The sequence below is a fragment of the Allobosea sp. genome (assembly GCF_017308015.1).
GTDB lineage: Bacteria > Pseudomonadota > Alphaproteobacteria > Rhizobiales > Beijerinckiaceae > Allobosea.
The window spans coordinates 1-56193 of record NZ_JAFKFW010000033.1; the positions used below are offsets into that span (position 1 = coordinate 1).

Sequence of the window (56193 nt, forward strand, 5' to 3'; positions counted from 1 at the left end):
TCGGTCAGCTTGCCGTGGTCCATCACCTGCAGGAGGATGTTGAACAGGTCGGGATGGGCCTTCTCGATCTCGTCGAGCAGCAGCACGCTATGCGGATGCTGGTCGATCTGGTCGGTCAGGAGCCCGCCCTGGTCGAAGCCGACATAGCCGGGAGGTGCGCCGATCAGCCGCGAGACGGTGTGGCGCTCCATATATTCCGACATGTCGAAGCGGATCAGCTCGACGCCGAGCGAGGAGGCGAGCTGTCGCGCGACCTCGGTCTTGCCGACGCCGGTCGGACCGGCGAAGAGATAGCAGCCGATCGGCTTCTCGCCATCGCGCAGGCCGGCACGGGCGAGCTTGATCGAGGAAGACAGCGCCTCGATCGCCTTTTCCTGGCCGTAGACCGTGCGCTTCAGCGTGGTCTCGAGATTGCGCAGCACCTCGGCATCGTCCTTGGAGACGGTCTTGGCCGGGATGCGCGCCATGGTCGCGATCGCCGCCTCGATCTCCTTCACGCCGATCGTCTTCTTGCGCTTGGCCTCGGTCACCAGCATCTGCGAGGCACCGGTCTCGTCGATCACGTCGATCGCCTTGTCCGGCAGCTTGCGGTCATGGATGTAGCGAGCCGAGAGCTCCACCGCCGCCTTGATGGCGTCGTTGGTGTAGCGCAGCTTGTGGAACTCCTCGAAATAGGGCTTCAGCCCCTTGAGGATCTCGATCGTGTCCGGCACCGACGGCTCGTTGACGTCGATCTTCTGGAAGCGGCGCACCAGCGCCCGGTCCTTCTCGAAATACTGGCGGTATTCCTTGTAGGTGGTCGAGCCGATGCAGCGCAGCGAGCCCGAGGCCAGCGCCGGCTTCAGCAGGTTCGAGGCGTCCATCGCGCCGCCCGAGGTCGCACCGGCGCCGATCACCGTGTGGATCTCGTCGATGAACATGATCGCCTTCGGGTGCTGCTCGATCTCCTTCATCACCTGCTTGAGGCGCTCTTCGAAATCGCCGCGATAGCGCGTACCGGCGAGCAGCGTGCCCATGTCGAGCGAGAAGACGGTCGCGTCCTCCAGCACCTCGGGCACCTCGCCGCGCGTGATCTTGAGGGCAAGGCCCTCGGCGATCGCGGTCTTGCCGACGCCGGGGTCGCCGACCAGCAGCGGATTGTTCTTCTGGCGGCGGCACAGGATCTGGATCGTGCGCTGCACCTCGGCCTCGCGGCCGATCAGCGGGTCGATGCGCCCGTCCCTCGCCTTTCGGTTGAGGTTGACGCAGTAAGCGTCGAGCGCGCTTTCCTTTTTCTTCTTGTCCTTGTCCTCGGCCTGCCCCTGTTCGGAGCGCTGTTCGCGCTGGGGCTCGCCCTCCTCTTCCGCACCGCGGACCGGCCGGCTCTCGTTCGCGCCGGGGCGCTTGGCGATGCCGTGGCTGATATAGTTCACCGCGTCGTAGCGGGTCATGTCCTGCTCCTGCAGGAAGTAGGCGGCGTGGCTCTCGCGCTCGGCGAACATCGCGACGAGCACATTGGCACCCGTCACCTCCTCGCGGCCCGAGGACTGGACATGGATCACCGCGCGCTGAATGACGCGCTGGAAGCCGGCAGTCGGCTTGGAATCGTCACGTCCGTCGGTGACGAGATTGGTCAGCTCCGCGTCGATGTAATCGACGAGATTGCGCCTGAGCAGGTCGAGATCGACGCTGCACGCACGCATCACCGCAGCCGCATCCTGATCGTCGACCAGCGCGAGCAACAGGTGTTCGAGGGTGGCGTATTCGTGACGGCGCTCGTTGGCCAGAGCCAGAGCCCGGTGAAGCGCCTGTTCGAGACTGCGCGAGAAACTCGGCAAGGGGCGCGCTCCTATCTGATTTCCAAAAGAACTCGATGACCCAAGACTACTTCTTCTCCATCACGCATTGCAGCGGATGCATGTGCTTGCGCGCCAGATCCATGACGAGCGTAACCTTGGTCTCGGCGACCTCGTAGGTAAAGACGCCGCATTCGCCGACGCCGTTCTGATGCACATGCATCATGATCTGCGTGGCCTCGGCGCGGTCCTTGTTGAAGAACCGCTCCAGAACGTGAACGACGAACTCCATCGGGGTGTAGTCGTCGTTGAGCAGCAGGACGCGATAGAGATTGGGCTTGCGCGTCCGCGTCCGGGTGAGGACGGCGGTGCCGCTGCCCTCGCGTCCGTTGCCGTCGCGCCCGCCGCCATCGCTCGGCGGCTGGCCGCGTCTGGGACGATCGGCCATCACCAACCCGCCGCCGGCCTGCACCGGAGAACCGGCCTGCCTTGCCCTGTCCTGGCCTGACTGCATCATTCCCGTCCGCGCCGTATCCACATCCGATCCTGCATCGCCATCCGAGATAGTGCTTCGCCTGCGAATTTACAGACCTCGCCTCCGCTTCGCCAGCCCGTTCGACGGCGAACATCGCCCCATAAACTCACCGCAGGGCTGCCCTGACTTGACCCGACAGGGCTCGCAGACATAAGCCCGGCAGCCCGCCGGACAAGGACGCCGCCATGACTCCCAACGCCATCGTGACCATCGGCGAGGATCTCGCCCGCCCCGTGCGCTTCGGCAATGCGCTGCCGCTCGCCTTGATCGCCGGCCCCTGCCAGATGGAAAGCCGCGACCACGCGCTCGAATGCGCGCTGGCGTTGAAGGAGATCGCGGCGGAGCTGAAGATCGGACTCGTCTTCAAGGCCTCCTTCGACAAGGCCAACCGCACCAGCGTCAAGGGCGCTCGCGGCATCGGCATGAAGGCAGCCCTGCCCGTCTTCGCCGAAATCCGCGAGCGAACCGGGCTGCCCGTCGTAACCGACGTGCACGATGCAGGCCAATGTGCCGAGGTCGCGGAGGTCGTCGATATCCTCCAGATTCCCGCCTTCCTCTGCCGCCAGACCGATCTGCTCGTCGCCGCCGCGAAGACGGGCCGCGTCATCAACGTCAAGAAGGGACAGTTCCTCGCGCCCTGGGACATGGTCAATGTCGCCGCCAAGGTGACCGAGAGCGGCAACCCGAACGTGATGCTGACCGAGCGCGGCGCCTCCTTCGGCTACAACACGCTGGTCTCCGACATGCGCGCGCTTCCGACCATGGCCGAGATCGGCGCGCCCGTGATCTTCGACGCCACCCATTCGGTGCAACAGCCCGGCGGCAAGGGCGCCTCGACCGGCGGGCAGCGCGAATTCGTGCCGGTTCTGTCGCGCGCGGCAGTCGCCGTCGGCGTCGCCGGCCTCTTCATCGAGACCCACCCTGACCCCGACAAGGCCCCCTCCGACGGCCCCAATATGGTGCCGCTGGCCGAGTTCAAGGAGCTGATCGCCGAGCTGCAGGGCTTCGACCGCCTGGCCAAGTCCCGCACCGCCCCCGCCGCGGTCGCCTATGTCTGAACCCGCTCAGGCCCCCGGGGAGAATCTGGGGGCCCTGATCCCGGTTCTCGGGCTCTGCGGCTTCGCCTCGACCTTCACCATGCGGCTGATCGATCCGCTGGTGCCGACGCTTGCGTCGGAATTCGGCCAGAGCGTCCACCAGATCGCCTTCCTGGTGACGGCCTTTTCCGGCTGCTACGCGCTCGGACAGCCTTTCCTCGGCCCGATCGCTGATTCGGTCGGCAAGCTGCGCAGCATCGCCACCTGCCTCGCGGCCCTGTGCGTGCTCTCGACGCTGGCCGCCTTCGCGAGCGGCTTCTGGATGCTGCTGGTGCTGCGGGCTGCCGGCGGCGTGATGGCCGGCGGCGTCATCCCTGCAGCCATGGCCGCCATCGGCGACCGCGCCCCGATGGCCGAACGACAGATCATGCTCGGCCGCTTCCTCGTCATCATGATCATCGGCCAGATGGCGGGCGCGACCTTTTCGGGCCTCGTCGCCGACCATATCGGCTGGCGCGCCGTGCTGGGCGTCGCCGGATCGCTCGCAGCCGGCGGCGCACTCCTGGTCCGGCTCGTGCTCAAGCCGCGCCCCGACACGGCCCGCCCGCCGCTGAGCCTCGCCGGCGCGCTGGCCAGCCATCGCGCAGTCTTCGCCAATCCACGCAGCAAGCTGCTTTACCTGCTCGTGATGGTGGAAGGCGCGCTGGTCTTCGGATTGCCGCCCTTCGTCGCCGCCATCCTGCGCGAACGCTCAGGCGTCGGTCCTTCGGAGGCCGGGCTTGCCATCGGCGCCATGGGGCTCGGTGGCCTCGTCTATGGCATCCTGACGCGCGTTCTCGTCGAGCGTGTCGGGCCGCGCCAGATGATGCGCCTCGGCGGCCTCGCCATGGCACTGGGCTATTTCGCCTTCACGATTCCCGGCCCGTGGTGGAGCGCCATCGGCATCTTCCTCATGACCGGCTTCGGCTTCTTCCTCCTGCACGGCACTTTTCAGGCCCAGGCGACAGAACTCGCACCGACGGCGCGCGGCTCGGCCATGGCCCTGTTCGCCTGCTTCTTCTTCATGGGGCACGCGACCGGCCCCTTGCTCATGGGCACTCTGCTGCACCTGCTCGGGACACCGATGGCGCTCGCCGTCTTCGGGCTCGCCATCGGCGTGCTCGGCATCGCGACGCCGCGCCTGCTGCCGCCGCTCGGCGCCAGGACCTGAGCGGCTTCAGCGCCCGCGATAGGGCGCGACGCCCTGGTCCGGCAGCCAGAGCCCCTTCGGCGGTTCGCCCGTCTGCCAGAAAACGTCGATCGGGATGCCGCCGCGCGGATACCAGTAGCCGCCGATGCGGAACCATTCCGGCTCCAGCAGCTCGGCGAGCCGCTTGCCGATGCCGACGGTGCAATCCTCATGGAAGGCGCCGTGGTTGCGGAACGAGGCGAGATAGAGCTTCAGCGACTTCGACTCCACCAGCCATTGGCCCGGCAGGTAGTCGATGACGAGGATGCCGAAATCGGGCTGGCCGGTGACCGGGCAGATCGAGGTGAATTCCGGGCAGGTGAAGCGGGCGAGATAGTGGGTGCCGGCATGCGGATTGGGCACGCGGTCGAGCCGCGCCTCCTCCGGCGAGGCGGGCAAGGCGCTGCTCTGGCCGAGCTGCAAGGTCGAGGCGTCGATGGTCATGGGATGCTCCTGCATTTGGGCGGCGTTCTAGAGCATCTCCGGTCGAGATGGGAACAGCCGCCCGCGACGCAGCCGCTTCCGGCGCCGGAAAGCCGTGCGACCCGATCCCCTCGCCGGGAGCGGCAGGATCGCGCTCCCGATGATTAACAGAATGTCAGACCAATATATAAAATCAGACATAAGTAATTCAGAAATTATCTTAAATATTTATCGATCTTCCACACGCTTATTTGCGCTACCGTGAAGCACTGTCTAGTTCGATTTCACGAAATCGGAAGCCTAGACCGAATTACATGATCATTGCCGGCATACTATTCTTGATAGGCCTTCTGATCGGCCTGTCCCACGGCTATCCGGCAATCATTCTCGCGAGTGCCGCTGTCACGCTTGTCGCCTTTCCGACATGGGTGATCCGCGGCGAGTTCGGACTGTTCGTCGTCCTTGTCTGGATCGGCTATCTCTTTGCACTGCAAGCCGGCTTCATGCTCGGCAGCTATCTCGGCCTGTCTGACGAGGAGCAGGCGCTACCAGAACCAGACCGGGCGCCCCGCGAAGAGGCAAAGCCCCGCCCACCACAGGACGGTGAGGCTGGACCAGAACAGGACAGAGGTGAGTGAAGGCCGGCGGCGCGTAGGCATGGTCTGGAACATGATCGTTTCCCGATGGGACGAAGCGTCTGGATGCCCGGACAATCCGCAAGCCCCGCGCCATCCGGGCGACCATTCGCCATCACGGCCTGCGGATTGAGGCTTTCCCCGCGGCGGGCTGTTGGCTAGAAGCGCCCTATCCATCCCGCCCCGCCTCTCCCGGAGCCTGCCATGACCGCGATCATCGACATCATCGGACGCCAGATCCTCGATTCCCGCGGCAATCCGACGGTCGAGGTCGATGTCGTGCTGGAAGACGGCTCGATGGGCCGCGCCGCCGTCCCCTCGGGCGCCTCGACCGGCGCGCATGAGGCGGTGGAACTGCGCGACGGCGACAAGTCGCGCTATCTCGGCAAGGGCGTGCTCAAGGCGGTCGAGGCGGTCAACGTCGCCATCGCCGAGGCGATCGTCGCCATGGATGCCGAGGACCAGACCGCGATCGACCAGGTGATGATCGATCTCGACGGCACCCCGAACAAATCGAAGCTCGGCGCCAACGCCATCCTCGGCGTCTCGCTCGCGGTCGCCAAGGCCGCGGCCGAAGCCTCCGGTCTGCCGCTCTACCGCTATGTCGGCGGCACCTCGGCCCGCGTCCTGCCCGTGCCGATGATGAACATCGTCAATGGCGGCGCCCATGCCGACAACCCGATCGACTTCCAGGAATTCATGGTCATGCCGATCGGCGCGACCTCCTTCGCCGAAGGCCTGCGCATGGGGGCGGAGATCTTCCACACCCTGAAGAAGAAGCTGCACGACGCCGGCCACAACACCAATGTCGGCGACGAGGGCGGCTTCGCCCCGAACATCAAGTCGGCCGAGGCCGCGCTCGACTTCGTCATGCAGGCGATCGAGACCGCCGGCTACAAGCCCGGTGAAGATGTCGCGCTGGCGCTCGACTGCGCCGCGACCGAATTCTTCAAGGACGGTTCCTACGTCTACGAGGGCGAGCGCAAGACGCGCGATCCGAAGGCCCAGGCCAAGTATCTCGCCAAGCTCGTCGGCAGCTATCCGATCGTCTCGATCGAGGACGGCATGGCCGAGGACGATTGGGAGGGCTGGAAGGCGCTGACCGATCTCGTCGGCTCGAAGTGCCAGCTCGTCGGCGACGACCTCTTCGTCACCAACGTCACCCGCCTGTCGCAGGGCATCAGGACGAAGACCGCGAACTCGATCCTGGTCAAGGTCAACCAGATCGGCTCGCTGACCGAGACGCTCGCCGCCGTCGAGATGGCGCAGCGCGCCGGCTACACCGCAGTGATGTCGCATCGCTCGGGCGAGACCGAGGATTCGACCATCGCCGACCTCGCCGTCGCCACCAATTGCGGGCAGATCAAGACCGGCTCGCTCGCCCGCTCCGACCGGACCGCGAAGTACAACCAGCTCCTGCGCATCGAGGAAGAGCTCGGCGCCCAGGCGATCTATGCCGGCCGCAACGCCCTGAAGGCGCTGGCCTGATCCAAACGTAAGCTGCCGCGCTCACCAGCGCGGCAGCAGGCCGTTCGCCTGCGTCAGTGTCCATGACCCTGCCGCCTGCACGCTTCCGGCCGCACCGGACACCACGTCGACGACCTTCATCGCCGGCGCGACCACAAACTGCCGCAGGGATGAATCGGCGGCCTCGCCACCTGCTGCGCCAGCGGCCTGAACCGGCTCCACGCTGGCCATGGCGGCCGGGGGCAGGATCACCAGCGGCGCGGCCAGCCCCTGCCCCTTCTTCTCGGACAGCACCGCCAGACGGCGCGGCGGCAGCGCGACGGCGCTGGCTGCAGCCGGCGCCTTCGCCTGCACGACCGTCTGCGGCGAGGCCCAGTCACTCTGTTCCGGCCAAGCGAGCGCCATCGGCATCGCCAATGCGGCCGGCGTAAGCGGATGCGCGGCCGAAAAGCCCTCCTCGCCCGCTGATCCGAACGCCGCCAGCCGGTCCCCGATCTTGCCGTCGCGCAACAGAGTCAGGGTCGGCGCCTTGGCGCGATCGGGCGCGGCATCGGACATCAGCACCGGCACCATCACGAGCAGGGCTGCCGCCGTCGCGACACCCAGCGAGAGCAGCAGATCGCTCCCCAATCGCGCCGCCATCGTGGTCGGCGCGGGAAAATCAGAATCCTTCGGCATCGGTTGCGCTCCGCATCACTGCGCCCTTCGCATCTCGCAGCCCAAGGAAGCCGCCGCCTCTGGGCGCCAGCGGGGCCGAAACGGGGCGCAAATGCGGTCTGCCGCCGCACGCGCGGGCGCCATGCGCGGCGGCCTGTAACCGGCCCGTTCGCCCGGCGCTAGAGAGAAGCGATGGACCAGATCGCCCCCGCCGCCATGCACGAGACGGATGTGAGGGTGCACCGTCGCAAGCGCCTCGCGGCCTTGGGCATGCTGCTGGCGGTGCTGATTTACGGCTCCAATTTCGTCATCAGCCGCCATGCCGTCCTGAACGGCCTGACCCAACACGACCTGATGGCGCTGCGCTTCGTCACCGCCGGCCTGCTGCTGCTGCCGATTTTCCTGCGGCCGGGCCTGACCTCCTGCGGCGGCGTCGGCTGGAAGCGCGGCCTCTGGCTGACGCTGAGCAGCGGTTTCCCGATGACCTATCTGATGCTGACCGGCCTCACCATGGCGCCTGCCGCCCATGGCGCGACCATCGGGCCAGGCACGGTGACGATGATCGGCATCATCGGCTCCGTCGCGCTGTTTGGCGCCGCACTGACCGGGCGCCTGATGATCGGCGTCGCCGGGGTGCTCGCCGGCTTGATCTGCCTCGGCATCGCCGGGAGCGCCGGAGCAAGCGCCATGACGCTGCGCGGCGATCTCTGCTTCCTCGGTGTTGGGTTGCTCTGGGGCTTCTATCCCCTGATGATCCAGCTCTGGCAGGTCGACGGCCTGAGGGCGACGGCGATCGTCTCGGTCTTGTCGCTGGTCTATCTGCCGATCTATTTCCTGTTCTATTTCCGTGGTTTCGACGTCGCGCCCTGGTGGGTTCTGGCGCTGCACGGCTTCAATCAGGGCGTGCTCAACGTCATTGTCGGCCTCTGGGTCTGGGGCTGGGCCGCACATGTGCTGGGGCCGTCCGTTGTCGGGCGCTTCCCGCCGCTGATCCCGGTCACCGGCACGCTGCTCGCGATCCCGGCACTGGGCGAGATTCCCTCCTCGCTCCAGCTCGCCGGAATCGTGCTGATCATCGGCGGCCTGTTCGTCGCATCATGGCGCCGCCCGGCGCGACAAACCGAGCAGGATCAGGTTCCACAGAACCGCAATGGCGAGGCCGAGCCCGAGCGCCGTCCATGAGCCCCATGGCACGGCGGCGAGATGCACCGCCGCCAGCCCCAGCCCGCCCCCGAGCAGGCCGAGCGCGCTGCTGCCGATGACGGCCGCCGCCGCCGGGCCGCCGGCCCGCATGTGAAGAATGATGATCAGGCTCGACAGGATGATCGGCAGGCCGGCGAGGATGCCGGACCATTGCGGGCCGACACGTGCGCTGAGACCGGTCACGATGCCGACCAGCGCTGCAACGCAGGCCGCGCGGGTCGGAATGGCATAGCGTGAGATTCCAGCCGGAGGCCTCGCGCGCACCCTGAGATAAGGCCGCACGAGCTGATGCACGACAAGCAGGGCGAGCACATTGGCGACCGCCAGGGGCAATACGGAGAGAGCGAGGCTGCGAATGAAGAGCAGCAGCACGGTCCAGATCGCAAGCGCACTCCCGAGCGAGACGGCCACGCCATGGCGCTGGGCCAGCAGCACATAGCTCAGCACGAAACTCGCATGGGTCACGTTGGAGTTCATCGTGCCGAGCGCGGCATCCGCAATGAATACCGGGCCATGATCGAGCGCCAGAAAGGCGAGGACCGGCCCGAGCGAGATCGGCAGGGTCGCGATCATCGCCGCAACCAACGGACCGGAACGCTCGGCCAGCATCGAGCAGCCGACCACCACCGAGGCGGCCAGCGCCATCTTGAGAGGCAGCAGGGCGAGGCCTGTGCTCAAGCCGGCTCGCCCCTTTCCCAGCCTTCCCGGGTTTCGGCGATGAAATCGTCGAGCCGCCCGGCGGCGATGGCCCCACGCAGGCCCGCCATCAGATCCTGGTAATAGGCGAGGTTCACCCAGGTCAGCAGCATCTTGCCGAGCATCTCTTCCGCCTTGACGAGATGGTGCAGATAGGCGCGCGACCAGCTGTTGGCAGCCGGGCAGGACGATTGCGCGTCGACCGGCCTGATATCCTCGGCATGCTTGGCGTTCTTCAGGTTCATCCGGCCGAAACGCGTGAAGATCTGACCATGGCGGCCGGCCCGTGTCGGCATCACGCAGTCGAACATGTCGATGCCGCGTGCCACCGATTTCACGATGTCGTCCGGCGTGCCGACGCCCATCAGATAGCGTGGCTTCTCCTGCGGAAGGTGCGGCTCCACCGTCTCGATCATCGCCAGCATCACGTCCTGCGGCTCGCCCACCGCCAGCCCGCCGACGGCATAGCCCTTGAGGTCCATCGCGGCGAGCTCGCGCGCGCTCTCGACGCGCAGGTGCGGCACGTCCCCGCCCTGCACGATGCCGAACAGCGCCCGGCCCGGATGGTCCCCGAACGCCACCTTGCAGCGCTCGGCCCAGCGCAGCGACAGGCGCATCGCCTTCTCCGCCACCTTCTCCTCGCAAGGCAGCGCCACGCATTCATCGAGCTGCATCACGATGTCGGAGCCGAGCAGGTTCTGGATCTCGACCGAGCGCTCCGGCGTCAGCACATGCTTCGAGCCGTCGATATGCGAGCGGAAGGTCACGCCCTCCTCGGTCAGCTTGCGCAGATTGGCAAGCGACATCACCTGGAACCCGCCGGAATCGGTCAGGATCGGATGCGGCCAATTCATGAACCGGTGCAGGCCACCAAGCTTCGCAACACGCTCGGCGCCCGGCCGCAGCATCAGGTGATAGGTGTTGCCGAGCACGACATCGGCGCCGAGCGCCCTCACCTGCTCGGGATACATGCCCTTCACGGTCGCGGCGGTGCCGACCGGCATGAAGGCGGGCGTGCGAATGACGCCCCGCGGCATGCTGATCGCGCCGGTGCGCGCGGCACCGTCGCGTGCAGCAACCTTGAAGGTGAATTCGGGGGTGGCAGCGATTTCGGGCTGCGGGGCTTGGGGCTGAGCGGTCATGACCTGCGAGGTAGAACAGCGCGCCGGTTTAGGGAAGAGACCCGCGCGCCGGATAGTCGTTCGCCGCGGTCATGCACGGGTTCAGCCCTTCGGCACCGCCGCCTCGTAGATCTCCGGCTTGAAGCCGACGATCGTCCTGCCCTTGCCGGGATCGAGCACCGGTCGCTTGATCATCGAGGGCTGCGCCAGCATCAGCGCGATTGCCTTCCCGGCATCGAGCCCCTGCTTCTCGGCATCTGGCAGCGCGCGGAAGGTGGTGCCTGCGCGGTTCAGCACCGTTTCCCAACCGTGTTCCTTGACCCAGCGCTCCAGCGAAGCCTTGTCGATCCCGCTCGCCTTGTAGTCGTGGAACGCAACCGCGACGCCATGGCTGTCGAGCCAGGCCCGTGCCTTCTTCATCGTATCGCAGTTCTTGATGCCGTAGATCGTGATAGCCATCTCGCAAACCTCTCAGGCCGGGCGCTTCGGGCTGTCGAGACCGCGCTGCACGGCCGGACGCGACAGGCAGCGCTCCAGCCAGATCGGCACATGGGTCAGCTTGGCATAGTCGACGAGTTCGCCCGCCCCGTAGAACCCCACGAGGTTGCGCACCCAGCCAAGGATCGCGATATCGGCGATGCTATAGTCGTCGCCCATGATCCAGGTGCGGCTCGCCAGCCGATCCTCGAGCACGCCGAGCAGGCGCTTGCTCTCGCTGGCATAGCGGTCGCGCGGGCGCTTGTCCTCGTATTCGCGGCCGGCGAACTTGTGGAAGAAGCCGAGCTGCCCGAACATCGGGCCGATCGCCGCCATCTGGAAGAACACCCACTGGATGGTCTCGTAGCGGGCGGCGGGATCCTTCGGCAGGAGCTTGCCGGTCTTCTCGGCGAGATAGAGCAGGATCGCGCCGGATTCCCACAGGCCCATCGGCTTTCCGTCCGGGCCGCTGGGGTCGATGATCGCCGGGATCTTGCCGTTGGGGTTCAGCGACAGGAATTCCGGGCCCCAGGTCTCGTTCTTGCCGATATCGATGAGATGCGGCTCGTAGGGCAGCTCCAGCTCCTCCAGCGCGATCGAGACCTTCACGCCGTTCGGCGTCGGCAGCGAATAGAGTTGGATGCGGTCGGGATGTGCGGCGGGCCAGCGTCTGGTGATCGGGAAAGCGGACAAATTGGCCATGGAAGGCTCCGTCTGAATCGGATGGGGTTTCGGCCGGAAACGATAGAGCCGGCCGCGCCCAAAGCAACGGTGTGAGAGCCCGATTGCCGCAAACCGGCCTTGCACGGCTGCATGGAGTTCAGCCGAGCTTCCAGGAGCCCAGAATCTGATAGGGCTGACGATCGATGCTCTCGACCAGCACGAACGCGCGCACCTGCCAGCGCAGCTCCGGCACATCGATGGGCTCCCGAAGCCTCCGATCGTAGAAAAGCGTCACATGCGGCTGGAAGGTTGATCCATCAACCTTGAGCCCAGCTTGTCGCAAGGCGCCAAGGAGCGCGGCGGACAAGCCGTTGACCCCCGGCAGGTCCTCTCTGGTCATCAACGAGAACGCATAGTTCGGCGGCTTTCCGAAACTTGCCGCCTGATCGAATTTCACCGCGAAGGAGGTCTTCCGGATCGCCTCGGCAATCGTACGTGCCATTGCGATGCTCTGCCCGAACGGGCCATCGGGGACAGCAATGCCTCGCAAGGTCACATGATATTTGCCTAGCCCGCGCAACTCGCCTGAGGCGCTCAGCCGCTGACGCAAATCACGAGCAAGCCTATCGATCCGCAACCCCGCTTCCGCGTCCGGAAGGAGCGCGAAGAAATAGCGGGGCGGGCGGCAGCCTTCTCGCGGCCGAAACTCTCGCCCACCGTCGAGTTCGAGAACGAACTGCATATTCCAATATAGAACAAAAAGGAAACAAAACAAGCCGCAATCCGCCCAGCGAAAATCGCAGGGCGGCCAGTCGCCGTGACAACCCTGCCCGCGCTTGAGCGCCATAGGCCTCGCGTCTAGGCTGCCTCTGGTGGCCGCACGGTCGCCGCTTGCGCCCCCCGCTCGGCGGGCGGCACGGATTCCTCTCCTGTCAGGCATTGGTTATGGCTTCCTCAGACGCACTCGCCGCGGTCTTCGACCATATCGAGACCAACCGCAGCGCCTTCCTCGACCGCCTCATCGCGTATCTGCGCCATCCGAGCATCAGCGCCGAGAATATCGGCATCGCCGAGGTTGGCGTCCTGCTCGTCGACATGCTCACGGAAATCGGCCTGGAAACCAGCCTGATCCCGACCGAGGGCCACCCGGTCGTCGTCGCGCGCTGGGAGAAGGCGCCGGGCAAACCGACGGTGCTGCTCTATGGCCATTACGACGTGCAGCCGCCGGACCCGCTCGACAAATGGGTCTCGCCGCCCTTCGAGCCGACGATCCGTGACGGCCGCCTCTATGCGCGCGGCGTCGGCGATAACAAGGGCCAGCATTTCGCCCAGATTCTCGCCATCGAATCCCATCTCAAGGTCCATGGCGAATTGCCCTGCAACGTCATCCTCGTTCTGGAAGGCGAGGAGGAGATCGGCAGTCCCAACATTGCCGGTTTCGTGCGCGCCAACCCGCATCTGCTCAAGGCCGACCTCGCCGTCACCGCCGATGGTCCCCGCCATGCCAGCGGCGCGCCGACCATCAAGTTCGGCTCGCGCGGCGTCGTCTCCTTCGACCTGCGCTGCCGCCATGCCAGCCGCGACGTCCATTCCGGCAATTTCGGCGGCATCGTGCCGAACCCGATCTGGACGCTGGTCCATCTCCTCGCGACGATGAAGAACCCCAAGGGCGAGATCACCATTGACGGTCTGCACGATGCCGTCGAGCTGCCCACACTCGAGGACATCGAGGCAATCAAGCGCCTGCCGCTCGATATCGACGCGTTCAAGCAGGGCTTGGATCTCAAGCGGCTCGATGCACCGCTCGACCGGCCCTTCTACGACCGCCTCTGCTTCCAGCCGACGCTCACGATCAACGGCTTCCATGGCGGCTATGGCGGGCCTGGCACCAAGACCGTGCTGCCGAACGAGGCGCTGGTGAAATGCGACATCCGCCTCGTCGAGGCGCAGGATCCGGAGGACATCCTGCGCAAGGTCCGGGCTCACGTCGAAAAGCACGCGCCGGAGGTCGAGTTCATCTGCGAGGAGAAGGGCATGCAGCCCTCAAAAACCTCGATCGCCTCGCCCTATACCGCGCCGCTGCGCCGCGCCTTCGTGGCGGCCCAGGGCGAGGAGCCGCTGCTGATTCCGGCCGGCTTCGGCAGCTTGCCGAATTACGTCTTCACCAAGATCTTGGGCATCCCGGCCTTCGTGACGCCCTATGCCAATCACGACGAGGCCAACCACGCCCCCAACGAGAACATGACGCTGGACTGCTTCTACAGCGGGCTGCGCACGGGCGCGGCCCTGCTGCACGAGCTCGGCCAGCTCGGAAAGCCGGCCTGAGCGCTATCACAGACGGGAAGGGCGTTACCTGCCCTTCCAGTTCGGCGTCCGCTTGCCGAGGAAGGCTTCCATGCCCTCGCGGAAATCGGCGCTGGTGTAGCAGAGCGTCACGAGGTCGTGGCCGTCGATCCCTGCGGCGGTCGCAGCGGTCAGGCGGCGCATCGCCTCCTTTGTCGCGCGCATCGTCAATGGCGCGTGGCCCGCGATGGTCTCCGCCAATTCGCGAGCCCGCCGCATCAGCGCCTCATGATCCGGCACCAGCTCGTTGTAGAGCCCGATCCGCGCGCCCTCCTCGGCCTCGACCAGCCTGGCAGTGAAGACGATGTCCTTGACCCGCGCCGGGCCGAGGATGGCGTAGAGCCGCCCGTAATTCTCCATCGACAGGCAGTTGCCGAGCGTGCGCGCGATCGGGAAGCCGAAGCGCGCCGACTGCGTCGCGATGCGCAGGTCGCAGGCGAGCCCGATCGCCGCCCCGCCGCCGGTGAAGGCGCCGGAAATAGCGGCCAGCGTCGGCACCGGACAGCTCTCGATCGTACCGATCACGGTCTCGATCCGCTCCTCATAGGCCAGCGCATCCTCGGCGCTGGAAAAGGAGCGAAACTGGGCGATGTCGGTGCCGGCCGCGAAGGCCTTGTCGCCCGCCCCGGTCATGACGATGACGCGCGGATCGCCATGCGCGACCAGGTCGCGGCAGATCTCGGCGATGCGCTCATACATCGCGAAGGTCAGCGCGTTGCGCGCCTGGGGCCGGTTGAGCGTGATCGTGCCGACCCCGCCCTCGACCGCATACAGGATTTCGTCGTTCACGCAGGTCTCCGTCAGATCACGCCATCGGCCCGCAAGCGCGCGAGCCCGGCTTCGTCATAGCCGAGATCGGCCAGAATCTCGTCGTTATGCGCGCCGGCCGCCGGCGTCGGCGCCGCGACATCGGCCGGCGTGCGCGACAGCGTCACCGGCTGGCCGATCAGGCGGATATCGCCAAGCTCGGGATGGCTCACCGGCTTGGCAATGCCGAGATGGCGCACCTGCGGGTCCTCGAACATCTCGTCGACCGCATAGATCGGCCCGGCCGGGACGCTGTTGCGCTCCATCGCCTCCAGCCAATGAACGCTGTCGGCAGCCGCGAAAATCTCCTCGATCAGCGCGCGCAATTCCGGCCGGCGCGCGAAGCGCTTCTCCTTGTTGTCATAGCGTGCATCCGTGCCCCATTCCGGCCGCTCGATCGCCCGACAGAACGAGCGCCACTGCTCCTCGCCGCCGACGCCGAGATTGATCGCGCCGTCGCGCGTCCGGTAGACGCCCATCGGCGTATGATAGGGATGATCGTTGCCGGCCTGCGGCGGCACCGAGCCCTCGACGAGATAGCGCGCGGCCTGGAAATCCATCATCGCGATCTGGGCCTCGAGCAGCGAGGTCTGCACCCATTGCCCCTTGCCGGAGACCGCCCGCTCCTGCAGCGCGACCAGCGCCCCAACCGCGCCATAGAGGCCGGCCGAGGAATCGGCGAGTGCGATCCCGGCCCGCACCGGCCCCTGCCCCGGCAGGCCGGTCACCGACATCATCCCGCCCATGCCCTGCGCGATCTGGTCGAAACCGGCGCGCGTCCGATAGGGACCGGATTGGCCGAAGCCGGAGATCGAGACCAGGATCAGCCGCGGGTTGCGCGCATGCAGCGTCTCGAAATCGAGCCCGAGCCGCTCCTTCACGTCCGGCCGGAAGTTCTCGACGACGAGGTCGGCCTCGTCGACGAGCTTCATCAGGATCGCCTTGCCTTCGGGCGTCTTGAGGTTCAGCGCGAGCGAGCGCTTGTTGCGATGCAGGTTCTGCATGTCGTAGCCGAGGCGCGGCCCGCTCATGTTCTCGTTGGGGTCGAACCCTGGCGGGCTCTCGAGCTTGATCACGTCGGCGCCGAAATCGGCGAAGACCCGCACGCAGGTCGGCCCGGCCCGCACCCGCGTCATGTCCAGCACCTTGAGCCCGGCAAGCGCGGTGGACGGTCTCGGCTGTGGCATCGGTTCGCTCCCTCTCGGAGCGAACTATCCGGTACGGCCGGCGGCGTGGTCAATGGTTCCGTGCATGCTGCATGCAGCAGCGAAGCGCATGACGAAAAAGCGCCCGGCTTGCGACCGGGCGCTGCCTGGATGTCGCTCGTTGCCGGATGCTAGGCCACAGCCCGTGCCGCATCCCGCACGGCCGCCAGCGTCGCATCGACCACTGGCGCATCGTGCTCCGACGACACGAACCAGGCGCCGCGCTCCAGCACGCGCACGCCGCGCTTGAGCAATTCATGGGCGAAGCGACTATAGGCGGCCTTATCGGCACGCGCGACGTCGCGGTAGTTCCGCGCCGGCGCGTCGAGTCCGAAGGCAACGTGGAACATCAGCGGGAAGCCGACGACCTGCGCCTTGATGCCAGCCTCTTTCAGGATGGTACGGATGCCGTCCTGCAGACGCTGGCCATGAGCCGAGCTACGCTCGTAATGCTCCGGCGTCAGCGCCTTCTGGGTCGCGACCAGCGCCGCCATGGACACCGGCTGGGCGTTGAAGGTGCCGCCATGCAGCACGCCGTCCGCGAAGAGGTCGAGCAGGTCGGCCCGTCCCGCGATCGCCGCAACCGGGAAACCGTTGGCGATCGCTTTCGCCATCAGCGTGAGATCGGGCGTCACGCCGAAGCGCTCCTGCGCTCCGCCGCGTCCCAGCCGGAAACCGGTGATGACCTCGTCGAAGATCAGGATCGCGCCATGCTTGCGACACGCGGCGAGCGCGCCTTCCAGATAGCCCGGAGCGGGCGCGATGGCGCCCTGGTTGCACATCGCCGGCTCCATCAGCACGGCCGCGACATCGCCCTTGGCGAGCCGGGCCTCCAGCGCCGCGAGATCGTTCCAGCCGAGGATCGAGAGTCCCTCTCCCGCTTCGGGGTCCTGGCCCCTGCTGCCGATCACCGGCGTCGGCGCCTCCTCCGGTCCGGCTGCGTTGAGCCCAGGCGCCGTCGACCACAGGATGTTGTCGAACCAGCCGTGATAATGACCCTCGAACTTGACGATGGTACGTTTGCCGGTGGCGGCCCGCGCCAACCGCATCGCCGCCTGCGCCACCTCCGAACCCGATGAGCCGAAGCGCAACCGCTCCGCCGAGGGAACGCACTCGCAGATCAACTGCGCCGCCTCCGCCTCGACCGGCATCTGGCCGGCGAAGAGGATGCCCTTCTCGGCCTGCCGCTTCACCGCCTCGATGACCGGCGCGGGTGTATGGCCGAGCACCGTCGCGCCCATGCCGCAGTAATAGTCGATGATCCGGTTGCCATCGGCATCGATCAGATAGGCGCCCTCGCCGCGCTCGAAGACGAGCGGCCCGGGCTGCATTCCCAACCGGAAATTGCTGTTCACACCGCCGGCGATGAAACGCGCATTCGCGGCGATCTGCCGGGCGGATTCGTCAAAGCGCAGAGCGCCCGCCTGCTGGCTGCCATTGCCTGTCACTGCGTTGCCTCCTGCTGTTGCCCCCGACCAGACCAGACCGAACGCACCGCGTAAAGGAACAGGGGTTTCGTCTTGCGGAATTTATCGGCTTTGGTCATGGTGGTTCCCGAGCGAGCCCGACCACCGGAGCGGCCATGGTCAGAAAACCCGACAACCCCTATGTCGTGCAGCCGGTGATGAAGGCGCTGAAGGTGCTGGAGCTCGTCGCCCGCCACGGCCACGAGATCGCGCTCACCGCCGTCAGCAAGGAGCTCAAGATCCCGAAGACGACGACGTTCCGCTATCTGCAAACTCTGACCGCCGCCGGCTTCCTCGACCACAACCGCGCGACCGATCGCTACAATCTCGGCCCGCAATTGCGCTCGATCGCCCGCGCCGATGCCAGCGTCAGCAAGGTCCGGGAGCTCGCCCGCCCGGCGATGATCGAATTGATGCAGGAGTTCAACGAGACCGTGAACCTTGCAGTCAAAGGCAATGGCAGGGTCGTCTATATCGACCTGATCGAGGCCAACCGCTCGCTCAGAATGCAGGCCCGTATCGGCGAGAGCCATCCGATGCATTCGACCGCACTCGGCAAGGCGATCCTCGCTTTCCTGCCCGACGCTGAGCGGCAGCGGCAGCTCGACCTGCCGCTGACCGAACGCACCGGCCGCACCCTGCTCGGACGCGAGGAGATCGAGCGGCAGCTCCGCCAAGTCGCCCGCACCGGCTATGCCACCGAGATAGGCGAGAACGAGGACGGCGCCATGTGCGTCGGCGTGCCGATCCTCGACGAGGACGGCTATCCCGTTGCGGCTCTCAGCGTCTCGGCGCCGCTGATGCGGATGCCGCATTCGTTGGCGGCGAAGGTCGGCACGCGGTTGCGCGAGGTCGCCGCCGGCATCTCGACCCATCTCGGCTCGCGCCCGACTGCCGATCTGCGCTGAGGGGCTCATCGGTATTCGATCCGCGGGTCGATCCAGGCATAGAGCATGTCGACCGTGAGGTTGATCAGCATGTAGGCGACCAGGATCACCAGGATGCAGCCCTGAATCAGCGGGTAGTCGCGGGTACTGATCGCCTGGATCAGCAGGCGCCCGAGTCCCGGATAGGTGAAGACAGCCTCCGTCACCACGGCGCCGCCGATGAAATTCGCCATCATCAAACCGACGATGGTGACGAAGGGCAGCAGCGCATTGCGCATGATGTGGAAGCCGACGATGCGGTTCTCCGGTACGCCCTTGGCGCGGGCGGTGCGGACATAGTCGGCCCGCGCCTCGCCGATCAGCGACGCCCGCAGGAAACGCGCCAGAATGCCCGAAACATAGGTTCCGAGCGTGATCGCCGGCAGCGCGAGGCTGCGCAACGCGTCAACCGGCGATTCCCAGAACGGAACGTGGCGCGAGGCCGAAGGCAGCCAGCGCAATTCGACAGCGAACAACAGGATCAGCAGGATGCCGAGCCAGAAGGTCGGCACGCCCAGCGCCAGGGCGCTCCAGCCGCTGAGCAGACGGTCGAGCCAGGAATTCGGCCTCACCGCGCTCGCGATCGCGACGGGAATGCCGATGAGGAGCGCAACGATGATCGCCGCCAGCGCCAGTTGCAAGGTCGCCGGCAAGCGCTCGCCGATCAGTTGCAGCACAGGCTGGCGGCTGTGCAGCGAGAGCCCGAAATCGCCCGTCGCGGCGCGTCCGAGCCAGTCCGCGTATTGCACGACCATCGGCCGGTCGAGTCCATAGCGCTGGATCGCGGCGGCGATCTCCTCCGGCCCGGCATTCTCGCCGACGATCACCGCAACCGGCCCGCCGGGAACGGCATAGATCATCGCGAAGATCGCGAAGGAGGCGAGCAGGAGCACCGGCAGCATCTGGAGGAGGCGGCGCAGGACATAGGCCGTCATCGCCGGCCCCCGATCGTCTCGCCGCTGGCATCGGTCTCGTCGCGATCGAGGATCGCGGTCAGCGCCCGGCCGATCGTGTCGAGCGACAGGATCGTCAGCGTCAGCACGATACCGGGCAGCACCGCATAGGTCGGCGCCTCGTAGAGATAGGATTTGCCGGTGCGCAGCATCTCGCCCCAACTCGGCGTCGGAGGCGGCACGCCGACCCCCAGGAAGGCGAGCGCCGCCTCGAGCAGGATCGCGATCGAGGCCAGTACGATCGCCTGAACCACCAACGGGCTCAAAGCATTAGGAAGAATCGTTTTGAACATGATGTAGCCGGGACTTCCGCCGAAGCCGCGCACCGCCGTGACGAAATCGAGCTGGCGCAAGGCCATGACCTGGGCCCGCGCGATGCGGGCGAATCCCGGGATACCGGCTATGCCGACCGCGATCAGCGCCGCCCCCTGGCTGCGTCCGAGCACGGCGATCAGCGCCATCGCGAACAGGATGTTCGGCAGCGCCAGCAGCACGTCGATGCAGCGCATCAGCAGGGAATCGCGCCAGTCGCCATAGAAGCCGGCGGCGAGCCCGACCGGCACGCCGACCAGAGCCGCGATGACGACCGCGCCGGCGGCCGTCAGCAGCGATGTCCGCGCGCCATAGATCACCCGCGCCAGAATATCGCGGCCGAGTTCGTCGGTGCCGAACCAGTTCTCGGCGGAAGGCGGCAGCAGCGAAGCTGCCACGCTCTGCGAGAGCGGATCGAAGGGCAGAACGGTCGCGAAAGCCGCCGCCAGCGCGACCAGCGCAAGGAAGCCGAGCCCTAAAGCCGCGCCGCGCCGGGCCAACAGCCGGCGCAGCAATCCCTTCATCCTGGCAAGAACATCCATCATCGCCGGGCGCCGCGCTCGCGCCGCCCGGGGTCGTCAAGCCGCATCATTTGAAGCCGATGGTGCGGGCGATGAACAGATTGTCGATGTCGAGCGTGATGCCGCCGATCTTGTCGGAAGCGACGATCAGGCCGACATCGTAGGAATTGGTGGGGATGCCGAAGGCTTCCTCGACCATGACCTTGTTGAGGTTGTCATAGGCCGCCTTGACCTCGGCCGCGCCGCCCGAGGCGCCATCGACCTTGGCAATCGCCGCAACATAGTCCGGATGCGGATGCGGGTCCTTCAGGATCGGATTGCCCGAGGTGCGGTAGATCGAGTTGGTCGTGACCCGCGACGGGAATTTCTGGACATTGCCGACAGCCCCGAAAGTCGCGGCGAAATCGCCGCCGAGCAGCGCGGTGACGTATTCCGCGCCCTGCCGCATGTCGAGTTCGACGGGGATGCCGACCTTCTGCAGCGAACCCTGCACGATCTGGCTGATCGCGACGGAAGACTCGTCGCTGCCGTTGACCAGGAGCTTCCAGTTCTTGATCTCGTCGGCGGAAAGGCCGGAAGCTGCGATCAGCTTCTTGGCCTTCTCCAGGTCATAGGCATAGGTCGCGTTGTAGCTTTCGTCATAGGCCGGGCTCGCCGGCGCCCAGGGCAGCGCCACGACCTTGCCCATGCCGGCATAGCCGACGCGCAGGATGCTCGCCCGGTCCATCAGATGGTTGAAGGCCTGCCGGAACGACTTGTTTCGGAACGGCCCGCGCGTCGAGTTGATGCGGAAGACCTGCACCAGCGGTCCCGGTCCGGCGAAGACCTGGAAGCCGGCATTCTTGAGCCTGACCGCGCTGCGCGAGGAACCGTTATAGACGATGTCGACCGCGCCCGATTCCAGCGCCGCGCTCGCCGATGCATCCTCGCTGAACACCGTGAAGACGAGGTCCTGCACGATCGGCTGCTTCTCGCGCCAGTATTTCGGATTGGCCTTGAGCGTCAGGCTCTGGCCGACGGCCCGGTTGACCAGCGTGTAGGGTCCGGTCCCGGCCGGGACGGTCTCGACCGTGTCAATGCCCTTGGGGTCGATCGGGATCAGGAATTGCAGCAGGTCGAGCATCTGCCGCTCGGGCACCGGCGCCTTGAAGTTGATCGTCACCGTGGCATCGTCCGGCGCCGACCAGTCCTTCACGATCGACATCGTGGAGAACACGTTCTTGCCGCGCTTGGGATCCGCGCCCTTCTGCAGGGTCGCCAGCACGGAATCCGCCTTGAACGGCGTGCCGCTATGGAAGGTCACGCCGCTGCGCAGCTTCAGCGTCACCGACGTCTTGTCGGGCGCAATGTTCCATTCGGTCGCGAGGCTAGGCTCCGGTTTTCCCTCCGGGGTGTACTCGATCAGGCTGTCGTAGAGGTTCTTGATGACGTGGAAATTCACCGTCGAGAGCTGCTGTGGATCGTAGTTCGCCAGCTCGCTCAGCACGGCGACGCGCAGCCTCCCGCCCTTGAGCTGCTGGGCGGAGGCCGGCAGGCCACCCGCCAGGGACACACTCGCCAGCGCTAGGCCGGCCATGCCGAATTGACGTCGCGACAGCTTTGTCATCGCTTTCCCCTCTCGTTGTGTTCGGTTTCGTCTCAGCTTTTCCCCGCTCCTGGCTGGGACGAATGCGCCCGCCAGTCGCTTATTGTCTCCAACGGATAGACCGGACGCGGAATCCGCTGCCACGGCAGGGTGAACACGTCCGATTGCCCCGGCCCGCGCGTGTCGGCGCGGACGAGCCCGGAGGCGATGCGGTCGAAATACTGGAAGTTCGAGGCGGTCTTGAGCACCGCCATCTTGTATTCGGAGAGGTCGATGCCGAAGGCCTCGTAGACATCGGGGACGTTGCCCGCGACGCCGCGCAGTTCCGAGATCAGCAGTGTCACTGGCCCGACATCGAAGACCGCGACCCGGCCCATGTCGACTTCCGGCTGGTGGTTGAACCTCAGCGGGATCGATCCGCCGCCGAGCTTGCGCACCCTCCCCGTCACGGTCAGCGGCTTGAAGAAGGCGGTCGCTGCATCGCCGCCGAGCGGCAGAGTGACCTCGGCGCCCTCGCCCGCCGCCGTCAGCGTCGCGACGGCCTTGGGCGAGATCAGCGGGATCAGCGCCTTGCTCCTGATGCCGAGCCGCAGCATCGATTCCAGCAGCAGGTTGCTGTCGCCGGCCGCGCCGCCGAAGACGGTGTCGCCGGTATCGCTGACCACGACCATGCCGCGCTCTGCCGCATCGGCCTTGCGCACGGCATCATCGATGGAGACCGCTTCGCGCACCTGAAAATCATCGCGCATCGACCAGGCGAGATCGGCCAGTTCGTCCGCCAGCTTCTCGGCCAGCGCCTGATCGCCATCGGTGACGACGATCGTCGACCAGCCGCCCTCGGCGACATCGAGCCAGGGCTGCATCGGATAGTTCGAGGCCTGCAGGACGCGCCGGTCGGCTTCGATCGCCCGCGCTCGATCGAACCAGACCTTCATCGGCCCCTTCGAGGTCAGGAACTGTTCCTGATGCGAGAGCAACGGAATCTTGCGCCAGGCCATCACTGGCTTGCACTTCTCGGTGAGGATGCGCAGCAGCACCTCGGTCCCGACCTTGCCGGTATCGAACACGTCATGCGGCTGGGTGCGGTGCCCGACGATGGCCGTACAGTTGGCCATGATCTTGTGGGTGACATTGGCGTGATGATCGAGCCCCAGCAGGATCGGCACATCCGGCCCGAGGATCCTGCGGCAGAGCTCGGCCTGCTCGCCCTCGACATCGTCGATGCCCTCGGCCGCGCAGGCGCCATGCAGATGCAGGACGAGCCCGTCGATCGGCCCGACCGTCTCCAGCCCGGCCCGGATCTTCGCCTGGAAGAAATCGAAGGCCTCGCGGGAGATGCGCCCGCCCGCAACGGCCCAGGCACGGATGATCGGGATCGTCTCGACAGCGAGTCCGCTTTCCTTCACCGCCGCATAATGCCCGCCGATCTGGCCGATCTCGCCGAACTGCCGGGCGATCTCCTCGCCCTCGACGAGGCCGAACGCCTCGAAATCGGCGAGCGTCGTCAGCAGCGGATTGAAGTCGTTCGTCTCCTGAACGATGTGGATCAGCGCCAGACGCACGGGCATCCTCCCGGATTGCGGCTTCGCGGATCCGGCCGGTGCCGGGCGAAGCGGTTGGTCGACTTCAGGGCATCGTTCCCGGCTGCATTTCGGTCGATCGGCAGCCCGGCCTCATCGTCAAAAGCGTAATTGCGCCAAACATTTCACGTCAAGGATTGGATGTTCCATCTGAAGGAACATCCAATCACGCAGCCGCGCTGCGGCCCTGCGGCCAGTAGCGGCAGGAGACGCCATGCCCCGGCGCGACCTCATGCCATTCGGACGTCCCTGCCCGCACATGATCGACACCCTGGACGCAAGCCCCGCCATCGCCGTCGAGGAAGCGCAGATCGGGCGGGGCGCGCCGGAGCCGCTCGCGCTGGAGCACGGGATCGGGTACCGGCACCGCATCGAGCAGGAGCTGCGTGTAAGGGTGAGCCGGGCTGTCATAGACCTGCGCCGCGCTGCCCATCTCGACGATGCGCCCGCGGAACATCACAGCGACGCGATGCGCCATCTCGCGGACGATGGCGAGGTCATGCGCGATGAACAGATAGGACAGGCCGAGCTTTTGCTGCAGCGATTGCAGCAGCGTGACGATCTGCGCCTGCGTGCGGACGTCGAGTGCCGAGACCGGTTCATCGCAAACAACGAAATCGGGATTGACCGCCAGCGCCCGGGCGATGACGACGCGCTGGCGCTGGCCGCCGGAGAACTCATGCGGATAGCGCCTTGTCATCGCGGGGTCGAGATTGACCAGCTCCAGCAGCTCTTCGACGCGCTCGCGGATGCGGTTGGCCGGCACCGTGCGATGAACCTGCAAGGGCTCGCTCAGGATCTGCCCGATCGTCATGCGCGGATGCAGGCTGGAATAGGGGTTCTGCAGCACGAACTGCATGTGCCGGCGCATCCGGCGCAAATCGCCGGAACGCATCGTCGTCAATTCCTGCCCGAGCAGCTTGACCGAGCCCTCGCTCGCCTTCTGGAGCTGGAGGATGGCGCGTCCCGCCGTGGTCTTGCCGGAGCCGGACTGGCCGACGAGCCCAAGCGTCTGCCCCGGCCCGATATCGAAGGAGAGGCCCTCCACCGCCTTGACCGGCGGTGCGCCGCGCCGCGCCGGAAACAGCACCGAGAGGTCGCGGACCTGCAGCAGCGGCTCCGTCATCGCACCGCCCCCGTCTCGTGCAGGCGCGGCACCGCATCGAGCAGCGCCCGCGTATAGGCGTGCTGCGGTTCGGCGAAAACGGTGTCGACCGGCCCTGCCTCGACGATCTCGCCGCGATACATCACGTTCACCCGGTCGACCATGCCGGCGACCACGCCGAAATCATGGGTGATCAGCATCAGCGCCATGCCGCGCTCCTCCCGCAGCCGCAGCAGCAGGCGCAGGATCTGCGCCTGCACGGTGACGTCGAGCGCCGTCGTCGGCTCGTCGGCGATCAAGAGGTCCGGCTCGCAGGAGATCGCGATCGCGATCAGCACGCGCTGGCGCTGCCCGCCCGAGAACTGATGCGGGAAATCGTCGATCCGCCGCGCCGGGTCGGGGATGCCGACGAGGTCGAGCAGTTCGATGCTGCGCTCGCGTGCGTCCTTCACGGAGAGGCCGAGATGGCGGCGCAGCATGTCGCCCATCTGTGCGCCGATGCTCATCACCGGGTTGAGCGAGGTCATCGGGTCCTGGAAGACCATGGCGATGCGCCGGCCGCGCAGGTCGCGCATCTCGTCTTCGCCAAGCCCGAGCAAGTCCTGCCCCCAGAAGGCGACTGAGCCTCCAAGCCCGATCGAGGCACCCTCCGGCGCCAGGCGCATGAGGGCCTTGGCAGTGACGCTCTTGCCGCAGCCGGATTCACCGACGAAGCCGACCGCCTCGTCGGCATTGATGTCAAAGGAGATGCCGCGCACCGCCTGGATCACTTCGCGACGCGTCGTCACGGTCGCGGTCAGGTCGCGCACCCTGAGCAGCGGGCCGGTCATCGCACGCTCCCCACGTCGAGAACCTCGCGCAAGCCATTGGCAATGATGATGAAGGTCAGCGTCGCGAAGACGATCGCCAGCGCCGGGCCCACCACCGTCAGCGGCGCGAGTTCCATGAACTGGCGCGCTTCCGAGAGCATGCCGCCCCAGTTCGGATCGGGCGGCGGCGGGCCAAGACCGAGGAACGACAGAGCCGTCACCGTGAAGATCGTCTGCGACAGCGTCAAGCTGGTCGCGACGAGGATCGGCGAGACCACGATCGGCAGGATATGGCGCAGCACCAGCCTGATCTCGCTCATGCCGACGCTGCGCGCCGCCTCGACATGGTCCCATTGCTTGACGCTGAGCACCGGCGCCCGCACCACCCGCGCCATGGCCGGCGTGTAGACGATGGCGATGGTCAGGATCAGATTGGGTACGGTCGGCCCCAGCGCCGCCACCACCGCGATCGCCAGCAGCAGCACCGGGAAGGCGAAGACGACATCCAGCAGCCGCATGATGATCTCGTCGGTGCGCCCGCCGAGGTAGCCGGCCGCGAGCCCGAGGATCAGCCCGGCCACCAGCGCGATCAGCACGGCCGAGACCGTGATGAGCAGCGTCGTGCGCCCGCCGACGATCAGGCGGCTCAAGACGTCGCGCCCGATCGAATCCGTACCGAGCCAATGCGCGGCACTGGCCGGCGCCAGCGAATCCGGCGAAGTGGCGGACGGGTCATAAGGCGCGACCAGCGGCGCGAAGATCGTCAGCACCAGCATCAGTGCGAGCATGGCAAGGCCAAGGCCTAGCAGCAGCCAGCCCTGCGTGACCCCCGCCCCCTTGCGCGGTGTGGCAACCGGCGCGTTGTCCTGCACGGCCCCGCTCACATCTGCACCCGTGCATCGACGCGGGCATAGGCGATATCGATCGCCGTATTGACCAGTACGACGATACCGGCGGCGACCAGCACGATCGCCTGAATCACCGGATAGTCGCGGCTGTTGATGGAATCGAACAGGTACTGGCCCATGCCGGGAATAGCGAAGATGGTCTCGACCAGGATGCTGCCGCCGAGCAGCGCCGCGATCTTCAGGCCGGCCGCGGTGATCACCGGCGTCAAGGCGTTGCGCATCAGATAGTCGCGCAGGATCGCGGCCGGGGTCAGCCCCTTGGCGCGGGCGACCATGACGAAATCCTGGTTGGCGACCTCGAGCACGGCGGCGCGCGTGTTCTCCGCGATGGTGACGGAGACCGCGAGCGCCAGCGCGAAGGCGGGCAGCAGCAGGCTGGCGAGATTGCCGAGCGGGCTCTCAAGAAAGGGCGTGTAGCCGAGCACCGTGATCTCGGGGAAGTAGAGCCCGAAGAGCAGCACGATCAGCGTCGCGACGACATAGTTCGGCACCGCCAGCATCAGCCCGTTCCAGAGCCGCACCAGCCAGTCGGTCGCACCGCGCAGGCGCGCCGCCGCGAGCCCGGAAGCGACACCCATCACCGCAGCGATGACCGCGGCGAGCAACGTGAGCTGGAACGTCACCGCGAGCCGGCCGAGCAATTCGCCGAGCACCGGCTGGCGCGTGACGAAGGACTTGCCGAAATCGCCGGTCAGCGCAGAGCCGAGCCAGTGCAGATATTGCGCCATCAGCGGCTGGTCGAGGCCGAGGTCCCGCCGGATCGTCGCCAGCACCTCCGGCGCCACGCTCTGAGAGCCCGCTGCGGCGATGGCGAAATCGCCGGGAATGGCCCGCATCAGCATGAAGGCGACGAAGGAGACGCCGAGCAGGATCGCGGCCATCCAGGCGAGACGCCCGAGGACGAAACGCGTCATCGGCAAACCTCCGCCGGAAGGCGGCAGGCCGGACCTATTTCTTCAGCCATGTCGTACGCACGAAGGAACGGATATTCGCGGCGAGCGGCACATAGCCCTGAACGTAATTCCACCAGATCTCCCAGCGCAGCGGGTACTGATAGACCTGGATGACATAGGCATTCTCGGCGATGCGCTTCTGGATCGCCTGGTTCTTGGCTGCACGCTTGGGCACGTCGAGCTCCGCCCGCGCCTCCGCGATCATCTTGTCCAGCTCGGGATCGTTCGAGCCCATCGCCTTGCCGTAGCCGCTGGTCGAGGTGATGTACTGGAAAATGCCGTCCGGATCAGGCGTCCAGGACAGCGCGACCGAGAGCAGCGTCGGCCAATCGCCGCTCGCCCATTTGGCCAGGAGCGGCGCGGTCTCCATCGGCACCAGCTTCACCGTGATGCCGGCCGCCTGCCATTGTTGCTGCAGGATCTGCGCGCAGGCGACGTCGAGCGGGTTGGCCGCGACGACGATATAGTCGCCGAGGTCGAGTCCGTTCGGATAGCCGGCCTCGGCCAGCAGCGCCTTCGCCGCCGCCGGATCATGCTTGTAATAGGGCAGCTCTCCCGTGCCGTCATAGCCACCGACCTGGCTTTCCGGGATCATCGCGCCGACCTTGCCGGAGCCGCCGAGCACGGTGTCGAGGCAGGCCTTGCGGTCGGTGGCGAGGCTGAGCGCGCGACGCACCTTCACGTCGTTCAGGGGCTTCGCCTTCATGTTCAGCCAGATCGGGAAAGTCCGCGAGGTCTGGCCCGGCGCCGAGACGAAACTTTGCGAGGCGCGCGAGATCGCGGTCGCGACCTTCGGGTCCTTCACCCAGGTCATGTCGATGGCACGCGAGCGCAGCGCCGAGGTCAGCGTCGCCTGGTCCTTGTAGAACTTGAAGACCACCTTCGCGAGATAGGGCTCGCCTTTCTCATAATAGCCGTCGAAGCGCGTCAGCGAGAATTGCTGGTTCGGCTGATAGGCCTCGAAGGCGAAGGGCCCGGTACCGACCGGCTGGGTGACGAGATTCTCGACGCCGGCCGGGACGATCGCGCCGTTCGGATTGCTGGCGAGGTTGCTCAGGAAGGCGGCGTCCGTGGCATTGAGCTGGAATTTGACCGTGAAGGGATCGACCACCGTCACCGACTCGACGCTGGAATAGAGCGCCCTGAGCCGGCTGCCCGTCGCCGGGTTCATGATCCGGTCGAAGGTGTGCTTGACGTCGGCGGCGGAGAAATCCTTGCCGTTGTGGAATTTCACGCCCTGTCTGAGCTTGAAGACATAGGTCTTCGGATCGGGCTGCTCGTAGCCCGTCGCCAGATCGGGCTCGACCTTCATCTGGGCGTTCCAGCGCAGCAGGCCGGTATAGAGCAGGCTGGTGAAATCGTAGGACGAGAAGGCATTGACCGTGACCGGGTCGAGCCCGATCGGATCGGCATCGGCGCCGATCGTCAGCGTACCGCCTGCAACGGGCGTCTGGCCCTGAGCCAGCGCAAGGCTGCTCCACAGGCCGGGGACGGCCAGGGCCGCACCGCCCGCCGTCAGCAATTGCAGCAGGCTGCGCCGGTGCATGCCCTGCGCGGCAACATCGGAGTCATCAGTCATCGGGAATGACGGTGTCGTCACGAACGATCCTCCCAGCATCCTGCTTGCCGGCCTAACCCGGCCGTTTCCGCGCGAGACGAGATCCGGCCTTCGCCGTGCGTCCCGTCATCGCGGCCCGTCTCGTCCGCGTCGCGGATGGTGGGCCTTCCCTCTTGAGGTTCAGGCTAGGAAGGGGTGGAATTCACGTCAAGGATTACCGGTTTCGCTGGAAGAAACAGCACACCAACCCTGCCTGCAGTCCCTGACGGGCAAGAACTACCGCGACCCAGCGCGGTTACATGAAACCCGGATTGCGCGGCAGATACTGCGCCCAGTCTCCGTAGCCGGGCGACGCCATCAGCAACATCGGAAAGGTAATCCGCATGCCCTGGTCGATGGCAAGGCTCAAGGCGCCGTCGCAGGTGCCGGGCAGAAACGCCGACACTGTCCCGGCGCCGCGGTCTGATGCCAACTTCAGGGCCGCCACAAAGACATCGCGTAGCCTGTCCGGTCCGGTTGCCGCGAGAGGGCCGATATGCCCGCTACTGCTTGTATAGCAGTAGCCGACGCAATCATTGCCGGCATAAAGCAGCGTACCGTCGCTCGTCGGATCGTCAAGCAGGTAGCGGTGATGCTTGTCCCGGGACGTGCCAATGGCATGGGAATCGATCGCGGCGAGCCTCTTCAGAGTAGCAGTGCCGGCGTCGATCGGGACGGCGCGCAAGGCCGTCTCCGGCAGGCTTTGCAGCGCCCGTTCGCGTGGCACGCTGAAGAAATAGACCGGCATCTTCGGAAAAAGCCCGTGCCGCATGTAGAGGCCCTGCGAGACACGGTTGAAGGTGAAGGTGATCAGCGCCTTATGGGCGGCTCCGGATTGCCCGGCATGCTCCATGGTGCGTTCCAGCAGGATATTCCCGATGCCCTGGCCCTGCCGGGATGGATCGACGAAAAGCTGGGCGAGAAACCAGAGGTCGCCGCAAACCCAGCTCCAGGCGAAGCCGACGATTTCGCCCCCATCCTCCGCGACCCACAGGCCAGCAGGATCATCCTTCAGTGAAAACGACTGAAAGCTCGAAGCGCCCGCGGTCGCCATCGGCCCGAAGCCGTGCCGAACCGTCAAATCGTTGATACTGGCAACCACCAGAGCATCCGCCCGAACCAGATCCTCGGCGCGGGCTGGCCTGCAAACGAGCGACATCGGCGACCTCCGGCAGAGGTTCCAAGGCTAGGCGCGAACAGTGGAATGATCCTACCAGTTCTGCTGCGCTTCGTCTTGGATGCCTCGCCTCTGCCCGTTCCCGCCTAGAAGAAGGTCCGGATTGCACCGGTGACGGTCCAGTCGTCATCGACCAGCATCAGCACGGCCCATTTGTCAAAGGTCAGGCAGGGATGGGCGATGCCGAAGGCCACCATATCGCCAACCTGGAGCGGGCTCTCCTCCGGCGTGCCGAGATGGCAGTGCTGGTCGTTGAGTCCAAGCACCGTATGGCCCGCCGGCATCGGCTCCGGCCGCTTCATCGCCCCGCCCGGCCGATACCAGCGCACAGGCACAGGCAAAGCGGAATCATAAGTGATGTCACGCTTGCCGAGAGTAAGCAGGCTGCGCCCGCGTTCCGGCCGCGACTGGACATAGGCCCAGACCTCGAGAGCGGGTTCGAGCTCGCCGGGCGGCAGTTTCAGGCTGGTCTCCAGCATGATCCGGCGGAAAGAGGCGGAATAGCCGAGATCGTCATGCGTCAGATAGCAACCGGAGCGCAGCACCTTGAGAAGCGGGCGCCCGAGGCTCGCCGCGTTGAACTTTTCGCCGACCCGGTCGAACAGCGCGGTTCCGCCGGCGCTCAGGACCAGAGGCTCGGGGCCGAGCAGGCCCTCGGCATTCGCCGCCGCCGCGACGGCGATCACCTCGTCGAGCAGCTTGTCCGCGCCGGCACTGTCGCTATGCAGGCCCTCGAAGCATTCGAAGCCGGAAAGCCGCATACCCGGCGCGCCCGCAACCGCACGCGCCACGACAAGCGCCTCCTCACGGGTCCTGGCACCGGTACGCCCACCCATGAAGCCGATCTCGACGAGAATGCGCAGCGGATTGGCGCCAGCATGCCCCTTCGCGGCTTCCGCCAGCAGGCCGACACCGGCGACACTGTCGGCAAGGCAATAGAGCTCGAAGCCGGGTTCCCGCAGCGCCTCGAAACAACAGGCGATCTCCTGCGGCCCGACCGGCTGATTGGCGAGGATGACGCGCTTCACGCCGAAATGCCGGGCGACGGCCAGTTGCTGCATCGTCGCGACGGTGATCGCCCAGGCGCCGTCGGCGATCTGCAGATCGAAGAGCTGCGGCGCCATCGTCGTCTTGCCGTGCGGCGCGATCTTGAGGTCGTTGGCAGCGCTGAAAGCACTCATCCAGGCGCTGTTGGCCTTGAGCACGCTGTCACGGATCACGGCGAGCGGCATCGGCATGTCACCGGCGAGCACGCTCCAGCCCTGCTTCCCGACATCGCCGAGCCGTAGCGACGCGCCCGGCGGCAGGCCCTTCACCAGCACATCGAGGCGCTGGTCCTCGATCTCACGGAGCGACAGGCGCGGGAGCGGGGCGGAAGCAGTCACAGCCATGGATTCGGGTCCAGCGGAGAGAAGGGGCGTTTCACCTTGGTGTACGGGATCTTGCTCGCGTCCGGCGGGTAGGGCCCACCGCTGTCGAGATAAAGTACCTGTGCCGCGATCGGCGCGAAGGCGGCGTGGAAATGGTTGGAGGATTTCACCACCACCACTTTCTTCGCGCTCAGGTCGATGCCGAGATCGGTGAACACCGGAGGACTGAAGGTCTGCGCTCGCGTCGAGGCGAGCACAATGTCGAGCTTACCGATCCGGATCGCCGCGGCGGGGCCGAGCGAGACCCAGCTCTGCTCGAACGGGATCAGCAGATCCTCGGTCGTGCCGGTGACCGTCACCACCGCATCGATCGGCCGACCGGAGGACGGCGCGGCCTTGCCGATGAAGCGCAAGGGAATCTCGGCACCAACGCCGGCCGCCCGGCACAGGCTCACGGCAACGGGGTCCCACATCGCTCCGATCGCTGCCGGAACGTCGGGATGCAGCAACAGCGCCTCGACCATCACCGAGGAATCGCCGGCGACGCCGCCGCCCGGATTGTCCCAGCGATCGGCCAGCACCACCGGCTTGCCGGGCTTGGCCAATTCGAGCGCCGCCGCTATGCCCTCCTCCGGCTTGTAGTGCTTCGGCGAGGCGCCCTGCCCCCAGCGCAGGATTTCGAGGCCGAGTTCCTTCGCCAGCGTCGCCGCCTTCGCCTCGTCGCCATCGGCGATCACCAGCACCTTGGTCCCGACATCGGCGACATCCGCCGCCTGGAAGCCATGCGCGATCGAGATCGAGAGAATGCCGTCTTGGCCCTCCATCGCCAGGAGCCGATCGACGAAGCTGCGGCCGGGCTCACGGCTGGTCATGAAGGCGGCGAGCCCCCGGCAATCGAACACCGCGCTGACGGGTTTCACCTGCTTGCGGGCCGTCTTCAGGCAGAGCTCCAGCAGATCCTCGGCTCGCGCCAGAAAATCCGTATGCGGGAACTCCTTGAAGGCGACGATGATGTCGGCGCCCGCAACCATCTCGGCCGTCAGATGGCAATGCATGTCGAGTTCGGCACCGATGACGCAATGCGGCCCGGCAAGCGCCCTCACCCGCGCGATCAGGTCGCCCTCGCAGTCGTCATAGCCGCGCGCCACCATCGACCCGTGCAGGCCGAGCAGCACGATATCGACCGGCAAGGCCTCCTTGAGCTGGTCGAGGATTTCGTCGCGCAGGCTTTCATAGCCTTCCTGCGACACGAGACCAGCCGGCTCGGCCCAGGTCGCCGTGCCCTCGACCAGTTCGTAGCCTTCGCTGGCAGCACGACGCCGCGCCGCGACGGTCGGAGCCGAGCAGAGCGTCGGCGTGTCCGGGTGGGCGCCGGGCGGGCAGTAGAAGCCGCCTTCGAAAGCGCTGCGATCGACGAAGAGCGGCGCGAAGGTGTTGGTTTCCGTCGCCAGCGACGCAGTGAAGACGCGCATCCGCATGCTCTCTCGATCAAAGGCGGCAACCGCCGCTTGAGACTGAAGGTCCGCGTCATGAAACGAGGTCGAGGCGCAACCTGTCAAAGCACCCGCGTTCCTTGCAATGGAACAATGCAGGCTTGATCCGGAACAGACCGGCAGCCGAGATGAAAGCGCCTGACAAGCCAAGGAGATTCAGCCGATCATGTCCCGCCGCCGCATCCTGCTGGGGTCGCTCTTCCACGAGACCCACAGCTTCGTCGACGAAGAGACGACGCTTGCCGACTTCTCCGTCCGCAAGGGCGCGGAGCTGCTGGCGCGGCGCGGCGACGGTTCGACGCTCGACGGCTTCCTGGAGGTCGCGGAAACCGAAGGCTGGGAGGTGCTTCCGACAATCGATTACGGGGCCCTGCCGGCCGGCGTGGTCGACCATGCGGTATTCCAGCGCTTCCTGGCGGAATTCGATGCCGGCCTGCGGGCCGCCCTCGCGGATGGCGGCCTCGATGGCATCTGGCTCGCCCTGCACGGCGCCATGGTCACGACCCGTTGCACTGATCCGGAAGGCACGCTGCTCGCGCATATCCGCTCGGTGCCCGGCTGCGAAACCTTGCCGGTCTTTGCGGTCTTCGACCTGCACGCGAATTTCACGGCCGCCATGGCGCAGCATGCCAACGGCCTCGTCGCCTATCGCGAGAACCCCCATACCGATGCTCGCGAATCCGCCGTGAGGTCGGCCAAGCTGCTGGCGCGGTCTCTCGCGAGCGGGGAACGGCCGCGTATGCTCTCCTGCAACGCTCCCGTAATCTGGCCGCCGACCGGCACCGGCACGGCCGACCGGCCGATGCGCGACCTGGAGGCGCTGGCGCGACGAATCGAGCAGGAGAACCCGGATATCTGGGTCGCCAATGTCGTTGGCGGCTACTCCTTCTCGGATGTGCCCGAGGCCGGCGTCGCCTTCGCCGTCGCCTTCACCGGCCCGGAAGCGGCGGCCCGCGATGCGCTGGAGCGCCTGACCGCGATTGCGACGGAACTGCGTGAAGCCGGCCTGCCGGCGGAATGGAATCTCGACGAGGCCGTCGCGGAAGTTCTGCGCTCGCCCGGCGGGCCCTATATCGTGGTCGAGCCGGCCGACAATATCGGCGGCGGCGCGCCGGGCGACGCCACCTCGGTGCTGCGTGCCTTCCTGCGCCATGGCGTCGAGAACTGCGCGGTCGCCATCGCCGATCCCGCCGCCGTCGCAGCGATGGCCGGCGCCGAGCCCGGTGAAACCCGCAGACTATCGATCGGCGGCAAGGGCAGTCTCATCGCTGAGGGACCGGTCGAGACCGAGGCCCGGTTCGTCAGCGCCAGCGACGGCGAATTCGCACTGGAGGATCTGAACAGCCACCTCGCCGCCTCGCAAGGCTCGCGCTTCAGCATGGGTCCTTGCGTGGTGGTGCAGGTCGAGGGTGTCACCGTGCTGCTCAGCAGCCGCAAGACCCCGCCCTTCGACCTCGGCCAGCTGCGCTCCCAAGGCATCCAGCCCGAGACGCTGAAAGCGATCGGCGTGAAGGCGGCGGTTGCGCACCGGCGCGCCTATGACAAGATCGCCAAAGGCAGTTTCACCGTGACCACGCCCGGCCCCTGCACCAGCCGGATCGCCGGCCTGCCCTACAAGCGCCTGCGCCGGCCGGTGTTTCCGCTCGATTGAGGCAGACCTTGAGTACACGCTGTCATTCCAGGGCTTCGCGTTAGCGAAGAGCCCGGGGTGACGGCATGCGTCCAACGAGACGCGGTACCGCTGCAAAGCGCATTTTTCCTCTTGAACCTGAAGTGGCTACAGCTTGTAGAGAAGTGTCCCGTAGCGAAAGAGAGACGGAGACACGTCATGGCCGCCCGCCCCGAAACCACAGCCCAGACCCTGTCCTGGAAGGTCGGCGGCATGGATTGCGCGAGCTGCGCGTCGAAGATTCGCGGCGCGGTCGAGCGCCTGCCCGGCGTCAGCGACGTCAGGCTCTCCGTGATGTCGGAGACGCTGACGCTCGCGCTCGATGCCGGCGCGACCACGCCGGACGCGATCGAGAAGCGCGTCAACGGCCTCGGCTACAGCACTGCCGCACTGGCGGCTCCGGCCGCTGAGCGTGCGGCAGCCAAGCCGGACAACTGCGGCTGCGGCCATGATCATGGCGCCCACGCGCATGAGCATCACGACCAGGCGCACAATCACGGGAATCATGAGCACGGCGACGCCTGCTGCTCGGGTCATGCGCATGACCACGATCACAAGCACGATCATTCCCACGCCGGTCATGACCAAAGCCCGGGGGCTGCCAAGCAGCTCGCCGCCGCCAAGGATCACGGCCACGGCTTGCCCGGCCATATCCATGAGGCCACGCCCGATGGCGCGAGCTGGTACCAGACCGGCAAGGGCCGGCTCGTCATCGCGACGGGTCTTTTGCTCGGCGCCTCCTATGCCGCCGGCTTGATCTGGCCCGGCATCGGCCATTGGGCCTTCATCCTGGCCTGTATCGTCGGCGTCGCTCCCGTGGCGAAGCGCGCCCTTGCCGCAGCCCGCGCCGGCATTCCCTTCACCATCGAGATGCTGATGACGATCGCCGCCATCGGCGCGCTCTTCATCGGCGCGGCCGAGGAGGCGGCGCTGGTCGTCTTCCTCTTCGCGGTCGGCGAAGTACTCGAAGGCGTCGCGGCCGATCGTGCCCGCGCCTCGATCCGGGCGCTCGGCGATCTCGTCCCCAAGACAGCGATCGTCGAGGAGAACGGCGCGACCCGCCAGGTCGATGCCGCGAGCCTGCGCATCGGCCAGACGGTGCTGGTCCGCCCCGGCGACCGCATCCCGGCCGATGGCGAGATCACCGACGGCACCTCCGGAATCGACGAGAGCCCGGTCACCGGCGAATCCGTGCCGAAAACCAAAGGCGTGGGCGAGCCCGTCTATGCCGGCTCGATCAACCGCGAGGCGGCCCTGCGCGTGCGCGTCGACAAGGCGGCAGAGGACAACACCATCGCCCGCATCATCCGTCTGGTCGAGGAGGCGCAGGAGGCTCGCGCCCTGACGGAGCGCTTCATCGACCGCTTCTCGCGCTGGTATATGCCGGCGATCGTCGGGCTCGCCGTGCTGGTCGCGCTGGTGCCCCCGCTCCTGTTCGGCGCCGAATGGTCGGTCTGGATCTACCGGGCGCTGGCGCTGCTCTTGATCGGCTGCCCCTGCGCGCTGGTCATCTCGGTGCCGGCCGCGATTGCTGCCGCCCTGTCGGCCGGCGCCCGCCAGGGCCTGCTGATGAAGGGCGGCGTCGTCATCGAGACCGCTGCCAAGACCGGCCTCGTCGCCTTCGACAAGACGGGTACGCTGACTCAAGGGCGGCCGCGCGTCACCGATATCGTGGCACTCAGCGGCAGCGAGGCGGAGGTCCTGGCCTACGCTGCCGCGGTCGAGCACGGCTCGGCGCATCCGCTGGCCGAGGCCGTGCTGGAGCGCGCCCGCGCGGACGGCATCGTCTACAAGCCGGCGGCCGAGGCCGCGGCGCTCGCCGGGCAGGGCGTCACCGGCCAGATCGACGGCCGTGCGGTCTTCGTCGGCGCCCCGCGCCATGCCGAAAGCCGCGCGCCCTTCGACAAGCGGGCACGGATTGCGGCCGAGGAGCTTGAGGCTGCCGGCAAGACCGTCGCCGCCGTCATCGTCGACGGCGCGCTCGCCGGTTTCATCGCCCTGCGCGACGAGCCGCGCGAGGATGCGGCCTCGGCCATCGCCGAGCTCAAGGCGATGGGCATCCGCTCGACCATGCTGACCGGCGACAATGCCCGCACCGGCGCCGCCATCGCCGCCGGCCTCGGCATGGAGCACAAGGCCGAGCTGATGCCCGACGACAAGGTCGCGGCGATCAGGGCCTTCTCCGGCGAGACCGCCGTGATGATGGTCGGCGACGGCATCAACGATGCGCCGGCGCTCGCCGCCGCCAGCATCGGCATCGCCATGGGCTCGGGCACCGACGTCGCGCTGGAGACGGCGGACGGCGCGGTGCTGAAGAGCCGCGTGCGCGATGTCGCGGCGATGATCCGGCTGGCGCGGGCGGCGATGGGCAATATCCGCACGAACATCACCATCGCGCTCGGGTTGAAGGCCGTATTCCTCGTCACCAGCGTGCTCGGCTATACCGGGCTCTGGGTCGCGATCCTTGCCGATACCGGCGCGACCGTGATCGTCACCGCCAATGCGCTGCGACTGCTGCGCTTCGACGCGGGCAAGGCGAGCTGACGGCGCAGCCTACGCCAAACCATGATGTCGAGGCCGGGCCCTGCCGGCCTCGACGCGTATCTCAGACCCGGATATCGGCGAGCGCGCCGGTCTTTGGCCGGTCCTCGCCCTTCGCCTGCATCTGCTTCAGCATCTCGTCGCGAATCTTGCTCATCACGTCGGCCTTGGCCTTGGAATCGAGCTTGTTGAACTGCTCTTCGGTCATGCCGAGCTTCGTGAGGAGCGCAGCCTGAATCCGCTCCTCCGGTGTCATCCGCGCGACCTTCAGGAATTCGGCCTCTGTCGAGGTCGAAGCCACGACCGGAGCGCGGTTGCTGTTATCCGTGCTGCTGTCGTTCTGCGCGGCGGACCTGACCGGATTCGTCAATGGCAGGCTGCTCGGCCGGTTGGTGATCGGATTCGACATCGCTTGCTCCTTCGAGAAAATCGGCAGGCAAGCTTCGGGCCGCCAGGGGCACTCCACGAAACCACCGAAAATTCAGAGTCTTGTCAGACGCGAGGCGCGGTTCGCGGGTCATGCCCGCCCGGAAATCGGGCAAATTCTGCCCGGCAAACACTGCCCGGACACGATCCGACTCGCGACCTCGCGGGCGGCCTTCCTGAGGGATCGGGAAGGATCGGAGTCGTCTCCGCTGCAACGCAAAATCGCCTCGGCAACCCCACTTGCGATTTAGCAGGTGCAGCATGCCTATTTTGGAGGCATAAGCGCGAAGCCGATTCTTCAGAAGGCAAAATATGCACAAATCGAGGGCTGCCATTTCCCTCAATTTCGCCACAAGCGTTACATCAGCGCAGAACGATCCCGCGAAAATGACCGAATTCTTAACTCGTCATGCATTTGGAGCATATCGGAGCTGACCACGCGCCCCTGTTGGAAGCAGGCTGTTCAGCTTATATGCAGTGCACAACGAAATTATCGCTGTGGGCACCGCCCCGGTCCGGAATATTCGCAAGGGATACCACCATGTTCGTCACCATGATCGCCGCCAAAATCCGCGCCTACCTCCGCTATCGCGAGACCGTTCGCGAGCTCTCCCGCCTGACCGACCGCGAGCTCGACGACCTCGGCCTGTCGCGCTCGGAGATCTCCTTCATCGCGCGCTCGCACGCCGCGGCCTGAAGGCTTCAGAATGAGAACCACCGCGCATCGGGCGCGGCGCGTTCCGTGTAGTTTCTCCTGAGGCTCGTGTTTCCCCTCCCCTCGAGCTTCGGTCGAAGAGCGAATGCCCGCCTCACGGCGGGCATTTTGCATTTCAGGCCGCCTGTCCCTTGACCTCGCGGCCCGCTGCGGACACATCCCCAGCCATGGAACCCGTTCATATCATCGGCGGCGGTCTCGCCGGCTCCGAAGCCGCCTGGCAGGTCGCGCAGGCCGGCATCCCCGTCATCATCCACGAGATGAGGCCCGTCCGCGGCACCGACGCCCACAAGACGGAAGGACTGGCCGAGCTCGTCTGCTCGAACTCCTTCCGCTCTGATGACTCCTCCAGCAATGCGGTCGGCCAGCTCCATTGGGAGATGCGCCGGCTGAACTCGCTGATCATGGCCAAGGGCGACGCCCATCAGGTCCCGGCCGGCGGCGCGCTCGCCGTCGACCGCGACGGCTTCTCGCAAGCCGTCACCGCCGCGCTGGAGGCCCACCCGCTCGTCACCATCGATCGCGGCGAGATCGCCGGCCTCCCACCGGCCGAATGGGACAATGTCATCATCGCCACCGGCCCTCTGACCTCGCCCGCTCTGGCACAGGGCCTGCAATCTCTGACATCAGAGGATTCGCTCGCCTTCTTCGATGCGATCGCGCCGATCGTCCATTTCGATTCGATCGACATGGGCCAGGCCTGGTTCCAGTCACGCTACGACAAGGCCGGGCCCGGCGGCACCGGCGCCGACTACATCAACTGCCCGCTCGACCGCGATCAGTACGAGGCCTTCATCGACGCGCTGCTCGCCGCCGAGAAGACCGAATTCAAGGAATGGGAGGGCACGCCCTATTTCGACGGCTGCCTGCCGATCGAGGTCATGGCCGAACGCGGCCGCGAGACCCTGCGATGGGGGCCGATGAAGCCGGTCGGCCTGACCAACAAGCACAACCCGACCGTGAAGGCCCATGCCGTGGTCCAGCTCCGCCAGGACAATGCGCTCGGCACGCTGTTCAACATGACGGGTTTCCAGACCAAGCTGAAATATGGCGAGCAGGCCGCGATCTTCCGGATGATCCCCGGCCTGCAGAATGCCGAGTTCGCCCGGCTCGGCGGCATCCACCGCAATACCTATCTGAACTCGCCGAAGCTGCTCGACGAGCGGCTCCGCCTGAAGGCCGATACGCGCCTGCGCTTCGCCGGCCAGATCACCGGCTGCGAGGGCTATGTCGAGAGCGCCGCGACCGGCTTGCTCGCCGGCCGCATGGCAGCCGCCGAACGGCTGGGCCATGAGCTCCCTCTACCGCCCGCAGCGACGGCTCTCGGCGCGCTGGTGAACCACATCACCGGCGGCCATATCGTCACCATCGACGAAGGGCCGCGCTCCTTCCAGCCGATGAACATCAATTTCGGCCTGTTTCCCCCGATCGAGGGCGTGGCGACGACCGGCCCCGACGGCAAGCGCCTGAAAGGCCCGGCCAAGAGTCTCGCCCGCAAGCAGGCGCTGACGGCCCGCGCCAAGCAGGTGATGGACGCATGGGCTGGCGGCATCGAGGCCCAGGCGGCGGAGTAGGAAGCTCGTCCCTGGCAGACAAGACAAGCGCGGGATCCCCTCTCCTGTAAGGAAAGGGGTAGGGGTGAGGTGTAGGCCCCTCGACCAGCAAGGCATCAACTTCACCGCTGCGCAGCGACCACCTCACGGCAAAATCGGTGAGTGGCCTACCCCTCACCCTGCCCTCTCCCTATGGGAGAGGGTTCCCCGTGTCTCTGCTGTTTCAGGGCATCGCAAATCGGAGCGCGATACGCGACCGAGGGCCAACGTCTTTCACTTTCGCCGCGACGCCCGCCACAGCACCCATTGCCGCCGCCAGGCCGGCAGGGTGATGATCGTGCGGTAAGGATCGTAGCCACCGATCTCCATCCGCTTGAGATAGGGCTCGACCAGCGCGACCGGCAGGAAGGCCGGCTTCAGGCCGGACGGGATCGTCTCACCGAGGCTGGTCAGCTTCTTCAGGTGTCCGCGCGTGATCTCGCGCAGCTCTTTCAGCGAATAGAGCACGCCCGGTCCACCGCGCCCGCGCACGATATCGTCCCGCGTCACGCCGTTGCGAGCGAGGATATCGGCCGGCAGATAGACCTGCCCTTCGGCCGCATGCCAGGGAAAGGCGCGCATCAGCCCGGTCAACGCATAGGCGACGCCGGCATGTCCGCAGGCCGTTGCGCCGCCGGGATCGCGCCCGCCCGCCAGGACGATGCAGGCGAGCCGGATCACCGCGCTCGCCGTTTCGCCCGCATAGCCCTCCAGATCGCGCAAGGACGGCATCGGATCGTCATAGAGGTCGAAGATGCGCGCATCGATCAGCGCCGTCAGGGGTGCGACCGGCAGGCGATAGCGCCGGATGGTGTCGAGCAGAGCCGCGGCGACCGGGTGCGCCTGCGTTTCGCCGCTGGCCTGGCCTTCGAGCACGTCGCGCCACCATTGCAGCCGGACTTCGCCCGGCAGCGGCTCGCTGACCAGCACCCTGACCCGGGCGATCTCCAGGCTGAAGGCATAGAGTGCATAGAGCGCGGCACGGCGATCCTCGGGAGCGTAGAGCCCGGCGATATAGCGATCCTGGTCCTGCTCGCGAACCAGATCGGCGCAATGGGCATAGGCCTCCGGCAGGCGCGCCGGCGCGATCTCCCTGCGGTCGTCGGTATCGGTCTGCGGCATCGTCCCGCCTCGGCCCGTCGTCATGCGGCCGTTCCCAATCTTAGGGCAAGCGCCCTGTCCCCGCTACACATCGTCGGCATGGCCGGCTTCTCGGATCGTCAGCCTCAGTCGACTGCGATCAGGGCAGCGGCCACCCGCCGATCCTCGCCGACGAGGACATTGTAGGTCCGCGCCGCCGCGCCGGTCGCCATGCCCTCCACGGCGATCCCCGCCTGCTTCAGCGGATCACGCAGAGCAGGCGGAATGAAGGCGATCTCCGGCCCCGTGCCGATCAGCAGGAAATCGATGGTGCCCGCCTCGTCGAGAACCGGCTGCAGGCTCTCGATCGTGACCTCGGAAAAGCGTGTCACCGGCCAGATGCGGATGCCGGCCGGCGTTGCGATGATCGAGCCCTTGTGACTCATCTCGGCGAAGCGAAACCCGCCCGCGCCGATGGCGTCGAGCGGAAAGCGGCCGGGAACGAAGCCATCGAACCGCGGCACGGCCGCGATCAGGCCTTCGCCTTGGCGGCGGAAGCCTTGGCTCGCGCTGCCTCCTGCGCCTCCTCGCGGGCACCGGCCGAGCGCACGTCCATGTAGAGCAGCACAGGCGTCGAGACGAACATCGCCGAGTAGGTGCAGACCACGACGCCGAACAGCATGACGAGCGCGAAACCCTCGATCGCCGTGCCGCCGAACAGCACGAGCGCGAGCAGCGAAAGGAATGTCGTGGTCGCCGTCATCGCCGTGCGCGACAGCGTCGAGTTGACCGAGAGATCGAGAAGCTCTGCGATCGGCATGGTCTTGTAGCGGCGCAGCAGTTCGCGCGTGCGGTCGAACACCACCACGGTCTCGTTCAGCGAATAGCCGACGATGGTCAGGATCGCCGCGATCGAAGTCAGGTTGAACTCGAGCTGCGTGATCAGGAAGAAACCTATCGTCAGCACGATGTCGTGCAGCGTGCCGAGGATCGCGCCGATCGCCAGCGGCATCTCGAAGCGGAACCAGAGATAGATCAGCACGCCAACGATCGCGAGCACGACGCCGAGCGTACCGGCCTGCACCAGTTCGCCCGAAACGCGCGGGCCCACAGTCTCGACGCGACGGAAGTCATAGTTGGAGGCGAAGGCCTCGCGTGCCTTGACCACCACTGCCTGCTGCGCCGTCTCGCCGCCCGGCTGCATGCCGAAGCGCATCGAGACCTCGCCGCCCGAGCCGAATTCCTGCACTTCGGCCTCGCCGAAGCCAAGCCCGTTGGCGGTGTGGCGGATCTGGGCGATGTCGACGGCAGCGCCCTTCGTCTGCATCTCGATCAGGGTGCCGCCCTTGAAGTCGATGCCGAAATTCAGGCCGACCGTGAGGAAGAGAGCGAGCACCAGAATCGAATAGGCGGCCGACAGCGGATAGCTGAAGCGGCGGAACCAGACGAATTTGAACTTGGTGTTGTCGGGAACGATACGAAGCAGGCGCATGCGCATGGCCAATCTCCTGAGGGGTTGGCAGCGTCAGAACGGGAGATGCTTGGGCTTGGCCCAGCGATACCAGATCGCGATCAGCATCCGGGTCAGCGTCACCGCCGTGATGACGGTGGTGAGGATGCCGAGGATGAACACCACCGCGAAGCCGCGCACCGGGCCGGAGCCGAGCGAGAACAGGGCCACCGCCGCGATCAGCATGGTGACGTTGGAGTCGATGATCGTCGCGAAGGCGCGCTGGAATCCGGCTTCGATCGCTGAGACGAGGCTGCGCCCCTGATGCTCCTCCTCGCGCATGCGTTCGTAGATCAGCACGTTGGAGTCGACCGCCGTGCCGATGGTCAGCACGATACCGGCGATGCCGGGCAGCGTCATCGTCGCACCGAGGAAGGACATCAGGCCGAAGATCAGGCCGACATGGACCAAAAGCGCCACGCTCGCGATCATCCCGAAGATCCCGTAGGTCGCCAGCATGTAGATCACCACCAGCACGGTCGCGATCAGCGTCGCCATCTTGCCGGCCTGGATCGAATCGGCACCGAGGCCGGGACCGACCGTGCGCTCCTCGACGATCGTCATCTTGGCGGGCAGCGCGCCGGCGCGCAGCAGGATCGACAGGTTGTTGACCTGCTCGACGGTGAAGTTGCCGGAGATCTGACCCGAACCGCCCGTGATCGGCGACTGGATCACTGGCGACGAGATCACCTTGTTGTCGAGCACAATCGCCAGCGGGCGGCCGAGATGCTCGGTGGTGATCTGGCCGAAGCGCTGGGCGCCGCGGATGTTGAAACGGAAATTCACGATCGGGGTGCCGCTGCGCGAATCGAAAGCCGGCTGGGCGTCGATCAGGTCGCCGCCATCGACCGAAGGCTGACGCAGCACGGGAACCATCTGGCCGCCGGCATCCTGCGAGGGCAGCATGTCGACATCGCTGCTGTTGGCGTCGCCGACGAGGCGGAACTCCAGTTTCGCGGTTTCGCCCAGAATTTCCTTCAGGCGCTGCGGGTTCTGCAAGCCCGGGACCTGCACCAGGATGCGGTCGAGGCCCTGACGCTGGATATTCGGCTCGGTGGTGCCCAGCGCGTCGACGCGCCGACGCAGCACTTCCATGGCCTGCTCGACGGCCCGGCGGATGCGTTCGTTCGAGCCCGCCTCGGTGACCATGACCTGGATCAGCCCGTCCGGCTGCTCCGCGATGCTGATCGACTGGTTGCCGGAGGGCCCGAACGCGCCGAGGGTACCGATCGGCTGGGCGAGTTCACGCAGCTTGGGCAGCACGCGTCCGCGCTCGGCTGCATCCGTAACGCGCACCTGCACACCGCGCGGCGTCGTCTGGATACCGCCCTGGGGCGCGGCGCGCTCCTCGCGGAGGATGCGGCGGACGTCGTCGCGCAACTGCGTCACCTGACTGCGCACCAGCTCGGCCCGGTCGATCTCGAGCAGGACATGCGATCCGCCTTGCAGATCGAGCCCGAGCACCACCGCATGGATCGGCAGCAGAGCGCGTGGAATCCAGGACGGGGCGTTGGTTTCGATCGCCTTGCGCGTCTCAGGCGACAAGAGGTTCGGCACGGCGAGCCCGCAGCCGACGAGCAGCACGAGCAGGACGAGAATGACCTTGCGGGCCTGGAGACGAAGCATCTGCGTGAACAGCCTTGTTGTCGTGGCGGAGCTCCCGTGGCGAAGAGCCCGGGCCGCCGCGTTCTCAGTTCTTGACCGGCTCGTTCTTGGAGCGGACGTCCTGGATCATGCCGCGCACGATGCGCACGCGCACGCCATCGGCGATCTCGACCTCGATCTCGCCATCGTCGACGACCTTCGAGACCTTCCCGATCATGCCGCCGGAGGTGACGACGGTGTCGCCGCGGCGCACGTTCTTGATCAGCTCCTGATGGGCCTTGGCCCGGCGCTGCTGCGGCCGGATGATCAGGAACCACATGATGACGAAGATCAGCAGGAACGGCACGAGCTGGATCAGCATATCGGCGCCGCCACCGGCTCCGGAGGCCTGGGCGAAAGCGGGGGTGATCACGAATACACTCCTCTGGTACGGCGGCGGCACGCCGCCGACCGCAGGTCTCTAGATGGAAAGACGCGGCAAAACCATCGCCCGGCCGGAAAATCGCGCGGACTATAGCCAGCAACGCCGTGAAATCAATCGGACGCGCCCCGCCTTCCGCACGCGATCCCTCACCTATGGGCTGACTGTCTTTCGCGCAATGCCCCTTGCGCACGATCCACGACGCGGTTTAGCTAACCGAGAGAACCGTACCGGACGGTACGGTACGGTTTGACCGAACGAAACGAAAGCGCCGCAGCCATGACCACGACCGAAACCGCCCCCGATCAGACGCTCGCCACGCTGCTGCGGATCGCCGACGCGCTGGAACGCATTGCCCCGCCCCGCCGCAAGGCCGCCGACCTCGAGGCCGCCGACGCCTTCGTCTGGCAGGCGGCGGGTTCTGAGCTTCTGCCAGTGCCGAAGGTCAATCGCGTCGCGCTCTCGCTTTTGCGCGGCGTCGACCGTGTCCGCGATACGCTGGCGGAGAATACCGAGCGCTTCGCCAAGGGCCTGCCGGCCAACAACGTGCTGCTCTGGGGCGCGCGCGGCATGGGGAAGTCCTCACTGGTGAAGGCCGTCCATGCCGACACAAACCTGCGCCTCGCCAAGGACGCCCTGCCGCTGAAGCTGATCGAGATCCATCGGGAGGACATCGAAAGCCTGCCGGCGTTGATGAGCCTGTTGCGCAATGACCCTCACCGCGCCATCGTTTTCTGCGACGACCTGTCCTTCGACAGCGACGACACCTCCTACAAATCCCTGAAGGCCGTGCTCGACGGCGGCGTCGAGGGGCGGCCCGACAATGTCGTGTTCTATGCCACCTCGAATCGCCGCCACCTGCTGCCGCGCGACATGATGGACAACGAGCGCTCGACCTCGATCAATCCCGGCGAGGCGATCGAGGAGAAGGTCTCGCTGTCGGACCGCTTCGGCCTCTGGCTCGGCTTCCACAAATGCAGCCAGGACGAGTATCTGGAGATGATCAACGGCTATGCCGGCCATTTCGGGCTGACTGTTGCGCCCGAAGAACTGCGGCGCGACGCGCTGGAATGGTCGACGACGCGTGGCTCCCGCTCCGGCCGCACCGCCTGGCAATACATCCAGGACCTCGCCGGCCGGCTGGGCCGGAAGCTGGAAGGGTAAGGCGCCCGCACGTGATGGTCGGGCTCGTCCCGACCATCCACGTCTTCCTCGGTCGAACTGCCCGTTCAAGACATGGATGCTCCCCGCAAGGGCGAGCATGAAAGGTCGAACGAACGAAAACGGGGCCGCCCTTTTCTGGGGCAGCCCCGTTCTTTTCGATCGGGAGGGTCTCGCGGAACCGATCGAAGGGAGAAACTTCGTCCGCAGCTCCCGGATCAGTTGTTAAGATAGGGCGTCGGATCGACCGGTGCGGAACCCTTGCGCAGTTCGAAATGAAGCTGCGGCGAGGAAACATTGCCGGTCTGGCCGGAGCTGGCGACGACCTGGCCGCGCTTGACGGTGTCGCCGCGCTTCACCTTGAGTTCGCCGTTATGGGCATAGGCCGAGACATAGCCGTTCGGATGGCGGATCAGGACGAGATTGCCGTAGCCCTTCAGCTCGCTGCCGGCATAGGCCACCGTGCCGCCCTCGGCCGCCTTGACGGGCGTGCCCTCGGGAACCGCGATATTGATGCCCTCGTTGCCGCCCTTGCCGCTATAACCGGAGATCACGCGGCCACGGGCCGGCCAGCGGAAATCCGCCTTGTCGGCCGAGGAAACCGCCTCTTCTTCCTGCTTCGGAATGCTGGCGGTGGTCTTCGGCTCCGGGGCCGGATCGGCCTTCGGGATCGCGGTCGGCCTCGACTCGGTGGACGGAGCGCTCGCGACGACCACCGGTTTCGCCGGCTGGGCGACGGGCGCCGCAACCTTCGCGGGCTTGGCTTCGGGAACAGGCTTCGCGACGGCGACAGGCACCGCAGCCGGCTTGGCGGCGGGCGTCGGCAAAGCCGCGGTCTTGCGAGCATCAGCCTTGGCCTTCGCCTCGGCGGCGAAACGGGCTCGTGATTCCTTCATGGCCTGCGCGTCGGCCGCGGCTTTCGCCTTGGCTTCGGCAGCGGCGGCGGCCTTCGCCTCGGCTGCAGCCCTGGCCTGAGCCTTCGGATCGACCGCAGCCGGCGGCGAGACGCGCGGGGCAGCCGACGGGCCGGCAACGAAGCGCTGCGTCTCGGCCGGGGTCTGGGCGACCTGTCGGGCCGGCGTCGGCGCAGAGGACGCGGACGCATTGTAGACGGGAATGGTGATGCGTGTGCCGGGAGTGACATTCGCACTGCTCAGCCCGTTGGCCGACATGATGGCGGCCCGCGGCACGCCGTAGCGCGACGAAATCGTGTCGAGCGTCTCGCCCTGAGCGAGGACGACGGGCGTACCGCCCTGCGCGGACCAGCCGGCAGCGCCGCCGGCGACAGCCTGCGGAGCCGGCGAACCCAGCGCAACGGAGGATTGCGGTGGTGGCAGAGGCTGGGCCCGAATGACAGGCGCCGAAGCCACCGGCTGCAGCGGCGCGCCCGACACCTGCCCGATCGAACCGGTCGTAACCGGATCTCGAACCGGCGCCTGCGCCGATTTGAAAGGACTGTCGAACGGCGTATCGGTGAAGCGCATCGCGTCCGACGAGCAGGCACTGACGCTGAGAGCGAACAGGCACACCGTCGATAAACGGCGGAGAGCGCGGGGATTGATCGATCCGGCTTGGCTACGCATGAACTGAGTACTCGCGAACGACGCAACTCGATGACCGCGATTAAAGTCCCGTTGAGCTTAATTTCGCGTAAACGCGATCAGAAACTTGGTTGACGCCGCCGGGATCACAAACGTATCGAGACCGGCGGGGCACGCCCGGCGCTTCGCGCCCGGTCATGGAGTTGCGGGAGCGCCGGGCTTGCGATAACGCTCGGCCGAACGGCGCTGTCGGCCGAGCCGATTCTGAAGCAGATGCACGGGACCTGGCGGTCGGAAAAGCAGTTAATCCTGATCGACACCGAGAGAATGCTCGGCAATACTGACGTCACCCGGCCATTTCAGCGCGACGCACTCAGGCTGCGCAACATTTCCGGCCAGATGATCGTCTTCGAAATCGGCAGCAGGCGCTTTATCGGGTTCTTCGATCGAAACGAGCTCCGCCTGACCGGCGGCGGCATCGAGAGCCCCGAGACCCTACATCGCCAATAGCCGGGTTCGTCGCGCCGGGGAACCATCGCCAGGGCAAGCGCATGCGGATGGCTACAACGCGCGAGACCGGCCGGGGATCAGGGGCGGCAGGCGCAAAGCGGGCCCGGTCGCATGGTCGAACTGCCCGTCGTCGACATGTGTGACCACTACCCGCCGCGCCGCGCCCTCGACACGCAGAGCGCCGACGAGCCGGCCGCCGGGTGACAGCCGCGCCAGTAGAGCTTCGGGTACGGCCTGTGTGACGCCGTTGACGAGGATGCGGTCGAAGCGCCCGAGCGTTCGGTCCGGCTGGAATCCGTCGGCATGGCGCAGATCGACAGCTCCGCCGAAACCGCTGTCGGAAACGCGCTCATGTGCTGCCAATGCCAGCGAGCGATAGCGCTCCAGCGAGACGACTTCGCCCCCCATCGCGGCCAGCAGCGCCGAGACATAGCCGGAGCCGGTGCCGACCTCGAGCACCCGCGCGCCCGGTTGCATGTCGAGCGCGCCGAGCAGATTGGCGACGGTATGCGGCGCGGTCATCGTCTGGCCGCAGGGCAGCGGCACCGAGACATCCTGCCGGGCGAGATCGGCGAAGCGGGCCGGCGCGAAGCGATCGCGCGGCACCCGCTCCATCGCGCGCAACAACGCGAGATCGCGCACGCCGCGCGCGCGCAGCGAGAGCAGGAAGGCGACCGTGCGCTCGCCTTCGCTGGCCGGCGCGTCCTCGCTCATGCCCCTCCCCGCCCCAGGCTCAGGCGAAGAGCTGCGCGAAGCGCGTCAGCGTCGGCTCATGCGTCAGGTCGAGTTCGAGCGGCGTGATCGAGATGCGCTTTTCGGCCAGCGCCTTCAGGTCGGTGCCGTTGGCCGGCTCCCTGCCGCTACGCCGGAAGGCGATCCAGAAATAGGGATTGCCGCGGCCGTCCTTGCGCGGCTCGAGCTGGACCAGCTCCTGGTCGCGCCGTCCCTGCACGGTGACGGCGACGCCCTCGACCTCGTCCGGCCCCGCATTGGGGAAGTTGAGGTTGAACAGCACGCCTTCCGGGATGCCCTCCTCCAGCAAACGGCGAATGATGCCCGGCGCATGGCTCTCGGCGCAGTCCCAGCGGATCGTGTCGCGATTGCCGGGCATATAGGCTTGGCTGATGGCGATCGAGGGCACACCGAGCAGCGTGCCTTCCATCGCCGCCGCGATGGTGCCGGAATAGGTCACATCCTCGGCGACGTTCGAGCCGCGATTGACGCCCGACAGCACGAGATCGGGCCGCGCATCGGCCATCACCGAGCGCACCGCCATGATCACGCAATCGGTCGGCGTCCCCTGCACCGCGTAGCGCTTCTGGCCGATCTCGCGCAGACGCAGCGGGTTCGACAGCGACAGCGAATGCGCGACGCCGGACTGGTCGGTCTCTGGCGCCACGACCCAGACATCGTCGGAGAGCTGGCGCGCGATGCGCTCCAGCACGGCGAGACCCTCGGCATGGATGCCGTCATCATTGGTAACCAGGATACGCATGTTCTCAGGCCGCCTTTTCGATCCGCGTCACGCCGCGCATATAGGGCACCAGCACGTCCGGCACGGTGATCGAGCCGTCCGCGTTCTGGTAGTTCTCCATCACCGCGATCAGCGCACGGCCGACCGCCGTGCCCGAACCGTTGAGGGTGTGCACGAAGAAGGGCCCCTTGCCGTCCTTCGTCTTGTAGCGGGCGTTCATGCGCCTCGCCTGGAAATCGCCGCAGACCGAGCAGGACGAGATCTCGCGATAGGCCTTCTGGCCGGGCAGCCAGGCCTCGATGTCCCATGTCTTCTGCGAAGCGAAGCCCATGTCGCCCGTGCACAGCGTCATGACGCGATAATGCAGGTCGAGCTTCTTCAGCACGGCCTCGGCGCAGGCGAGCATGCGCTCGTGCTCCTCGCGCGACTTCTCCGGCGCCGTGATCGAGACGAGCTCGACCTTCTCGAACTGGTGCTGGCGCAGCATGCCGCGCGTGTCGCGCCCGGCCGAGCCGGCCTCCGAGCGGAAGCAGGGCGTGAGGGCAGTGAATCGAAGCGGCAGCTCCTCTTCGGAGAGGATTGATTCCCTTGCCAGATTGGTCAGCGGAACCTCGGCGGTCGGGATCAGCCAATGCTCCTCGCCGGCCCGGAACTGATCTTCGCGGAATTTCGGCAACTGCGCCGTGCCGAACATCGCGTCGTCGCGTACCAGCAGCGGCGGATTGACCTCGGTATAGCCGTGCTCCTCGGTGTGCGTATCGAGCATGAACTGCCCGATCGACCGCGACAACCGCGCGATCTGGCTTTGCAGCACGACGAAGCGCGAGCCGGAGAGCTTGGCCGCCTTTTCGAAATCCATCTGGCCGAGCGCCTCGCCCAGCTCGAAATGCTGCTTGGGATCGTTGACGCCCGTGAGCAGCCCGCGCTCCTCCGGCTTCACGCCATGGACGTGCAGCACGACGTTGCCGTGCTCGTCGGCACCTTCGGGTACGTCGTCGAAGGGCGCGTTCGGAATCGCGGCGAGCTTCTCGTCGAGCGCGTCCTTGGCGGCCTTCTCCTCCGCTTCGAGCGCCGGCTGCTGCTCCTTGAGCGCCGCAACCTCGGCCTTCAGCGTGTCGGCGAGCGCGGCATCCTTCGCGCCCATCGCCTTGCCGATCTCCTTGGAGAGCGCGTTGCGGCGCTCCTGCATGGCCTGCGCCCTGGCGATCGACGAGCGGCGGACGTCATCGAGTTCGAGCAGCGAGGACGACAGCGGCGCCAGGCCCCGTCGCGTCAAGCCCCTGTCGAACGCCGCGGCGTTCTCGCGAATCCATCTGATGTCGTACATCGTCGTCCGGCCATGCATCGCTGCGGAGTGCAGCGACGCATGCTCTAGACCGGGATCGCGCGCGAGGGAACAGGTAACCTCGCAGCGAAAAGGCTCCAGAACCACGCCGTCATCCCGGACAAGCTGCGAAGCAGCGTAGATCCGGGATCCATCGTAAGGCTCTGCACCCTGCGATGGATCCCGGCGCTCCGCTTCGCTGCGGCCGGGATGACGGGCGAGATTGACTACTCCGCCGCGTCCGCTTCCGCCTTCGCGGCCTCGCCCTTCTTCTCGACCCGGCGCACCGAGAACACCGAGAGCTCGTAGAGCAGCATCATCGGGATCGCGAGCATGAGCTGCGAGATGACGTCCGGCGGCGTCAGCACGGCCGCGACGACGAAGACGAAGACGATCGCGTAGCGGCGCTTTTCCTTCAGGAACTTCGAATCGATGATGCCGGCCTGCCCCAGCAGGGTCAGGATCACCGGCAGCTGGAAGGCGATGCCGAAGGCGAAGATCAGCGTCATGATCAGCGAGAGATACTCGCTGACCTTCGGCAGCAGCGCGATGCCGGCCTGATTCTCGGTCGCCGCCTGTTGCATGCCCAGCGAGAACTTCATCAGCACCGGCATGGCGAAGAAGAAGACCAGCAGCGCGCCGAGCGTGAAGAACACCGGGGTCGCCACCAGATAGGGCGCGAAGGCCGCCTTTTCGTTCTTGTAGAGACCGGGCGCCACGAACTTGTAGATCTGCGTCGCGATCACCGGGAAGGCGAAGAAGCCGGCACCGAACGCCGCCACCTTGATGTGCGTGAAGAGCAGTTCCAGCGGGCCGGTATAGATCAACTGCGCATTGGCTGCGCTGCCGGCGGCCCAGACATAGGGCAGCACCAGGATGTTGTAGATCTGCGTCGAAAAGCCGAAACAGACGAAGAACATCAGCAGGAACGCGATCAAAGACTTGATCAGCCGCGAGCGCAGTTCAACCAGATGCTCGATGAGCGGAGCGCGCGAGGCCTCGATCTCGTCCTCGCCGTCGCGAGGATTGGCAACGCTCATGCGGAATTCTCCTCGCCCTTGGCGGTCTTGCGCTTGCGGGCGGCAGGCTTGACGGTCTCGGCCGCAGCGGCCTTGGGCTTGCGCGCGGCGGCGGCTTTCGGCGCCTTGGCCGCGACGGGAGTCGCCGGCACCTCGGCAACAGCCTTGGCGCTGCGCCTGCGAACAGGCTTCGGCGGAATGGCCTCGGCAGCGGCTAACGCCGGCGGCTCGACCACAGAGACAGCCGCCTCGGCCGCGGCCTTACGAGCGCGCTTCGGCTTGTCGACGGGCTTCGGCGCTTCGGCAGAGATCTGAACGGGCGGCAATGCCTCGGGCGGCGGCAGCGAAGCGAGCTTGGCCTCGGCCTCCTTCAGCGCGGCCTCATCCGGCTTCGGCGCGTCCGGCTTGGCGCTCTCGAAATCCTTGAGGGAATCGATCGGCTTGAAATCGGTGTTCAGCGAGTTCGACACCGATCCGCCGACATCCTCGACCTGCTTCTTCAGGTCGGCGAGTTCGGCCTCGCGCATCGCCTCGTTGAACTGCCCCTGGAATTCCGACGCCATGCGCCTGATCCGGCCCACCGTCTGGCCGACAGTACGCAGGGCCTTGGGCAGGTCCTTCGGGCCGATCACCACCAGCGCCACCGCGCCGATCAGCACCATTTCGCTCCAGGCGATGTCGAACATCGACGGCTCGTCCTCTCAAGCCCGCGCCTCGCGTCGGCCCGAAAAGTGGCTTCCACTCTTCGGGAAACCCGATGCGACAGCAGATTGACGGATCGCCGCTCACGCCCCTTCAGGACGCACGGCGATCCAGCGCGGCAGCATCAGGCCTTGTGCTCGGCCTTGGCCTGGGCCTGGGCGGCGGCGTTGTCGGCCTTCGTCTGATCGATCACCTTGGGATCGACGTTGGAAGCGGTCGGCGCCGCCGGCTCGTCATCCTCGGCCATACCCTTCTTGAACGATTTGATGCCCTTGGCGACATCGCCCATGAGTTCGGAAACCTTGCCGCGTCCGAACAGCAGCATCACGATGACGCCGACGACGATCCAGTGCCAAATGCTCACGCCACCCATGGCGAAACTCCTCCGAAATTGCGTCGACTGGGGACAGGCCCCAACCAAGTCCTTGTCCGGTCGATTGTTCGGCGGCGGAACCTATTGATCCGCGGCCGGAAACACAAGGACTTCGTCCGAGGGAATCTCGACCCCGATCTCGTCGCCCACCGCGATCTCGTCCGAGAGTGGCGCGCGAACCGACAAGGCCCGGTCGAAGCCGTCCACCGTCACCTGCAGGTGGTCGGCCTCCCCGAGGAAGCGCCGGCCTATCAATCGCCCGCGCAGATAGTAGCCCTTCGGCACGATGCGGACGCGATGCGGCCGGATGCAGACGATGGCCGCTGTCCCCTCCGCGATCCCCGGCGCGGCGAAACGGCCGAATGGCGTATCGACGGCTCCGTCGGACACCCGCCCCTCGACCTCCGTCAGATCGCAGAAAAATCGGGCGGCAAAGAGGCTGGTCGGCTGCCTGTAGAGCTCCTCGCCCGTGCCGATCTGGACGATCCGCCCTGCCCGCATCAGCACGATCCGATCGGCGATGCGCATCGCGTCCTCGGGATCATGCGTGACGATGATCGAGGTCGCACCCGTCTCATCCAGCAGGGCCGCGGTCTCGTCGCGCACCACGTCGCGCAGCCGCCGGTCGAGATTGGAGAAGGGCTCGTCCATCAGCAGCACACCCGGCCGCGGAGCGATCGCGCGGGCCAATGCCACGCGCTGCTGTTCGCCGCCCGAGAGCATATGCGGATAGGAATCGGCGAGTTCCGCGAGGCCGACGCGAGCCAGCGCGCGCAGGGCCGTGGCATCGGCCGCAGCCGGTGTCTGGCCGCGCAGGCCGAAGCAGACATTGTCGCGCACGGAAAGATGCGGAAACAGCGCGTAGTCCTGGAAGACGAATCCGACGCCGCGATGCTCCGGCTCGACGAAACGATCGGGCGCCGAGACATCGCGCCCTTCCAGCAGGACACGGCCCGCGCTCGGCCGCTCGACCCCGGCCGCGAGCCGAAGCAGCGTCGTCTTGCCGCAGCCGGACTGGCCGAGAAGCGCGACGATCTCGCCGGGCTTGACGGCGAGCGAGACGTCCGACAGCGCCGTCACCGAACCGAAGCGCTGCGTCACGTTCTCGAAGCCGAGCGCCATCGGGATCGCCGCGCCTGCAGTGCCGCGCCGGCCCCAGCCGAGCCATCCTGATTTCGTTTCCGCCAAGGTCGATCCCGCTCCGGCCGCTCTCTCCCGGCCGCTGGCCGGTTCCTTCATTCCTGTTGCGGTCCGCCTTCGCCGTCGTCAAGCGGGCTGAACAGATCGCCGAGCGGGTCCTCGTCATCGCGTAAGGACGGATCGTCGTCGGGAATCGGTACGGCGAGGTCGCGCGTCACTCGTCCTTCGATGAACCCCGTGCCCTTCAATTCCTCCAACCCCGGCAGGTCGTCGATGCGGTCGAGCCCGAAATGGTCGAGGAAACCCGGCGTCGTACCATAGGTGATCGGCCGGCCCGGCGAGCGCCGCCGCCCGCGCAGCCGCACCCAGCCCGCTTCCAGCAGGATGTCGAGCGTTCCCTTGGCGGTGGCGACGCCGCGAATCTCCTCGATCTCCGCCCTCGTCACAGGCTGGTGATAGGCAATGATCGACAGCACTTCGAGCGCAGCCCGCGACAGGCGCCGCGGCGGTTCCGCCTCGGCCGCGAGCAGGTAGCCAAGGTCCGGCGCCGTCCGGAACGCCCAGCCGCCGGCAACCTGGCGCAGAACGACCCCACGCGTCGCATAGCTCTCGACGAGTTTCACCAGCACCTGCCCGATCGCGATGCCGGCGGGAATCGCACGGCCGAGCGCCTCTGCGGTCAGCGGTACGGCCGAAGCGAAGAGCAGCGCCTCGACGACGCGCAGCGCCTGCGAAAACGCCTCCGCCCCGCCATCGGTCTCGGTATCCTCCGGTTCAGCCGCGGTGCCGGTCATGAAGCGTCCCTGGCGACGAAGGGCAGCCCTTGCGGCCGAGCCGAGCGGCGGCGCACCTGGATCGGCGCGAAAGCCTCGTCCTGCCGGAGGTCGATCATCCCTTCCCGCACCATCTCCAGCATCGCCGAGAGCGCGGAAGCCCGGACTGTCGCCCGCATCTCCCGCGCCGGCAGGCCATGCGAAGCCATGTACTGCGTGAGGTAGCCGTCGAGCTCGGTCCAGTCTCCGGCCTCCCCGACCAGCCGCTGCAACGCCTCGCGCGCCTCGACCAGCGACCAGACGGCACGATGGCCGACCGAGATATGGCCCTGCACCCGCTTCTGCCGCTGCTGGGCATAGGCTGCGAGCAGGTCGTAGAGCTCGGCTTCCCAGACGGGCCGGACGCCCGCGACGATCTCCTCCGGCGCGCCACGAGCGAACACGTCCTGCCCCAGCCGCTCGCGCGCCGATAGCTTGTTTGCGGCGGCGCGGATCCCCTCCAGCCGGCGCAGGCGCAAGGCGAGCGCGGTCGCGAGATCGGCAGCGCTCGGCTCCTCGCCCTTGGGAGGCTCAGGCAGCAGCAGGCGCGACTTGAGATAGGCGAGCCAGGCCGCCATCACGAGATAGTCTGCGGCGAGTTCGAGCCGCAGCGCCCGCGCCTCCTCGACGAAGGACAGGTATTGCTCGGCCAGCGCCAGGATCGAGATACGATGCAGGTCGACCTTCTGCCGGCGTGCGAGATCGAGCAGCAGGTCGAGCGGCCCTTCATAGCCGTCGACATCGACGACGAGCGAAGGCTCGCCCGCGCGCCCGGCGCGGTCTTCCTCGAATGGCAATTCGGCCGTCATCGAAGGCCCTGCCCCACCTGTCATCCCCGAAGGCGCAGATTCGGCCGTTCAGGCGCTCAACGCAAGCGCGGCGGCGATCTCGGCGCGCGCGGATTCCAGATCGACCGGCTCCGGCTCGTGCCGGATGCGGCCGAGCGCGGCGGCGGCACGGCGGGCGCGGGCACCGGTCATTTCAGGAACAGCCCCGGCCACCGCGATCATCTCGTCCATGATGCCATGGCAATGCAGGATGACATCGACCCCGGCGCGGATCGCGGCCCGCGACTTGGCCTCGAACGAACCGGACAGCGCCTTCATCGAGATGTCGTCGGTCATGATCAGCCCATCGAAGCCGAGCTCGCCGCGCATGATCTCGCGCACGATCTTGCGGGAGATCGTCGCCGGGTTCTTCGCGTCGAGCGCGGTGAAGACGAGATGCGCGGTCATCGCCATCGGCATGTCGGCGAGATGCCGGAACGGCCGGAAATCATGCACCCGCAGCTCCTCCAGCGAAGCATCGACGATCGGCAGGTCGTGATGGCTGTCGGCGCGCGCGCGGCCATGGCCGGGCATATGCTTGACGACCGGCAGCACGCCCCCGGCGATCAGCCCTTCGGCCGCCGCCCGGCCGAGGCGCGCCACCTGATCGGGATCATGGGCATAGGCGCGATCGCCGATCACGTCATGGCTGCCAGCGACCGGCACGTCGAGCACCGGCAGGCAATCGACATCGATGCCGACTTGTCTCAGGTCATGCGCCATC

General features: G+C 66.7%; 54 protein-coding genes (1 of these 54 only partly in view). 13 read left to right on the top strand and 41 right to left on the bottom strand.

Annotated elements, in window-relative coordinates:
• The coding region (locus J0I42_RS21480; protein WP_291657887.1) for an AAA family ATPase at positions 1–1817 on the bottom strand (1817 nt) is incomplete at its 3' end.
• A 46-nt stretch (positions 1818–1863) separates the two neighbouring features.
• Positions 1864–2223 carry an ATP-dependent Clp protease adapter ClpS gene (gene clpS, locus J0I42_RS21485; RefSeq protein WP_291657973.1) on the bottom strand — a complete coding sequence of 120 codons (360 nt, stop codon included), beginning with the start codon at positions 2221–2223 and terminating at the stop codon, positions 1864–1866.
• Between the two features lie 272 nt (positions 2224–2495).
• Between clpS and kdsA the strand changes: the two genes are divergently transcribed.
• A complete protein-coding gene (gene kdsA / locus J0I42_RS21490) occupies positions 2496–3368 on the top strand; it encodes a 3-deoxy-8-phosphooctulonate synthase (protein ID WP_291657888.1) in 873 nt (290 codons plus the stop codon).
• On the top strand, positions 3361–4557 hold the full coding sequence (locus J0I42_RS21495; RefSeq protein WP_291657890.1) for an MFS transporter: 1197 nt from the start codon (positions 3361–3363) through the stop codon (positions 4555–4557). The genes kdsA and J0I42_RS21495 overlap by 8 nt, the downstream gene beginning before the upstream one ends.
• A gap of 6 nt (positions 4558–4563) precedes the next feature.
• Here J0I42_RS21495 and queF read toward each other — a convergent pair whose 3' ends face one another.
• A complete protein-coding gene (queF, locus tag J0I42_RS21500; protein ID WP_291657892.1) occupies positions 4564–5019 on the bottom strand; it encodes a preQ(1) synthase in 456 nt (151 codons plus the stop codon).
• A gap of 293 nt (positions 5020–5312) precedes the next feature.
• On the opposite strand from queF, the gene J0I42_RS21505 reads away from it, so the two are divergent.
• Complete coding sequence (locus J0I42_RS21505) at positions 5313–5636, top strand: hypothetical protein (RefSeq protein WP_291657894.1); 324 nt, start codon at positions 5313–5315, stop codon at positions 5634–5636.
• A 201-nt stretch (positions 5637–5837) separates the two neighbouring features.
• Complete coding sequence (eno, locus tag J0I42_RS21510; protein WP_291657896.1) at positions 5838–7121, top strand: phosphopyruvate hydratase; 1284 nt, start codon at positions 5838–5840, stop codon at positions 7119–7121.
• 21 nt (positions 7122–7142) lie between these two features.
• On the opposite strand, the gene J0I42_RS21515 is transcribed toward eno, so the two are convergent.
• Positions 7143–7778 carry a hypothetical protein gene (locus J0I42_RS21515; RefSeq protein ID WP_291657898.1) on the bottom strand — a complete coding sequence of 212 codons (636 nt, stop codon included), beginning with the start codon at positions 7776–7778 and terminating at the stop codon, positions 7143–7145.
• Positions 7779–7949: 171 nt separating this feature from the next.
• On the opposite strand from J0I42_RS21515, the gene J0I42_RS21520 reads away from it, so the two are divergent.
• Complete coding sequence (locus J0I42_RS21520; RefSeq protein WP_291657900.1) at positions 7950–8939, top strand: DMT family transporter; 990 nt, start codon at positions 7950–7952, stop codon at positions 8937–8939.
• Here J0I42_RS21520 and J0I42_RS21525 read toward each other — a convergent pair.
• The 5 genes from J0I42_RS21525 to J0I42_RS21545 all read right to left on the bottom strand — a co-directional run bounded on the left by J0I42_RS21525 (position 8853) and on the right by J0I42_RS21545 (position 12764).
• Positions 8853–9638: a hypothetical protein gene (locus J0I42_RS21525; RefSeq protein WP_291657902.1), complete on the bottom strand. Its 786-nt coding sequence runs from the start codon at positions 9636–9638 to the stop codon at positions 8853–8855. The genes J0I42_RS21520 and J0I42_RS21525 overlap by 87 nt on opposite strands.
• On the bottom strand, positions 9635–10798 hold the full coding sequence (gene tgt / locus J0I42_RS21530) for a tRNA guanosine(34) transglycosylase Tgt (protein WP_291657904.1): 1164 nt from the start codon (positions 10796–10798) through the stop codon (positions 9635–9637). The genes J0I42_RS21525 and tgt overlap by 4 nt, the downstream gene beginning before the upstream one ends.
• A gap of 81 nt (positions 10799–10879) precedes the next feature.
• Entirely contained in the window at positions 10880–11236 is a 357-nt protein-coding gene (locus J0I42_RS21535) for an ArsC family reductase (protein WP_291657906.1), read from the bottom strand.
• A gap of 12 nt (positions 11237–11248) precedes the next feature.
• The gene (locus J0I42_RS21540; protein ID WP_291657908.1) at positions 11249–11956 is read right to left on the bottom strand and encodes a glutathione S-transferase N-terminal domain-containing protein; all 708 of its coding nucleotides are present in this window, start codon (positions 11954–11956) and stop codon (positions 11249–11251) included.
• A gap of 118 nt (positions 11957–12074) precedes the next feature.
• Entirely contained in the window at positions 12075–12764 is a 690-nt protein-coding gene (locus tag J0I42_RS21545) for a 2'-5' RNA ligase family protein (RefSeq protein ID WP_291657910.1), read from the bottom strand.
• Positions 12765–12862: 98 nt separating this feature from the next.
• Between J0I42_RS21545 and J0I42_RS21550 the strand changes: the two genes are divergently transcribed.
• Positions 12863–14242 carry a M20/M25/M40 family metallo-hydrolase gene (locus tag J0I42_RS21550; RefSeq protein WP_291657912.1) on the top strand — a complete coding sequence of 460 codons (1380 nt, stop codon included), beginning with the start codon at positions 12863–12865 and terminating at the stop codon, positions 14240–14242.
• Positions 14243–14266: 24 nt separating this feature from the next.
• Here J0I42_RS21550 and J0I42_RS21555 read toward each other — a convergent pair whose 3' ends face one another.
• The 3 genes from J0I42_RS21555 to J0I42_RS21565 all read right to left on the bottom strand — a co-directional run bounded on the left by J0I42_RS21555 (position 14267) and on the right by J0I42_RS21565 (position 17720).
• Entirely contained in the window at positions 14267–15049 is a 783-nt protein-coding gene (locus J0I42_RS21555; RefSeq protein ID WP_291657914.1) for an enoyl-CoA hydratase/isomerase family protein, read from the bottom strand.
• Between the two features lie 11 nt (positions 15050–15060).
• On the bottom strand, positions 15061–16254 hold the full coding sequence (locus J0I42_RS21560; RefSeq protein ID WP_291657915.1) for a CaiB/BaiF CoA transferase family protein: 1194 nt from the start codon (positions 16252–16254) through the stop codon (positions 15061–15063).
• Positions 16255–16403: 149 nt separating this feature from the next.
• Positions 16404–17720, bottom strand: coding sequence for an aspartate aminotransferase family protein (locus J0I42_RS21565; protein WP_291657916.1), 1317 nt, complete (start codon positions 17718–17720; stop codon positions 16404–16406).
• Between the two features lie 134 nt (positions 17721–17854).
• Here J0I42_RS21565 and J0I42_RS21570 point away from each other — a divergent pair, with 134 nt between their 5' ends.
• Positions 17855–18646: an IclR family transcriptional regulator gene (locus tag J0I42_RS21570; protein WP_291657917.1), complete on the top strand. Its 792-nt coding sequence runs from the start codon at positions 17855–17857 to the stop codon at positions 18644–18646.
• A 5-nt stretch (positions 18647–18651) separates the two neighbouring features.
• Here the strand turns inward: J0I42_RS21570 and J0I42_RS21575 are convergent, their stop codons facing one another.
• The 12 genes from J0I42_RS21575 to J0I42_RS21630 all read right to left on the bottom strand — a co-directional run bounded on the left by J0I42_RS21575 (position 18652) and on the right by J0I42_RS21630 (position 33006).
• The gene (locus tag J0I42_RS21575) at positions 18652–19599 is read right to left on the bottom strand and encodes an ABC transporter permease (RefSeq protein ID WP_291657918.1); all 948 of its coding nucleotides are present in this window, start codon (positions 19597–19599) and stop codon (positions 18652–18654) included.
• Entirely contained in the window at positions 19596–20474 is an 879-nt protein-coding gene (locus J0I42_RS21580) for an ABC transporter permease (protein WP_291657919.1), read from the bottom strand. Before J0I42_RS21580 ends, J0I42_RS21575 begins: the two co-directional genes overlap by 4 nt.
• Before the next feature lie 43 nt (positions 20475–20517).
• On the bottom strand, positions 20518–22056 hold the full coding sequence (locus J0I42_RS21585; RefSeq protein ID WP_291657920.1) for an ABC transporter substrate-binding protein: 1539 nt from the start codon (positions 22054–22056) through the stop codon (positions 20518–20520).
• A gap of 32 nt (positions 22057–22088) precedes the next feature.
• A complete protein-coding gene (locus J0I42_RS21590) occupies positions 22089–23597 on the bottom strand; it encodes a M81 family metallopeptidase (protein WP_291657922.1) in 1509 nt (502 codons plus the stop codon).
• A gap of 184 nt (positions 23598–23781) precedes the next feature.
• Positions 23782–24741 carry an ABC transporter ATP-binding protein gene (locus J0I42_RS21595; RefSeq protein WP_291657924.1) on the bottom strand — a complete coding sequence of 320 codons (960 nt, stop codon included), beginning with the start codon at positions 24739–24741 and terminating at the stop codon, positions 23782–23784.
• A complete protein-coding gene (locus J0I42_RS21600; RefSeq protein ID WP_291657926.1) occupies positions 24738–25550 on the bottom strand; it encodes an ABC transporter ATP-binding protein in 813 nt (270 codons plus the stop codon). Before J0I42_RS21600 ends, J0I42_RS21595 begins: the two co-directional genes overlap by 4 nt.
• Complete coding sequence (locus J0I42_RS21605; protein ID WP_291657927.1) at positions 25547–26413, bottom strand: ABC transporter permease; 867 nt, start codon at positions 26411–26413, stop codon at positions 25547–25549. Before J0I42_RS21605 ends, J0I42_RS21600 begins: the two co-directional genes overlap by 4 nt.
• A complete protein-coding gene (locus J0I42_RS21610; protein WP_291657928.1) occupies positions 26410–27351 on the bottom strand; it encodes an ABC transporter permease in 942 nt (313 codons plus the stop codon). The genes J0I42_RS21605 and J0I42_RS21610 overlap by 4 nt, the downstream gene beginning before the upstream one ends.
• 34 nt (positions 27352–27385) lie before the next feature.
• A complete protein-coding gene (locus J0I42_RS21615) occupies positions 27386–28969 on the bottom strand; it encodes an ABC transporter substrate-binding protein (RefSeq protein ID WP_291657930.1) in 1584 nt (527 codons plus the stop codon).
• 274 nt (positions 28970–29243) lie between these two features.
• Complete coding sequence (locus J0I42_RS21620) at positions 29244–30146, bottom strand: GNAT family N-acetyltransferase (RefSeq protein ID WP_291657931.1); 903 nt, start codon at positions 30144–30146, stop codon at positions 29244–29246.
• Positions 30147–30250: 104 nt separating this feature from the next.
• Positions 30251–31555 carry an alanine racemase gene (locus tag J0I42_RS21625; protein ID WP_291657932.1) on the bottom strand — a complete coding sequence of 435 codons (1305 nt, stop codon included), beginning with the start codon at positions 31553–31555 and terminating at the stop codon, positions 30251–30253.
• Complete coding sequence (locus J0I42_RS21630; protein ID WP_291657934.1) at positions 31546–33006, bottom strand: M81 family metallopeptidase; 1461 nt, start codon at positions 33004–33006, stop codon at positions 31546–31548. The genes J0I42_RS21625 and J0I42_RS21630 overlap by 10 nt, the downstream gene beginning before the upstream one ends.
• A gap of 187 nt (positions 33007–33193) precedes the next feature.
• Here J0I42_RS21630 and J0I42_RS21635 point away from each other — a divergent pair, with 187 nt between their 5' ends.
• A complete protein-coding gene (locus J0I42_RS21635) occupies positions 33194–34678 on the top strand; it encodes a M81 family metallopeptidase (protein ID WP_291657936.1) in 1485 nt (494 codons plus the stop codon).
• Positions 34679–34855: 177 nt separating this feature from the next.
• Positions 34856–37240 (top strand): heavy metal translocating P-type ATPase, encoded by a 2385-nt coding sequence (locus J0I42_RS21640; protein WP_291657937.1) that lies wholly within the window; start codon positions 34856–34858, stop codon positions 37238–37240.
• Positions 37241–37301: 61 nt separating this feature from the next.
• On the opposite strand, the gene J0I42_RS21645 is transcribed toward J0I42_RS21640, so the two are convergent.
• Complete coding sequence (locus J0I42_RS21645; RefSeq protein ID WP_291657939.1) at positions 37302–37646, bottom strand: hypothetical protein; 345 nt, start codon at positions 37644–37646, stop codon at positions 37302–37304.
• A gap of 558 nt (positions 37647–38204) precedes the next feature.
• On the opposite strand from J0I42_RS21645, the gene J0I42_RS21650 reads away from it, so the two are divergent.
• Together J0I42_RS21650 and trmFO are read left to right on the top strand one after the other, a co-directional pair.
• On the top strand, positions 38205–38360 hold the full coding sequence (locus J0I42_RS21650) for a DUF1127 domain-containing protein (RefSeq protein ID WP_082009515.1): 156 nt from the start codon (positions 38205–38207) through the stop codon (positions 38358–38360).
• 185 nt (positions 38361–38545) lie between these two features.
• Positions 38546–39952, top strand: coding sequence for a methylenetetrahydrofolate--tRNA-(uracil(54)-C(5))-methyltransferase (FADH(2)-oxidizing) TrmFO (gene trmFO, locus J0I42_RS21655; protein WP_465247708.1), 1407 nt, complete (start codon positions 38546–38548; stop codon positions 39950–39952).
• A 252-nt stretch (positions 39953–40204) separates the two neighbouring features.
• Here trmFO and J0I42_RS21660 read toward each other — a convergent pair whose 3' ends face one another.
• From J0I42_RS21660 to yajC, 5 genes are all read right to left on the bottom strand, one after another.
• Positions 40205–41116: a phytoene/squalene synthase family protein gene (locus tag J0I42_RS21660; protein ID WP_465247709.1), complete on the bottom strand. Its 912-nt coding sequence runs from the start codon at positions 41114–41116 to the stop codon at positions 40205–40207.
• Positions 41117–41196: 80 nt separating this feature from the next.
• Positions 41197–41574, bottom strand: coding sequence for an Mth938-like domain-containing protein (locus J0I42_RS21665; RefSeq protein ID WP_291657944.1), 378 nt, complete (start codon positions 41572–41574; stop codon positions 41197–41199).
• Between the two features lie 8 nt (positions 41575–41582).
• A complete protein-coding gene (secF, locus tag J0I42_RS21670) occupies positions 41583–42542 on the bottom strand; it encodes a protein translocase subunit SecF (RefSeq protein WP_291657978.1) in 960 nt (319 codons plus the stop codon).
• A 33-nt stretch (positions 42543–42575) separates the two neighbouring features.
• Complete coding sequence (secD, locus tag J0I42_RS21675) at positions 42576–44186, bottom strand: protein translocase subunit SecD (RefSeq protein ID WP_291657945.1); 1611 nt, start codon at positions 44184–44186, stop codon at positions 42576–42578.
• Between the two features lie 64 nt (positions 44187–44250).
• The gene (gene yajC, locus J0I42_RS21680) at positions 44251–44526 is read right to left on the bottom strand and encodes a preprotein translocase subunit YajC (RefSeq protein WP_291657981.1); all 276 of its coding nucleotides are present in this window, start codon (positions 44524–44526) and stop codon (positions 44251–44253) included.
• A 339-nt stretch (positions 44527–44865) separates the two neighbouring features.
• Between yajC and J0I42_RS21685 the strand changes: the two genes are divergently transcribed.
• Positions 44866–45750 carry an ATP-binding protein gene (locus J0I42_RS21685; protein ID WP_291657946.1) on the top strand — a complete coding sequence of 295 codons (885 nt, stop codon included), beginning with the start codon at positions 44866–44868 and terminating at the stop codon, positions 45748–45750.
• 215 nt (positions 45751–45965) lie between these two features.
• Here J0I42_RS21685 and J0I42_RS21690 read toward each other — a convergent pair whose 3' ends face one another.
• Positions 45966–47231, bottom strand: coding sequence for a peptidoglycan DD-metalloendopeptidase family protein (locus J0I42_RS21690; protein WP_291657948.1), 1266 nt, complete (start codon positions 47229–47231; stop codon positions 45966–45968).
• Between the two features lie 330 nt (positions 47232–47561).
• Here J0I42_RS21690 and J0I42_RS21695 point away from each other — a divergent pair, with 330 nt between their 5' ends.
• The gene (locus J0I42_RS21695) at positions 47562–47798 is read left to right on the top strand and encodes a hypothetical protein (RefSeq protein WP_291657950.1); all 237 of its coding nucleotides are present in this window, start codon (positions 47562–47564) and stop codon (positions 47796–47798) included.
• A gap of 51 nt (positions 47799–47849) precedes the next feature.
• On the opposite strand, the gene J0I42_RS21700 is transcribed toward J0I42_RS21695, so the two are convergent.
• The 10 genes from J0I42_RS21700 to nagZ form a co-directional block, all read right to left on the bottom strand.
• Positions 47850–48512 carry a protein-L-isoaspartate O-methyltransferase family protein gene (locus tag J0I42_RS21700; protein ID WP_291657952.1) on the bottom strand — a complete coding sequence of 221 codons (663 nt, stop codon included), beginning with the start codon at positions 48510–48512 and terminating at the stop codon, positions 47850–47852.
• 19 nt (positions 48513–48531) lie between these two features.
• Positions 48532–49293: a 5'/3'-nucleotidase SurE gene (surE, locus tag J0I42_RS21705; protein WP_291657954.1), complete on the bottom strand. Its 762-nt coding sequence runs from the start codon at positions 49291–49293 to the stop codon at positions 48532–48534.
• 4 nt (positions 49294–49297) lie between these two features.
• On the bottom strand, positions 49298–50599 hold the full coding sequence (serS, locus tag J0I42_RS21710; RefSeq protein WP_291657956.1) for a serine--tRNA ligase: 1302 nt from the start codon (positions 50597–50599) through the stop codon (positions 49298–49300).
• Positions 50600–50823: 224 nt separating this feature from the next.
• Positions 50824–51636 (bottom strand): twin-arginine translocase subunit TatC, encoded by an 813-nt coding sequence (gene tatC, locus J0I42_RS21715; RefSeq protein ID WP_291657958.1) that lies wholly within the window; start codon positions 51634–51636, stop codon positions 50824–50826.
• Entirely contained in the window at positions 51633–52301 is a 669-nt protein-coding gene (gene tatB / locus J0I42_RS21720; RefSeq protein ID WP_291657960.1) for a Sec-independent protein translocase protein TatB, read from the bottom strand. Before tatB ends, tatC begins: the two co-directional genes overlap by 4 nt.
• Before the next feature lie 140 nt (positions 52302–52441).
• Positions 52442–52690, bottom strand: coding sequence for a twin-arginine translocase TatA/TatE family subunit (locus J0I42_RS21725; protein WP_291657961.1), 249 nt, complete (start codon positions 52688–52690; stop codon positions 52442–52444).
• A gap of 81 nt (positions 52691–52771) precedes the next feature.
• On the bottom strand, positions 52772–53812 hold the full coding sequence (locus tag J0I42_RS21730; protein WP_465247710.1) for an ABC transporter ATP-binding protein: 1041 nt from the start codon (positions 53810–53812) through the stop codon (positions 52772–52774).
• A 113-nt stretch (positions 53813–53925) separates the two neighbouring features.
• Entirely contained in the window at positions 53926–54624 is a 699-nt protein-coding gene (gene scpB / locus J0I42_RS21735) for an SMC-Scp complex subunit ScpB (RefSeq protein ID WP_291657965.1), read from the bottom strand.
• Positions 54621–55451 (bottom strand): segregation and condensation protein A, encoded by an 831-nt coding sequence (locus J0I42_RS21740; RefSeq protein WP_291657966.1) that lies wholly within the window; start codon positions 55449–55451, stop codon positions 54621–54623. The genes scpB and J0I42_RS21740 overlap by 4 nt, the downstream gene beginning before the upstream one ends.
• Before the next feature lie 48 nt (positions 55452–55499).
• Positions 55500–56193: the 3' portion of a beta-N-acetylhexosaminidase gene (gene nagZ / locus J0I42_RS21745; protein WP_291657968.1), read on the bottom strand. Its footprint extends 317 nt past the window's final position; only the last 694 of its 1011 coding nucleotides appear in the window; its start codon lies beyond the right edge, outside the window; the stop codon is at positions 55500–55502.

What these genes read in the sequence shown, in the direction of transcription:
- clpS (WP_291657973.1), bottom strand. Translation starts at nt 2,223, where the DNA reads ATGGCCGATCGTCCCAGACGCGGCCAGCCGCCGAGCGATGGCGGCGGG.
- kdsA (WP_291657888.1), top strand. Translation starts at nt 2,496, where the DNA reads ATGACTCCCAACGCCATCGTGACCATCGGCGAGGATCTCGCCCGCCCC.
- J0I42_RS21495 (WP_291657890.1), top strand. Translation starts at nt 3,361, where the DNA reads ATGTCTGAACCCGCTCAGGCCCCCGGGGAGAATCTGGGGGCCCTGATC.
- queF (WP_291657892.1), bottom strand. Translation starts at nt 5,019, where the DNA reads ATGACCATCGACGCCTCGACCTTGCAGCTCGGCCAGAGCAGCGCCTTG.
- J0I42_RS21505 (WP_291657894.1), top strand. Translation starts at nt 5,313, where the DNA reads ATGATCATTGCCGGCATACTATTCTTGATAGGCCTTCTGATCGGCCTG.
- eno (WP_291657896.1), top strand. Translation starts at nt 5,838, where the DNA reads ATGACCGCGATCATCGACATCATCGGACGCCAGATCCTCGATTCCCGC.
- J0I42_RS21515 (WP_291657898.1), bottom strand. Translation starts at nt 7,778, where the DNA reads ATGCCGAAGGATTCTGATTTTCCCGCGCCGACCACGATGGCGGCGCGA.
- J0I42_RS21520 (WP_291657900.1), top strand. Translation starts at nt 7,950, where the DNA reads ATGGACCAGATCGCCCCCGCCGCCATGCACGAGACGGATGTGAGGGTG.
- tgt (WP_291657904.1), bottom strand. Translation starts at nt 10,798, where the DNA reads ATGACCGCTCAGCCCCAAGCCCCGCAGCCCGAAATCGCTGCCACCCCC.
- J0I42_RS21535 (WP_291657906.1), bottom strand. Translation starts at nt 11,236, where the DNA reads ATGGCTATCACGATCTACGGCATCAAGAACTGCGATACGATGAAGAAG.
- J0I42_RS21540 (WP_291657908.1), bottom strand. Translation starts at nt 11,956, where the DNA reads ATGGCCAATTTGTCCGCTTTCCCGATCACCAGACGCTGGCCCGCCGCA.
- J0I42_RS21545 (WP_291657910.1), bottom strand. Translation starts at nt 12,764, where the DNA reads ATGGCGCTCAAGCGCGGGCAGGGTTGTCACGGCGACTGGCCGCCCTGC.
- J0I42_RS21550 (WP_291657912.1), top strand. Translation starts at nt 12,863, where the DNA reads ATGGCTTCCTCAGACGCACTCGCCGCGGTCTTCGACCATATCGAGACC.
- J0I42_RS21560 (WP_291657915.1), bottom strand. Translation starts at nt 16,254, where the DNA reads ATGCCACAGCCGAGACCGTCCACCGCGCTTGCCGGGCTCAAGGTGCTG.
- J0I42_RS21570 (WP_291657917.1), top strand. Translation starts at nt 17,855, where the DNA reads ATGGTCAGAAAACCCGACAACCCCTATGTCGTGCAGCCGGTGATGAAG.
- J0I42_RS21575 (WP_291657918.1), bottom strand. Translation starts at nt 19,599, where the DNA reads ATGACGGCCTATGTCCTGCGCCGCCTCCTCCAGATGCTGCCGGTGCTC.
- J0I42_RS21580 (WP_291657919.1), bottom strand. Translation starts at nt 20,474, where the DNA reads ATGATGGATGTTCTTGCCAGGATGAAGGGATTGCTGCGCCGGCTGTTG.
- J0I42_RS21585 (WP_291657920.1), bottom strand. Translation starts at nt 22,056, where the DNA reads ATGACAAAGCTGTCGCGACGTCAATTCGGCATGGCCGGCCTAGCGCTG.
- J0I42_RS21595 (WP_291657924.1), bottom strand. Translation starts at nt 24,741, where the DNA reads ATGACGGAGCCGCTGCTGCAGGTCCGCGACCTCTCGGTGCTGTTTCCG.
- J0I42_RS21600 (WP_291657926.1), bottom strand. Translation starts at nt 25,550, where the DNA reads ATGACCGGCCCGCTGCTCAGGGTGCGCGACCTGACCGCGACCGTGACG.
- J0I42_RS21610 (WP_291657928.1), bottom strand. Translation starts at nt 27,351, where the DNA reads ATGACGCGTTTCGTCCTCGGGCGTCTCGCCTGGATGGCCGCGATCCTG.
- J0I42_RS21615 (WP_291657930.1), bottom strand. Translation starts at nt 28,969, where the DNA reads ATGACTGATGACTCCGATGTTGCCGCGCAGGGCATGCACCGGCGCAGC.
- J0I42_RS21620 (WP_291657931.1), bottom strand. Translation starts at nt 30,146, where the DNA reads ATGTCGCTCGTTTGCAGGCCAGCCCGCGCCGAGGATCTGGTTCGGGCG.
- J0I42_RS21625 (WP_291657932.1), bottom strand. Translation starts at nt 31,555, where the DNA reads ATGGCTGTGACTGCTTCCGCCCCGCTCCCGCGCCTGTCGCTCCGTGAG.
- J0I42_RS21630 (WP_291657934.1), bottom strand. Translation starts at nt 33,006, where the DNA reads ATGCGCGTCTTCACTGCGTCGCTGGCGACGGAAACCAACACCTTCGCG.
- J0I42_RS21635 (WP_291657936.1), top strand. Translation starts at nt 33,194, where the DNA reads ATGTCCCGCCGCCGCATCCTGCTGGGGTCGCTCTTCCACGAGACCCAC.
- J0I42_RS21640 (WP_291657937.1), top strand. Translation starts at nt 34,856, where the DNA reads ATGGCCGCCCGCCCCGAAACCACAGCCCAGACCCTGTCCTGGAAGGTC.
- J0I42_RS21645 (WP_291657939.1), bottom strand. Translation starts at nt 37,646, where the DNA reads ATGTCGAATCCGATCACCAACCGGCCGAGCAGCCTGCCATTGACGAAT.
- J0I42_RS21650 (WP_082009515.1), top strand. Translation starts at nt 38,205, where the DNA reads ATGTTCGTCACCATGATCGCCGCCAAAATCCGCGCCTACCTCCGCTAT.
- trmFO (WP_465247708.1), top strand. Translation starts at nt 38,546, where the DNA reads ATGGAACCCGTTCATATCATCGGCGGCGGTCTCGCCGGCTCCGAAGCC.
- J0I42_RS21660 (WP_465247709.1), bottom strand. Translation starts at nt 41,116, where the DNA reads ATGACGACGGGCCGAGGCGGGACGATGCCGCAGACCGATACCGACGAC.
- secF (WP_291657978.1), bottom strand. Translation starts at nt 42,542, where the DNA reads ATGCGCCTGCTTCGTATCGTTCCCGACAACACCAAGTTCAAATTCGTC.
- secD (WP_291657945.1), bottom strand. Translation starts at nt 44,186, where the DNA reads ATGCTTCGTCTCCAGGCCCGCAAGGTCATTCTCGTCCTGCTCGTGCTG.
- yajC (WP_291657981.1), bottom strand. Translation starts at nt 44,526, where the DNA reads ATGCTGATCCAGCTCGTGCCGTTCCTGCTGATCTTCGTCATCATGTGG.
- J0I42_RS21685 (WP_291657946.1), top strand. Translation starts at nt 44,866, where the DNA reads ATGACCACGACCGAAACCGCCCCCGATCAGACGCTCGCCACGCTGCTG.
- J0I42_RS21690 (WP_291657948.1), bottom strand. Translation starts at nt 47,231, where the DNA reads ATGCGCTTCACCGATACGCCGTTCGACAGTCCTTTCAAATCGGCGCAG.
- J0I42_RS21695 (WP_291657950.1), top strand. Translation starts at nt 47,562, where the DNA reads ATGCACGGGACCTGGCGGTCGGAAAAGCAGTTAATCCTGATCGACACC.
- J0I42_RS21700 (WP_291657952.1), bottom strand. Translation starts at nt 48,512, where the DNA reads ATGAGCGAGGACGCGCCGGCCAGCGAAGGCGAGCGCACGGTCGCCTTC.
- surE (WP_291657954.1), bottom strand. Translation starts at nt 49,293, where the DNA reads ATGCGTATCCTGGTTACCAATGATGACGGCATCCATGCCGAGGGTCTC.
- serS (WP_291657956.1), bottom strand. Translation starts at nt 50,599, where the DNA reads ATGTACGACATCAGATGGATTCGCGAGAACGCCGCGGCGTTCGACAGG.
- tatC (WP_291657958.1), bottom strand. Translation starts at nt 51,636, where the DNA reads ATGAGCGTTGCCAATCCTCGCGACGGCGAGGACGAGATCGAGGCCTCG.
- tatB (WP_291657960.1), bottom strand. Translation starts at nt 52,301, where the DNA reads ATGTTCGACATCGCCTGGAGCGAAATGGTGCTGATCGGCGCGGTGGCG.
- J0I42_RS21725 (WP_291657961.1), bottom strand. Translation starts at nt 52,690, where the DNA reads ATGGGTGGCGTGAGCATTTGGCACTGGATCGTCGTCGGCGTCATCGTG.
- J0I42_RS21730 (WP_465247710.1), bottom strand. Translation starts at nt 53,812, where the DNA reads ATGGCGCTCGGCTTCGAGAACGTGACGCAGCGCTTCGGTTCGGTGACG.
- scpB (WP_291657965.1), bottom strand. Translation starts at nt 54,624, where the DNA reads ATGACCGGCACCGCGGCTGAACCGGAGGATACCGAGACCGATGGCGGG.
- J0I42_RS21740 (WP_291657966.1), bottom strand. Translation starts at nt 55,451, where the DNA reads ATGACGGCCGAATTGCCATTCGAGGAAGACCGCGCCGGGCGCGCGGGC.